The sequence below is a fragment of the Chitinophaga varians genome, assembly GCF_014529945.1.
Classification (GTDB): domain Bacteria; phylum Bacteroidota; class Bacteroidia; order Chitinophagales; family Chitinophagaceae; genus Chitinophaga; species Chitinophaga varians.
This window is the reverse complement of record NZ_JACVFB010000003.1, coordinates 1,153,082-1,210,752: the sequence shown is the minus strand read 5'-3', so window position 1 is coordinate 1,210,752 and position 57,671 is coordinate 1,153,082. Positions and strand designations below refer to the sequence as shown.

General features: G+C 49.6%; 52 protein-coding genes (2 of these 52 running past the window's edge). 36 read left to right on the top strand and 16 right to left on the bottom strand.

Annotated features, from left to right (window positions below):
• Positions 1–1,384 carry the 5' portion of a hypothetical protein gene (locus ICL55_RS19440; protein ID WP_188100246.1) on the bottom strand. The gene continues 521 nt to the left of window position 1, outside the view, so only the first 1,384 of its 1,905 coding nucleotides appear in the window; the start codon lies at positions 1,382–1,384; the stop codon falls past the left edge of the window.
• A 162-nt stretch (positions 1,385–1,546) separates the two neighbouring features.
• Between ICL55_RS19440 and ICL55_RS19435 the strand changes: the two genes are divergently transcribed.
• From ICL55_RS19435 to ICL55_RS19370, 14 genes are all read left to right on the top strand, one after another.
• Positions 1,547–2,050 carry an RNA polymerase sigma factor gene (locus tag ICL55_RS19435; RefSeq protein ID WP_188100244.1) on the top strand — a complete coding sequence of 168 codons (504 nt, stop codon included), beginning with the start codon at positions 1,547–1,549 and terminating at the stop codon, positions 2,048–2,050.
• On the top strand, positions 2,040–2,657 hold the full coding sequence (locus ICL55_RS19430) for a hypothetical protein (RefSeq protein ID WP_188100242.1): 618 nt from the start codon (positions 2,040–2,042) through the stop codon (positions 2,655–2,657). The genes ICL55_RS19435 and ICL55_RS19430 overlap by 11 nt, the downstream gene beginning before the upstream one ends.
• A gap of 263 nt (positions 2,658–2,920) precedes the next feature.
• Positions 2,921–3,523, top strand: a complete 603-nt coding sequence (locus ICL55_RS19425) for a hypothetical protein (protein WP_188100239.1) — start codon at positions 2,921–2,923, stop codon at positions 3,521–3,523.
• Between the two features lie 297 nt (positions 3,524–3,820).
• Positions 3,821–6,550 carry a hypothetical protein gene (locus ICL55_RS19420; RefSeq protein WP_223151507.1) on the top strand — a complete coding sequence of 910 codons (2,730 nt, stop codon included), beginning with the start codon at positions 3,821–3,823 and terminating at the stop codon, positions 6,548–6,550.
• 229 nt (positions 6,551–6,779) lie between these two features.
• Positions 6,780–7,517, top strand: coding sequence for a Crp/Fnr family transcriptional regulator (locus ICL55_RS19415; RefSeq protein ID WP_188100235.1), 738 nt, complete (start codon positions 6,780–6,782; stop codon positions 7,515–7,517).
• 29 nt (positions 7,518–7,546) lie between these two features.
• Positions 7,547–8,464 (top strand): hypothetical protein, encoded by a 918-nt coding sequence (locus ICL55_RS19410; protein WP_188100233.1) that lies wholly within the window; start codon positions 7,547–7,549, stop codon positions 8,462–8,464.
• A gap of 126 nt (positions 8,465–8,590) precedes the next feature.
• Positions 8,591–9,451 (top strand): TraB/GumN family protein, encoded by an 861-nt coding sequence (locus ICL55_RS19405; protein ID WP_188100231.1) that lies wholly within the window; start codon positions 8,591–8,593, stop codon positions 9,449–9,451.
• A gap of 25 nt (positions 9,452–9,476) precedes the next feature.
• Positions 9,477–10,034 carry a hypothetical protein gene (locus ICL55_RS19400; RefSeq protein ID WP_188100229.1) on the top strand — a complete coding sequence of 186 codons (558 nt, stop codon included), beginning with the start codon at positions 9,477–9,479 and terminating at the stop codon, positions 10,032–10,034.
• 96 nt (positions 10,035–10,130) lie between these two features.
• Positions 10,131–12,311: an outer membrane beta-barrel family protein gene (locus tag ICL55_RS19395; RefSeq protein WP_188100227.1), complete on the top strand. Its 2,181-nt coding sequence runs from the start codon at positions 10,131–10,133 to the stop codon at positions 12,309–12,311.
• 39 nt (positions 12,312–12,350) lie between these two features.
• A complete protein-coding gene (locus ICL55_RS19390) occupies positions 12,351–13,085 on the top strand; it encodes a hypothetical protein (RefSeq protein WP_188100225.1) in 735 nt (244 codons plus the stop codon).
• Positions 13,082–13,921 carry an SUMF1/EgtB/PvdO family nonheme iron enzyme gene (locus ICL55_RS19385; protein WP_188100223.1) on the top strand — a complete coding sequence of 280 codons (840 nt, stop codon included), beginning with the start codon at positions 13,082–13,084 and terminating at the stop codon, positions 13,919–13,921. The genes ICL55_RS19390 and ICL55_RS19385 overlap by 4 nt, the downstream gene beginning before the upstream one ends.
• A gap of 50 nt (positions 13,922–13,971) precedes the next feature.
• Positions 13,972–14,445, top strand: coding sequence for an N-acetyltransferase (locus ICL55_RS19380; protein ID WP_188100215.1), 474 nt, complete (start codon positions 13,972–13,974; stop codon positions 14,443–14,445).
• Positions 14,436–14,960: a helix-turn-helix domain-containing protein gene (locus ICL55_RS19375; RefSeq protein WP_188100212.1), complete on the top strand. Its 525-nt coding sequence runs from the start codon at positions 14,436–14,438 to the stop codon at positions 14,958–14,960. Before ICL55_RS19380 ends, ICL55_RS19375 begins: the two co-directional genes overlap by 10 nt.
• Positions 14,961–15,031: 71 nt before the next feature.
• Complete coding sequence (locus ICL55_RS19370; RefSeq protein WP_188100210.1) at positions 15,032–15,493, top strand: nuclear transport factor 2 family protein; 462 nt, start codon at positions 15,032–15,034, stop codon at positions 15,491–15,493.
• Between the two features lie 3 nt (positions 15,494–15,496).
• Here ICL55_RS19370 and ICL55_RS19365 read toward each other — a convergent pair whose 3' ends face one another.
• Positions 15,497–15,847 carry a winged helix-turn-helix transcriptional regulator gene (locus ICL55_RS19365; RefSeq protein ID WP_188100208.1) on the bottom strand — a complete coding sequence of 117 codons (351 nt, stop codon included), beginning with the start codon at positions 15,845–15,847 and terminating at the stop codon, positions 15,497–15,499.
• Positions 15,848–15,932: 85 nt separating this feature from the next.
• Positions 15,933–16,376, bottom strand: a complete 444-nt coding sequence (locus tag ICL55_RS19360) for a hypothetical protein (RefSeq protein WP_188100206.1) — start codon at positions 16,374–16,376, stop codon at positions 15,933–15,935.
• A gap of 145 nt (positions 16,377–16,521) precedes the next feature.
• Between ICL55_RS19360 and ICL55_RS19355 the strand changes: the two genes are divergently transcribed.
• Positions 16,522–17,775, top strand: a complete 1,254-nt coding sequence (locus ICL55_RS19355) for a hypothetical protein (protein ID WP_188100204.1) — start codon at positions 16,522–16,524, stop codon at positions 17,773–17,775.
• 58 nt (positions 17,776–17,833) lie between these two features.
• Here the strand turns inward: ICL55_RS19355 and ICL55_RS19350 are convergent, their stop codons facing one another.
• The 3 genes from ICL55_RS19350 to ICL55_RS19340 are packed head-to-tail and all read right to left on the bottom strand — an operon-like array spanning position 17,834 to position 21,811.
• Positions 17,834–18,871 carry an HlyD family secretion protein gene (locus ICL55_RS19350; RefSeq protein ID WP_188100202.1) on the bottom strand — a complete coding sequence of 346 codons (1,038 nt, stop codon included), beginning with the start codon at positions 18,869–18,871 and terminating at the stop codon, positions 17,834–17,836.
• 12 nt (positions 18,872–18,883) lie between these two features.
• Positions 18,884–20,212: a TolC family protein gene (locus ICL55_RS19345; protein ID WP_188100200.1), complete on the bottom strand. Its 1,329-nt coding sequence runs from the start codon at positions 20,210–20,212 to the stop codon at positions 18,884–18,886.
• Between the two features lie 27 nt (positions 20,213–20,239).
• The gene (locus ICL55_RS19340; RefSeq protein WP_188100198.1) at positions 20,240–21,811 is read right to left on the bottom strand and encodes a DHA2 family efflux MFS transporter permease subunit; all 1,572 of its coding nucleotides are present in this window, start codon (positions 21,809–21,811) and stop codon (positions 20,240–20,242) included.
• A gap of 98 nt (positions 21,812–21,909) precedes the next feature.
• Here ICL55_RS19340 and ICL55_RS19335 point away from each other — a divergent pair, with 98 nt between their 5' ends.
• From ICL55_RS19335 to ICL55_RS19320, 4 genes are all read left to right on the top strand, one after another.
• A complete protein-coding gene (locus ICL55_RS19335; protein WP_188100196.1) occupies positions 21,910–22,884 on the top strand; it encodes a helix-turn-helix domain-containing protein in 975 nt (324 codons plus the stop codon).
• Positions 22,885–22,943: 59 nt separating this feature from the next.
• Positions 22,944–23,141, top strand: a complete 198-nt coding sequence (locus ICL55_RS19330; RefSeq protein ID WP_188100194.1) for a chryseobasin-related MNIO class RiPP peptide — start codon at positions 22,944–22,946, stop codon at positions 23,139–23,141.
• Between the two features lie 119 nt (positions 23,142–23,260).
• Positions 23,261–23,431, top strand: a complete 171-nt coding sequence (locus ICL55_RS19325; RefSeq protein WP_188100192.1) for a chryseobasin-related MNIO class RiPP peptide — start codon at positions 23,261–23,263, stop codon at positions 23,429–23,431.
• Between the two features lie 15 nt (positions 23,432–23,446).
• Entirely contained in the window at positions 23,447–24,580 is a 1,134-nt protein-coding gene (locus ICL55_RS19320; RefSeq protein WP_343067824.1) for a multinuclear nonheme iron-dependent oxidase, read from the top strand.
• A 61-nt stretch (positions 24,581–24,641) separates the two neighbouring features.
• Here ICL55_RS19320 and ICL55_RS19315 read toward each other — a convergent pair whose 3' ends face one another.
• On the bottom strand, positions 24,642–24,965 hold the full coding sequence (locus ICL55_RS19315; protein ID WP_188100190.1) for a DUF2845 domain-containing protein: 324 nt from the start codon (positions 24,963–24,965) through the stop codon (positions 24,642–24,644).
• Between the two features lie 77 nt (positions 24,966–25,042).
• On the opposite strand from ICL55_RS19315, the gene ICL55_RS19310 reads away from it, so the two are divergent.
• Complete coding sequence (locus ICL55_RS19310) at positions 25,043–25,684, top strand: HAD family hydrolase (RefSeq protein WP_188100188.1); 642 nt, start codon at positions 25,043–25,045, stop codon at positions 25,682–25,684.
• A gap of 75 nt (positions 25,685–25,759) precedes the next feature.
• Here ICL55_RS19310 and ICL55_RS19305 read toward each other — a convergent pair whose 3' ends face one another.
• Both ICL55_RS19305 and ICL55_RS19300 read right to left on the bottom strand, forming a co-directional pair.
• A complete protein-coding gene (locus ICL55_RS19305) occupies positions 25,760–27,205 on the bottom strand; it encodes a RagB/SusD family nutrient uptake outer membrane protein (RefSeq protein WP_188100186.1) in 1,446 nt (481 codons plus the stop codon).
• A 10-nt stretch (positions 27,206–27,215) separates the two neighbouring features.
• A complete protein-coding gene (locus ICL55_RS19300; RefSeq protein ID WP_188100184.1) occupies positions 27,216–30,296 on the bottom strand; it encodes a SusC/RagA family TonB-linked outer membrane protein in 3,081 nt (1,026 codons plus the stop codon).
• Between the two features lie 560 nt (positions 30,297–30,856).
• Here ICL55_RS19300 and ICL55_RS19295 point away from each other — a divergent pair.
• Positions 30,857–33,505 (top strand): hypothetical protein, encoded by a 2,649-nt coding sequence (locus ICL55_RS19295; RefSeq protein ID WP_188100182.1) that lies wholly within the window; start codon positions 30,857–30,859, stop codon positions 33,503–33,505.
• Between the two features lie 3 nt (positions 33,506–33,508).
• Here the strand turns inward: ICL55_RS19295 and ICL55_RS19290 are convergent, their stop codons facing one another.
• A complete protein-coding gene (locus ICL55_RS19290; protein ID WP_188100180.1) occupies positions 33,509–34,231 on the bottom strand; it encodes a Crp/Fnr family transcriptional regulator in 723 nt (240 codons plus the stop codon).
• A 48-nt stretch (positions 34,232–34,279) separates the two neighbouring features.
• Here ICL55_RS19290 and ICL55_RS19285 point away from each other — a divergent pair, with 48 nt between their 5' ends.
• The gene (locus ICL55_RS19285) at positions 34,280–34,963 is read left to right on the top strand and encodes a Crp/Fnr family transcriptional regulator (RefSeq protein WP_188100659.1); all 684 of its coding nucleotides are present in this window, start codon (positions 34,280–34,282) and stop codon (positions 34,961–34,963) included.
• A gap of 1 nt (position 34,964) precedes the next feature.
• Here ICL55_RS19285 and ICL55_RS19280 read toward each other — a convergent pair whose 3' ends face one another.
• From ICL55_RS19280 to ICL55_RS19270, 3 genes are read right to left on the bottom strand one after another with little or no spacing between them, the layout of a single operon-like run.
• Positions 34,965–35,699 carry a YoaK family protein gene (locus tag ICL55_RS19280; RefSeq protein ID WP_188100178.1) on the bottom strand — a complete coding sequence of 245 codons (735 nt, stop codon included), beginning with the start codon at positions 35,697–35,699 and terminating at the stop codon, positions 34,965–34,967.
• A 15-nt stretch (positions 35,700–35,714) separates the two neighbouring features.
• Positions 35,715–35,933, bottom strand: a complete 219-nt coding sequence (locus ICL55_RS19275) for a hypothetical protein (RefSeq protein ID WP_188100176.1) — start codon at positions 35,931–35,933, stop codon at positions 35,715–35,717.
• Positions 35,934–35,944: 11 nt separating this feature from the next.
• Entirely contained in the window at positions 35,945–36,544 is a 600-nt protein-coding gene (locus ICL55_RS19270) for a methyltransferase domain-containing protein (protein ID WP_188100173.1), read from the bottom strand.
• Positions 36,545–36,792: 248 nt separating this feature from the next.
• Here ICL55_RS19270 and ICL55_RS19265 point away from each other — a divergent pair, with 248 nt between their 5' ends.
• The 7 genes from ICL55_RS19265 (at position 36,793) to ICL55_RS19235 (ending at position 47,677) form a co-directional block, all read left to right on the top strand.
• On the top strand, positions 36,793–37,404 hold the full coding sequence (locus ICL55_RS19265) for an RNA polymerase sigma factor (RefSeq protein WP_188100171.1): 612 nt from the start codon (positions 36,793–36,795) through the stop codon (positions 37,402–37,404).
• Positions 37,405–37,478: 74 nt separating this feature from the next.
• Positions 37,479–38,651 carry a FecR domain-containing protein gene (locus ICL55_RS19260; RefSeq protein ID WP_188100169.1) on the top strand — a complete coding sequence of 391 codons (1,173 nt, stop codon included), beginning with the start codon at positions 37,479–37,481 and terminating at the stop codon, positions 38,649–38,651.
• Positions 38,652–38,801: 150 nt separating this feature from the next.
• Positions 38,802–42,242 carry a TonB-dependent receptor gene (locus ICL55_RS19255; RefSeq protein ID WP_188100167.1) on the top strand — a complete coding sequence of 1,147 codons (3,441 nt, stop codon included), beginning with the start codon at positions 38,802–38,804 and terminating at the stop codon, positions 42,240–42,242.
• A gap of 30 nt (positions 42,243–42,272) precedes the next feature.
• A complete protein-coding gene (locus ICL55_RS19250; RefSeq protein ID WP_188100165.1) occupies positions 42,273–43,949 on the top strand; it encodes a RagB/SusD family nutrient uptake outer membrane protein in 1,677 nt (558 codons plus the stop codon).
• A 41-nt stretch (positions 43,950–43,990) separates the two neighbouring features.
• The gene (locus tag ICL55_RS19245) at positions 43,991–45,016 is read left to right on the top strand and encodes a hypothetical protein (RefSeq protein ID WP_223151506.1); all 1,026 of its coding nucleotides are present in this window, start codon (positions 43,991–43,993) and stop codon (positions 45,014–45,016) included.
• 25 nt (positions 45,017–45,041) lie between these two features.
• The gene (locus ICL55_RS19240; RefSeq protein ID WP_188100161.1) at positions 45,042–46,247 is read left to right on the top strand and encodes a glycoside hydrolase family 27 protein; all 1,206 of its coding nucleotides are present in this window, start codon (positions 45,042–45,044) and stop codon (positions 46,245–46,247) included.
• Positions 46,248–46,249: 2 nt separating this feature from the next.
• Positions 46,250–47,677 (top strand): glucosidase family protein, encoded by a 1,428-nt coding sequence (locus ICL55_RS19235; protein ID WP_188100159.1) that lies wholly within the window; start codon positions 46,250–46,252, stop codon positions 47,675–47,677.
• Positions 47,678–47,787: 110 nt separating this feature from the next.
• Here the strand turns inward: ICL55_RS19235 and ICL55_RS19230 are convergent, their stop codons facing one another.
• Positions 47,788–50,124 (bottom strand): TonB-dependent receptor, encoded by a 2,337-nt coding sequence (locus ICL55_RS19230; protein ID WP_188100157.1) that lies wholly within the window; start codon positions 50,122–50,124, stop codon positions 47,788–47,790.
• A 123-nt stretch (positions 50,125–50,247) separates the two neighbouring features.
• Between ICL55_RS19230 and ICL55_RS19225 the strand changes: the two genes are divergently transcribed.
• Both ICL55_RS19225 and ICL55_RS19220 read left to right on the top strand, forming a co-directional pair.
• Entirely contained in the window at positions 50,248–51,066 is an 819-nt protein-coding gene (locus ICL55_RS19225) for an AraC family transcriptional regulator (RefSeq protein ID WP_188100155.1), read from the top strand.
• Between the two features lie 359 nt (positions 51,067–51,425).
• The gene (locus tag ICL55_RS19220; protein WP_188100153.1) at positions 51,426–52,037 is read left to right on the top strand and encodes a class I SAM-dependent methyltransferase; all 612 of its coding nucleotides are present in this window, start codon (positions 51,426–51,428) and stop codon (positions 52,035–52,037) included.
• A gap of 40 nt (positions 52,038–52,077) precedes the next feature.
• Here ICL55_RS19220 and groL read toward each other — a convergent pair whose 3' ends face one another.
• Positions 52,078–53,706, bottom strand: a complete 1,629-nt coding sequence (groL, locus tag ICL55_RS19215) for a chaperonin GroEL (RefSeq protein ID WP_188100151.1) — start codon at positions 53,704–53,706, stop codon at positions 52,078–52,080.
• Positions 53,707–53,751: 45 nt separating this feature from the next.
• The gene (locus ICL55_RS19210) at positions 53,752–54,033 is read right to left on the bottom strand and encodes a co-chaperone GroES (RefSeq protein ID WP_188100149.1); all 282 of its coding nucleotides are present in this window, start codon (positions 54,031–54,033) and stop codon (positions 53,752–53,754) included.
• Positions 54,034–54,309: 276 nt separating this feature from the next.
• Here ICL55_RS19210 and ICL55_RS19205 point away from each other — a divergent pair, with 276 nt between their 5' ends.
• The 5 genes from ICL55_RS19205 to ICL55_RS19185 all read left to right on the top strand — a co-directional run.
• The gene (locus ICL55_RS19205; protein ID WP_188100147.1) at positions 54,310–54,999 is read left to right on the top strand and encodes a class I SAM-dependent methyltransferase; all 690 of its coding nucleotides are present in this window, start codon (positions 54,310–54,312) and stop codon (positions 54,997–54,999) included.
• 95 nt (positions 55,000–55,094) lie between these two features.
• Positions 55,095–55,985 (top strand): oxidoreductase, encoded by an 891-nt coding sequence (locus tag ICL55_RS19200; protein WP_188100144.1) that lies wholly within the window; start codon positions 55,095–55,097, stop codon positions 55,983–55,985.
• Between the two features lie 55 nt (positions 55,986–56,040).
• Entirely contained in the window at positions 56,041–56,850 is an 810-nt protein-coding gene (locus tag ICL55_RS19195) for an AraC family transcriptional regulator (protein WP_188100142.1), read from the top strand.
• Positions 56,851–56,895: 45 nt separating this feature from the next.
• Positions 56,896–57,360, top strand: a complete 465-nt coding sequence (locus ICL55_RS19190) for a helix-turn-helix domain-containing protein (RefSeq protein ID WP_223151531.1) — start codon at positions 56,896–56,898, stop codon at positions 57,358–57,360.
• A gap of 65 nt (positions 57,361–57,425) precedes the next feature.
• On the top strand, positions 57,426–57,671 hold the 5' portion of the coding sequence (locus ICL55_RS19185; RefSeq protein WP_188100140.1) for a VOC family protein. 189 nt of this gene lie beyond the right edge of the window; only the first 246 of its 435 coding nucleotides appear in the window; it begins with the start codon at positions 57,426–57,428; its stop codon lies beyond the right edge, outside the window.

The window sequence follows — 57,671 nt, the reverse complement described above, 5'->3', positions numbered from 1 at the left end:
TGCGGTCGAAGAGGTAGGGCGACTGTAGCAGCTTCGCCTGGGCTTCGGTGAGCAGCGCCAGAAAGACGGTGTCGGGCTGTAATGGCTCGTAGCGGGTAAAACGGTGGGGTGATATGAAAAAGAAACGCCGCTGGTCGTGCTGGTCCTCCAGATAGTGATTGAGGAATTGCAGGTTCTCCGGGCGTATCCAGGATTCAAACTCTTTTTCGTCGATTGTTTCTTTATACAGCTGGCCGTTGAGCTGCAGGGTGGCCGACAGTATTTTAGCTGACCGGCCAAGGGACAGTTCCTCCTGATAAGGATACAGGCCGTTGGCGTTGGGCGCGGCCTTTTGTACTCGTATATCCGTTACCGTTAAGGGGAACAGCTGTTGCGATATTTTGTTGGTTACCCGCTCAAAGAACGTCCGGATAGCCGCTACCGGTATCTCTCCATAACTATTCAGCGGCACCAGGTCGTACGGCTGTATGTCGGTAGCGGTATAGAGCGGTACTGCCGATTTACAGGCAGATAGGATATCATCTGAAGATAAGAGCGTATAAGGCCGGTAACGGGCGATGATCCGTTGTTTTCCGGCTTCGTCTATAAGGCCTGTTTGTTGCAGGCTGTCGAGGCGCTGGCGTTGCTGCTGTTGCAGAAACGGATACTTATCGAGGTAGGTGAGGTATTGTTCCAGTTCCCGCACGGCATTGCTATGACTAATGGACCCATAGATATTTTTCCCGTTGCGATAATAAAGGTTGATCACCGAATCTGTTTCAGGGAGGAAACCTGCCTGGCGGAAGAGGTTGACCCAATGCAGGTAAGGAGCATAGGTGGCCACTCTTTCCTGTTGGGCTGCCGGGGTGTCTGTTTGGTCGTTGACCGCTAATTCGAGGGTGCTGTCTGTCATGTAGGGCGTCATTGCGGGACCGAACCAGCCATAGATACGGACGGTGAGGACGTCGCTGCTATCGTAGTTAGACCGGCAGTAATCGGCCGTATGGAGCAGAAAGCCGAAAAGATCATGACGGGAGGGGAACTGGCCTGCGAGGAAACGGGCTTCGGCAAACTGGTGCTCGTGTCCCGACCAGGGGTAGTTGGGAATAGCCGCAAGGGAATCCAGCGTGGCCATGGTGAGCCGTGTTTGCCCGGGGAGGATGTCCAGGAAGTCGGCTTCCGCCACAAAGATGGCCTGCGTGGGCACCTGCGTTTTATCGATCCCCTGATATAGTTGTAGCGGCTGGCCACTGGCAAATCGTATCAGCTCTTCCTGGCCGGTGGGCGTGAGCAGCTGTAGCTGCCCGAGGCGGCGGGCCATTTCAGTGACGGTGGAAAGTGGTAACTGCTGGGCGTTGGCAGTAAGGTGGCTAACGAATAACAATACTAAAAGGAGGTATCTCATGCTGACAATGGTAAAATTTCCGCCGAAGATAATGTTTAATCCGGGGGATATCACACATGGATAATTCTTTGAAAATGAGTTTCTTTAAATTTTTTTTGAAAAAGTTGTAACGAAAAGACCGGTCCCGATACTAATCAGGAAACTGTACTAAAGCTATCCATCTTGAAAAATAAGGAACAGGAATTTCTGGCACATATAGAAACTAACAAGGGGATCATCCACAAGATCTGTAAAATGTATATGGATACAGCTGATGATCAACAGGACCTGTTCCAGGAAATTGTGTACCAATTGTGGAAGTCTTATGATTCTTTTCAGGAGCAGAGCCGTTTTTCCACCTGGATGTACCGGGTGTCGCTGAATACGGCGATTGTTTTTTTTAAGAAGGAGCGGCGGCAGTTGCACACATCCGATGCCATGCCGGAGCATCTGGCAGAAGAGGAACATCGTACATCGGAGAAGGAGTTGCAGTTGTATCATTTTTACAAGGCGGTACAGCAGCTGGAGCGGCTGGAAAAAGCATTGGTATTTTATCACCTGGAAAATTATTCTCACCGGGAGATAGCAGACAACCTGGGTATTTCAGAAGGCAATGCCCGAGTGAAGCTCAACCGGGCCAAAATAAAATTAAAAGAACTGATTAAACTACAAGGATATGAATTTTGATGATATACAATCACTGTGGAATGCAGATGACGGAGGGAAGGATATGGTAGTCCCTGACAAGGTGGAAAAGATCAAGGCAGCGCATCATCCGGTAGACAAGATCCGGCGTACGATGAAGCAGGAGGGCTGGGTACAGTTGCTCTCCATTATTATCCTGGCTTTTCCGCCGATGTATTTTAAGGCTCAGGTGCTGGTGGTGGCCTATTATTGTTTATATGGCGTAATGCTGGCCCTGAGCGGATATTACTTCTACCGTTTTTATCGGTTTTACCGGCGGCTGGGTTCTACTGTATTGTCTGCTAAAGAACATCTGTACGAAGTGTATTATGATATACAGTTACATATCGAAATGTACAGGTCATTTACCTATGGGCTGCTGATGTTGGCACTGGGATTTGTGACGATGTACATCCTGATTGTTCCGGGGAGCATACGTGCGGCTATAGGCAATGATTTCAGTAGTGCCACCGTGATAAAGACCGTGGTGATTTTTGCGGGTTTTATTGCAGGGATTGTGGTATCTACAGAGATATGGGTAGGGAGATGTTATGGAAAGTATCTGAAGGAGATAAAAAAGATAAAGGATGAATTGAAAGAAGAGATATGAAACAATCGGTTGCGAGTGTGTTTCCCCGTTAATCGTTGGTTAACGGGGAATTTTTTTATATGGGTGTATTGCTTTGTGGTGGCTGGTTTTAGTTGGATGTGATCGGGTATGCTATCGAGTTGTTAAAGAAATTTTAAAATGATGATGGTGGTCATCACTATGAAAATTAAATAGCTCTAATATTGTGTCATAAACCTTGATAAAAGAATGCGCATTTCATCATTCAGGTTGCTGTTTTCTCAAAACTTTTAAACCCAAAAAAAATGAAAAAGCTATTATTGTCTGCAGCTTTTGCAATTGCTGCCTTGGCAGGTTACGCGCAATCAGGATCTGCTCCTGTTTCTCCCAACTCTTCTTCTCAAACCCCAGCCCCTCAATGCTGCGGCGTAGCAACTGATCACTCTGTAGTGCTCGTTAGCCTTGAATTATGCAATGTAATTGAAATTTGCCCTCCATTGGACATTATGTGCGCAAAATTCGACAGCAAAGAAGATTATAACTGCGGTGAAGAGCTTGAAGACTTCTTTGGTCACAAATCTGCTAATTTTACAGTTAGCTCCAACAGAAACTTTAATGTAACTATCAAATCTTCTTCCCCTAACTTCCTGTATGTAGGTAGCGGTACTGGTAATACTGTTATGCCTTGCTCCATACTGAAATACAACCTGAGCAGCAATGGTACCGGTGGTACTAACGCTACTCCTATGGCCTGGAATCCGCTGACAGTTGCTGCTGCTCCATTGATCAACAATGGTGTACACGGTGTCGACAAACCTTTCTCTGTGAAATTCAAAGCAGATCCAGGATGGGATTTCGCCGCAGGTACTTATGGCCTCGGTGTTATTTTGACTGCAACACAGTTATAATATCAAGGATTGGACGCTCAAGTAAGCCTTTTCAGCTGAAAAGGCTTACTTGCCCAAAGCTCGAAGTAGGATATGTGGATGGATGTTTTTTGTTGGATGTGGATTGGATGTTAGTTGGTTGTTCGCGAGATATTAGTTAGATGTTAGTTAGATGTTAGATGTTCGTTGGATGTTTTACGTTGGATGTTACCTCAAACAGTTGGATGTTACCTCTTTAACCTGGATGTTACCTCAATAAGTTGGATGTTTCCCGAGAGAGATTAAGTTGGATGTACCCCTTTTTACCCTGTCAGCCAGATGAAACTATCGTTACCCCCCATGTTGTGCATTTTGTGGCATCTCTGTTGCACTGTCTACGTCCCGGATGTTTCCGGGCAGGGAGTTGCCGGTTTTGTTGTAACGTTAAAGGATTCGCTGGCTACGAATAAAGATAGCCGCTTTCTGTATAATAATGTTCGAATCACCAATAAGTATCATCAGGCACAGTCCTTTCAGTTATCGGTGACGGTCCCGGAAGGCTGGCGGTTGATGGCACCGGCGAAGCCACTGTCAAAGGTGTTGGAGCCAGACCAGTCGGAAGTGGTGCCTGTGGTATTGATGCGGCAGCAAAATGCGCCGGCAGTCTGGAAGTCCGTACAGGTGCAGGTTGATGCAAAAGCGTATCGATTTTATATAAAAGCGGAACCCATCTGTGAATTTTTAGTTACCCCTCTTACAAGTGTTATCCAATTAAAAGGCCAGGAGAAAGACTTTAAAGTGATGCTCCGGGTAAGGAATACCGGCACAGTGCCCGGAGTTTACCTGGCCAATATCAGAAATCGCAATCTGGATATTAACAGTACCGAGAAATTTAGGTTAAAGCCAGGTACAGATACTGTGTACTCATTTTCCTATCATTTGAAGGACAAAGCGATGAGCATGCTGAAAACAGAGAAGTTGCAGGTCAACGTGGAAGACACCGCCGGCGTGAGTTACATGAACTTCGCCACCCTTGAGCGGGTGCAGCATGAACGGAAGGAAAAAGAGTCACCCTATATTACCTTTCCGCTCTGGTTAGAAACAGGCGTTATGATATGGGGAAAGCAGGTTAGTTACTATGGTGGTATGCACGGTGAGATCCCCATTGGTGACAACAAGCTTTCCTTTTTTTACCGCACCAAACAATATGGCCTCGGTAACAATCTCGAACAAAATGTTTTTGGATTCAATTACCAGACAAAACGCTGGGATTTCTACGCCGGACATATGAGCGACATCAAATACTTTTTCACGTATGGCAACGGCGGTAAATTCACCTGGCGCCCCAGGCCCAATACAGAATTTACGATCAGCGCCACCAAACATAGTAATGCACTCACCTGGTTTACCAATGATAACATTACGATGACCGCGAAATATCCAGTAGGGAAAGTCACCGTGCTGCAGGGAATCGCAGGAGATGTAGACCATATACAGCGACGCCAGTCTTATCTTTTCAACAATGAATTACAGTTGGTGAATACCCCCAAAGTACTTGTCGCCGTTAACGCGGGGGTGGGCATGGATTTCTTCGCTGCTAAAATACCAGGCGTCCCGGACAAACCAGGCATGGCATTGGGCTATAACTTTGCCTATCATGCAAAACGGGTCGATTTCTCCAGCCTGGTACAATACTACAGCGATTATTTCCCCGGCCTGAACAAAGGACTGATGTATCACTTCCATGACATTAGCTGGAAGTTCGGTAACAACGCCATCGGAGCTTTTTACCAGTACAATCGCTCCGGTGTGAACACGCTCCGGGATACGATCTACAACTCAGATGCCTTTAAGTTCAATGTCGCCAAATACGGCCTCAAATACAGTCATGGATTTATGAGCGGTTCCTTCTCCCTCAGTGGTGGCTTATTGAAACAAAGCCTGGTGATAGGCAGCACCATGCCGGAATACATCTTCGGTGAGGTGTATCTGAAACAACAGGCCGGTAAAAAATTCAGTTTCTTCATGAATTCTATTAACGGGTATAATGGTTCATACGGCGTCGATAAAAAAGCTGTTTTTCTCACGAATACGAACATGTCGATAGCCTATAAGTTCTTTGGCCTGAAAGGGACCTTTATGCAACAACCCGTGTTTGACCAGACTACAGAAAAGAACTTTCTGCGATACATTCAAACAATGCTGGCAGGCCCGTTTATGACGTTTACTTTGTTTAAGCGGATGAAGACGAATGTTTATTATAATTTCTCCAAATCGTTGTACGATAATTTGATATATCATCAGGTGGGAGGCAATATTGGATATAGCAATGCAAAGAATGGACTGGAGGTGAATGCCTCTGCGATGATACCGCTGGAGAGTGGTAGCCTTACACCGAACGGCCTGGGTGAAAAATACGTTAGCTTATCAATTACTAAAAAGTTTAATGTACCAATAATTTTCAGGAAAAAATACTTCACATTGAACCTTTTACCATTTTTTGATGTTAATGGTAACGGAACCAGAGATGCCGGAGAGCAGCTTATCCCTAATCTGCAGATCAATATCAACAGTATTCCCTTTATCTCAGATGAAAGAGGCTCTATCTCCTATCGAAATGTCACACCAGGTAAATACCAATTGGATTTTGGCGGCGCTAACAACGTCAAAGGCGTAATACCTGCTTCCGGCGTAACACAAACGGTTCCGGTGAACAAAGATCTGACTATTCTGATTCCTTTTAAAAGGAGCCGGGTAATTACCGGGAAGATCATGATCAGTTCCGACTCCCTGGCCAGGAGCAATTTCCCTCGCAGCAATATCAAAGTAATCGCAACAGATAGTACAGGCATGCTGTATAGCACCCTGACAGACGACATGGGTAGTTATTTTCTGAACGTACCAGCCGGCAAATATGCTGTTTCTCTCAATCCGGAGGCGTTCAGTGATAAAATAAGACCCAGGGTGATGTCCTATTCCGTGGACGTGGCTACCCGCCTGGAAGCGACCGCAGATTTTGAGATAGTTGATAAAAGCAGGGTGGTAAGATTCTTTAAGTCGAAAAAATAACGCGATAACCTCAAATGCTTAAAAAAACCATGATTATGAAAAATATGAGATCTATTTGTTGTTCAAGTATGCACCCTAAATCGTGATAGCTTTATCCTGATGATAACCCCGAAAGAAAAACACCGCTCTTTCAAGAAAATTTAACCATATCCCGTTTTAATTGCTGAACCGTTCCCCCAAAAGAAGTTAGTATGTATGTCATTGTCATGTCCTAATTAATTGCTGAAAGATGAAAAAGGTAATGTTTATTGAAGAGGAAGCGGATTGTAAACACTCATTAACCCCGGCTATGCATTCTTTTAACCCTGTTACTACTGTAGACGAGCTGCTGAAAGCGCAGATCGACGACGGCAACGTAATCAGTATTAAAAAGAAACGAATTATTTATGCAGAAGGGAAAACCGCGGCATCCATTTTTTACATCCTCAAAGGAAAAGTAAAAACCAGTAAATGGAATGAAGATGGAAAAGAGCTCATCACCGGTCTGTATCACGAAGGCGACTTTATCGGATTCAATGCGCTGCTGGACAGCGGCAGGTACCGTGAAACAGCCGAAGTAATTGAAGATGCTGAACTCATTATTATTTCCCGTACCGATCTGGAACTTCATTTCGAATACAACAGCAGCTTTCTGCGCAAATTCCTGGACATACTTGCCGCTAACATCGCGGAAAAACAGGAACAAATGCTTCGGATGGCCTACAGCCCCCTCCGTAAAAAAGTAGCGGAAGCACTGCTGATCACGTGTAAAAAATACAACCCTTCCAATCAGGGCGAGTTCAGTATGAATATCAGCCGTTGCAACCTGGCCGCTCTGGCAGGCGTAGCGAAAGAGTCCCTGATCAGAACACTCGGTGATCTGCGCGATGAAAACATCATTCAGATTAAAGACGGAAAAATCATTATAACAGATATCAGGAAACTGGAACACCTGATTTATTGCTCAGACGGAAAACCTAATATCTAACCCCTGATATCATCAAATTCTACCGTGCTATGAAACAGATGATGCTATTATTATTCCTGTTGTTCAGCGTTCTATTGATAAAGGCCCAGGATACTACCGGAAAAAAAAGTATGACCAGCGGGCTCGCTATTGACACCAGTAAAACAAAAATGGCTCCGGGATCGCCTTTTGCGATGAGGAACCCGAAGAAACCGGCAGCCGATACTACTAAAAGAGGATTGACCATAAAACCGTCTACGATAGACTTTAAGCTGAATGGCGGACAAGCGGGAACAGCCCACGTGTTTATCGTCAATCACCTGAACAAGAAGAAACAGTTCTCGCTGTATCTCATGGACTGGATCCGGGATTCACTGGGCGTGCATGTGTATACGGCGCCCGGCACCTCCGAACGCTCCTGCGCCCGCTGGGTAAAGCTGGATAGAACATTTGTGGAAATAGATACGGGACAAATCGTAGATATCCCGATCAAGATGCAGGTGCCCGATTCCGCCGCTGCTGCCGGTGAAATGAAATGGACCATGCTCTTCCTCGAAACGACGGAAGAACAGATCGTGGAGTCGCCCACCGGCCTCAAAACAAACGTGACCAATAAAGTCAGGGTAGGGGTACACCTTTATCAAACACCCCCTTCCCTTACCTATAAAGATGTGAAGATACTCTCCTTCGACCACGCCGATACCAGTGCCCGGATATGTCACATCACGTGCCAGAATACCGGGACGGTGCAACTGGAATGCACCAGCTATCTGGAACTATCCAATATCGCCACCGGCGATAAAACGAAGATCGATGTACCCATGTTCCCGCTGTTCCCGGAACAGAGACGTGTGGTGGAATTTGTGATACCAGACAAAGTACCCAAAGGAAAATACTCACTCATAGGAGTGATCGACGCAGGAACAGACGTACCTATGGAAGCTGCACAGGAAATGATAGATATCTGAACTGTATCCACTTAGAATCTGATCCGGCACTATTCTTAGTGCCGGAAAATTTTTTTTAATTTTTTTTGAGAAAACTGTAACGAAAGTTTATCTGCTGCAACTAATACGGTAAATAAACTTTAAACAATGAAACAGTTGCTCAAAAAATTCTCCATCGCCATTGCCACTATAGGTGCCCTTACTTCCGTTGCTACCGCTGCCAACCCGCCACAGCCCACTGAAAAGGCTGTCCTGTGGAAGATATCCGGTAATGGACTGGATAAACCTTCGTACCTGTTTGGTACCTTTCATATGCTCTGCAAAGATGATTTCATCATCAGCGAAAATGCAATGAAAGCATTAGCCGCCACCGGCCAACTGGTAATAGAAGCAAACATCTTTGATCCGGCAGAATTGCAGGTAGCGCAGCAAGCAGTCATGTCAGATATTCCGCAAAATCAACGGCTGTCGAAAGAAAAATACGCGTTGGTAGATTCTATACTGCGTGCCAAAATAGGCGTGCCTTTCCAACGGTTTGACAGCATCCGCCTGAGCGCACTGGTAGGTGTATTGGCGCAACTCGGCTTTACCTGCCCGCAGCCCGTTAGCCAGGAAGCAACGCTTTATCAGTATGCCCGGCAAAAACAAATGAAGTTCACCACCCTGGAAACCATGAAAGAACAGGTGGATTATATGAACAAAGGATTCTCTGATGCCTACTTTTTTAAATTCCTGCAAACGGTCGATTCCCTGAAAATATCCACCATGCGGATGGTCAACGCTTACAAAGCGCAGGATATCGATGCCATTCAACAGGAAATGAATGATGCGGATATGAACTACTGGCTCCTGACACGCCGCAACACCAACTGGGCCGGCAGAATGCCCGCTATGATGAAAGCCGGCAGTTGCTTCTTTGCTGTAGGCTCAGGCCACCTCGCCGGTGAAAAGGGCATCATTCAACTCCTGAAAGCAAAAGGCTATACTGTTACACCCGTTTTGAATTGATTTGGTCACACTAAAAATTACATATATGCGTCTCCCGTTATCTGCTCCCGCTACGCTTCAACCTATCAACAAGATCCGGAAAAATATGAAAGAGGAAGGTGTCCTCCAGATCATTGGCCTGATCTTCCTGGCAGCGCTGCCGCGTTACTTTGTACTCAGCCCGCGGGCAATGGTCGGTTACTATAGCCTCTACGCCATACTGGTATCAGTGGCAGGATATTATCTCTATCAGTTCTATCAGTTTTACCGGCGTTTGGCTACAACCAACCTGTCTGCAAAAGAACACTTGTATGGCACCTATTACGAAATCAGGATACACCTGGAGATGTACCGCTCCTTTACCTATATTATCCTGGTGCTGATGCTGGGATTCGCCACGCTGTATGGTTTGATAGACACACCGCATATATTGAAAAGCATTCAGGACAAGTTGCACGTAAATGGAATCATGGTACTGGCGGTTGCTTTGGTGGGGATGGTAACGCTGATCGGCATCGGCACCGAATATACGCTGGAATCCTACTACGGCAAGTATTTGAAACAAATCCGACAACAGATCGCTGAGCTGACTGTTACTGAATAATGACTGAAAAATGCCGGGAAAATGTTCCCGGCATTTTTATAAGCGGTTATTAAAATCCACGTCCCTTGTTTATTTTGTGCGCTTTGACCGTACTGTATGCATAAATTTATCTTGTTGATGCTGGCCAGTTTACCCGCCTACGTAACTGCCCAAAAGAAAGATTCGACCATTAAAGAACTGAAGGAAATCTCCATTGTATCTAAAAAGAAACCGGTGGAATTTAAAGATGGCAAAGTAGTATATAATGTCAGTAACAGTGTAAATGCTATGGGCAGTAATGCGCTGGAACTGTTGAAACGCTCTCCCGGCGTGATGGTAGACCCTACCAACAATATTTCGCTAAACGGGAAATCCGGTGTCACGGTTTACATCGATGGTAAGCCCAGCTATATGCAGGGCGATGCCCTGGCAGCACTCCTGAAGTCATTGCAGTCTGCCAATATCCATAGTATAGAGCTGCTGCCCAATCCATCGAGTAAATACGATGCGGCCGGCAGCGGTGGCATTATCAATATCCGACTGAAAAAGAATACCGCCTCCGGGCTCAACGGGGACATCGCCGCAGGTATGCATTTCGGACAAACACCCAAAACAGAAGGAGCATTGAACCTGAACTACCGCACCGGTAAATTCAATCTGTATGGTAACTACAACCACTACTTCGGATATCATAACATGGAATATGATTTCTACCGCATTCAGGAGGGAGAAATTATCGATAACCGTACCCGCGATGTGGATATGCGTAATCCTGTTAACTTCAAACTGGGAGCCGATTATAATATCAACAGCCGGCATACCGTTGGCTTGATGATGAATGCCAACCTGTACTTTGGGCCAGGCATGACCAATACCACCACTTATCTCTCGGACGCCGCTACCGGTCAGTTGACTTCCATGCTGAAAGCTACGAATGACTACTATTCGCAGCAACAAAACTGGAAGAACTACAACGTCAACTATCAATACAAGGATACGGCCGGCCGGTTGTTTACCACAGACCTGGACTATGGTTACTATCGCGCACGTATCAAAAATATCCTGTACAATCACTTTCTGAAAGCAGACAGCGTTACCGAAACGGACCAGTATACGCTGCGTACTTTCAATAGCAGCGATATCAATATCTATGGTCTCAAAGCGGATTATGAACAGCCGATACCACGCGGCAAAATGTACGCCGGTATCAAAGGCAATGCCGTGATGAGTGACAACTGGGTGCAGATCTTCGATGTGAAAGACAAAGTGGATTACCAGAACGAACAGAAAAGCAATACTTTCCGGTACGACGAAAAAGTGTATGCGGCATATACCATGGCCGACCAGCAATGGGGAAAGTGGAAATTGCAGGCTGGCCTCCGCCTGGAACAAACAGTAGCAGATGGTGTATTGCACGCCAAAAGCCAAGCCACCGCTAAAGATACCACGCAGCAGGTGAACAACCGGTATCTGGACTTTTTTCCGTCTATGCAGCTATCGTTCCGTCCGTCGGAGCTACATCACTTTTCATTGTTGTACAACCGGAAGATAGACCGGCCTACCTATACAGACCTGAACCCGTTTTCCTATCAGCTGGATGAGCTGTCTTCCTGGCAGGGAAATGCATTTCTGCGGCCACAGTATTCCAATAGCGTGACCGTAGGATATAATGCTACGGGTATCTTGTCAGCCTCGTTAACGTATACCCATCGCCGTGATATGTTTGTGCCGGTGTCGGATAGCATCAGCGGCAACAAAATGGTGATGACACCGAAGAACGTGGGATCGCAGCATTTGCTGGCACTGAATCTGTCATCGAACGTTTCGCCGCTGCCATGGTGGAATATCTCCGCCAATGTGAACGCGTTTTATAAGCAGAACCTCATCACCTTCGATGAACGCAGGGAGGCCAGGTTAAGCATCAATACCGTGCAGCTCAATGTGCAACAGGTATTTGACCTTGATAAGAAAACACAGGCAGAGATAAGCGGCAATTATCAATCGCCCGATATCTATGGCGGTTTCCAGCGAAGCAAACATAACTGGCAGCTCAATATCGGCTTACAGCGCAAGGTGCTGAAAGACCAGGGCACTGTGCGCATCGGTATCAACGACCTCTTTCAAACAGCGCGCTGGTATGGTGTCCGGGATTTCGACGGCCTGTATTACCGGAACAAAGGTTATGAAGATTCCCGCCAGTTGAGGCTGGGCTTCAGCTATCGGTTTGGTAATGTAAAACTGGCCAAAGTAAGGGAGCGGAGCTCAGGGCTGGAAAATGAATCCAGAAGGGTTAAATAATGCGGAGATGTCTTAATTTAGCGGTCTAAATAAAAAATCATGAAATACCTGATGTTTGTTGCCACCATTTTAGGATGTTTGCGCCTCTCCGCGCAGGACGGCGGGCCGGAGTGGAGAGGCCCGAGTAAATCCAGTTTGGCCTATGCTGAATACAGGGGCAAATTAACCGTACCTCCCTATGGACTGGCGAAAGTAAAAGCATTGATCGAAAAAATTCCTTATAAAGAGGATGACAGCTCTCCGATGAGCAACAAAGATTATATGGGCCTGTCTTTACGGGAGAAGTTCACTTACCATATGATCCATGCGGAGATCAATGCGCAGAACTGTGATGTACGTCCACCCATCCAGGACGAAGACAAAAAGATATTCGGCCAGATGGCTGACGGTTTCAATGAAAGCGTATGGAGCGAAAGGCAGAGCAAATTCATGATCAGCAACCGTGATTCGGTGATGGCGCTGATCAAAGAATCCACAGACCGCAGCAAAAGAATGGGGGCCAATTACAAAATGGCCATCGTGGAAATCAATGGTCGCGAGATGATTCCCTATATCATTGAAGTGTATAACAGAGATAAAAAAGACCGTGATCTGCTTACACTACTGATGCTGTTGATGAAGAACAATGAATACAAAGAATTCATGGCGTCTCAGTCCTACCGTAAGCTGTACGGAGAAAATGCCGACTATCAGTCGTATATCGACTACAATAAAGGCAACGAAGACCTGGTCATCAAAAGAGCCACCGATTACTACAAGACCATCGGCAAATGAACGGCTTTCTAACATATTGTCTGCAACGATTTACCCCGGTCCTGCTACTGCTGGCCGGGGTAAATATTGTTAACGGGCAGTCGCAGCACCTGGTGCACGTACCAGCGGGTGACTATACCCTCGGCAGAAAAGGCTACATCAACAATCCGTTACGCACCGTACATACCAACGGTTTCGACATCGCGGCCACGGAACTGACCAATGCCGATTTTGAAAAGTTTGTACAGGCCACCGGTTACGTCACCGATGCAGAGCGAAACAAAAATGCGCTGGTATTCAGTCCGGGGCTGCGTGAATTCCGCTGGCTCGAAGACTCCACCGCCTGCTGGCGCTATCCCAACGGTATCACCCGTGGCGGCATTGAAAACAAAATGAACCATCCGGTAACAACCATCAGTTATCGTGATGCCGTCGCTTATTGTGACTGGGCCGGCGTTAGGCTGCCCACCCTCGATGAATGGGAGATCGCTTCCCGCGCCGGCGCCACTACCACCTATTTCTGGGGTGATGATATGATGCCGCTATCCACCTATGCCAACGTATGGCAGGGCCGCGATCACCTGCAGGCCGACAGTACCGACGGATATATGTACACCGCGCCCGTAGGTAGTTTTAAACCCAACGCATGGGGCTTGTATGATATGTATGGCAACGTCTTCGAATATTGCGAAGGCCGTCTGCCGACCGATAAGCCTGAAAGCCGCTCCGTGCACGCCCGTGGCGGTTCCTGGTGGTGCAGCAAAAATTCCTGCGCCTTTTTTAACTCCGTGGACATAGGACGGGTAAAAAGAGGCGCGTCGTTTAGTAATCTTGGGTTTCGAGTGGTGAAGAAATAGTGTCAGGTAAATACTTTACGTTTTTTGTAAAGTATTTTGTATCTTCAATAATGGAAATTATTGAACTTGCTTCAGGAGAAAGAAAAAGTGTGATAATAACCGAAACGCTTAAGAGTGACCTCAAAAATCTGACGGAAGAAAGATTTTTTTTCAACTGGCGGACGCTGGAGGATAGTCCGATAGTGTATAAGCTTCAGCTAAAGGAGAAAGAGGGGATTTTGGGAGTAATGGGACTCATTCACTTTCCGGATGAAGCCAGAGTGGAGATAAAGTTGATTACTTCTTCCAGAGAAAATATAGGAAAAAAGAAAAAATATGAGGGAATTGTCGGCTGTTTGATAGGGTATGCTTGTCAGCTAAGCTTGATGAAATACGGTGAAATGGCGTGTGTTTCTTTAGTACCTAAAACTGAGATAAGGCGGCATTATATGGAAAAATATGGAATGGAAGATGCTGGTTGGCAATTATTTCTGGATGGATGGAGATTGTTGAATATTGTTAAAAAATATGTTTTATGTATGTGAAGAAAGGTTTTTCAAAGAAAAAACTGGAAGCGTTGGCAGAGGATGTGGTATTAACTGAAAAACTTTCACCTGCACAGGAAGCTGAGGCCAGGAAACAGCTGGCGGCAGCACGGAAGAAAACGCAGGCTGGGATGACGGAGCAGGAACGGTTGATTGCTAATTTATTACAATTGAAATTCCGCCTGGAAGCGTATATTGATAACAAAGAGTATGATAATCAGTTGACATTTGGCTATTTCCTGAAAGAATATCTTCAGCTGATCCATAAAAAAAGAAATGAATTTGCTGCTGAAATAGATATTCATGAAACACTATTAAGCCAGTTGATTAATAATCACAGGGCCCCCAGTGAAAGTGTTATCATTCGCCTTGAGCTCCATTCTAATAACGCTATACCTGCAACCTACTGGTATCGGCTTGTTGAAAAGCAGAAAGAACACTTTATTGGCACAAACAAGGAATTAAGAAAAGCTGAGAAGAAGTTTGTGAAGAACCCCCTGCGGGTTTCAATTTGATCCCTTTTACACCAGCGGTAACAATCCTCTCCCTTTTCGTTGATACCTTCCTGTTATCAACAAACACTCTGATGAAAAATACTGTAGCCTTCCTTGTGGCCTTGCTGTGTAGCAGCCTGGCACTCACCAGCCATGCGCAAACGAAAGCCGATTCTCTCGCTATCCGTCAGGCTGCGCTGGATTACATCGAATCCCAGCACCGGCATGATACCGCCCGGATGGCCCGGTGCCTTCACCCGCGACTGGTAAAGCGTACGTTCTGGAAATATTCGAAACAGCCTTCACGGGAATATCTGCGGGAATCCCATGCGGATGAGATGATATTACTGGCGGGTAATTACAATACGAAAGGAGATAAGTTCCCGGCTAATCCCAGAAAAGAAGTGGTGTTACTGGATGTGAGCACCCAAACCGCTGCTGTGAAGCTTTATGCCGATGAATGGATTGATTATATGCATCTGGTGAAGCTCAATGATGAGTGGAAGATCATAAATGTTTTATGGCAGTTCAACAATCCGGAGAAGCACCGGTAGCGATCACGATTCCTGTGGTGTGTTGTTACAGTGATGATGCAGATAGGCATTGCCCCATTCGTTCATGGCTACAATAACGGGCCACAGGGATTCCCCCCAGCTGGTGAGGTAGTATTCCACCCGGAGGGGTACTTCTGCATATACTTTTTTGTAGACGATATGGCAGGCTTCCAGTTCTTTTAGCTGTTGGCTCAGTACCCGCAGGGAGGCGCCGGGGATGTTCCGGCAAAGCTCACTGGGGCGGCGTATGCCCAGGTGAAGACAGTCCAGTATACAGGCTTTCCATTTGCCGCCAAGGGCTTTGATGGTGGTAGCTACACCATAGTCCAGTTCGGGTAACTTTTTAACATACATATGGCACGGTTACATTTGCTGCGTCAAATATATCCATTTAAGGCCGTGCGGCCTATGATGATAAATTTATCCCTATGAAGCTATACTAGTAGGAGATGCCTTCCCTTTTGCGGCGCTTTAGTTCTCTGTCGCTGGCGCTGGCGAGCAGATAAAAAAGCAGCATGAAGCCGGTAAATCCAATCGGGAGGAATACAGGATAAGGTTCCGCCATCAGAAAATATCCTATCCATATCCCCAGCACAAATGGAATCATCAGGATGGCTATTACATAACCGGCTATCTTCGCGAATTTATGTTCCCGGTCACGGGCATACCGCCAACCTCGTGGACGGTCAGGACCGTAATTGATGTAATTGGTGGTGTTGTATGTGTGCCGTACTTCCTGTACTGGTGGCTGGTAGTATGGGTTGTTGACCGAAAACCGGGAGTTACAATATGTGCAGCTCACTACCACTTCCCGCTGGCTGGAACCACCATAAGGTATGGTAAGTGTAGAAGCGCCACAGTTTGGGCATTTACCAGAAGACATATACGTACGGATTGTTAATGAATTACTGCGAAGGTAAATCATTGCGCTGACAGTACTAAATGACACTGGATAATTTGATTGCTTGGTAATTCGCTCGTTCTACAACTATCTTTACGTTAAATCATCACCCATACCTGTCATACCTATGAAGAAACTATTCCTGGCTGTTTGTGCCTTGCTGGCAACAGCTTTTGTCTATGCCCAGAAAGTTGTGTTGCTTACCTCCACTTCCCGCGTCCCGGAGGGAAAAAAATGGGTGGTCCCGTTAAAGAAAAGTCTGCTGATAGAGGTGGTGCCTGAAGCGCTGCGTTACGGTAATTTATGCAGTGCGGAACTACTGTCAGACAATCCAACTGTTTCAGGGCTGGGTGTTGGACCTAATCCTTATGTGCCGCTGGATATCTACAGTATACACTTTACCGGCGCCAAACAAACATCTTTAGGAGTACGTACGCTCATGACCGTTATCCCGACTTACTTTGGTCATAATCAGCGAGGATATGGCATTACCTCACAGGAAGAAAACCTCGTAATGGAAGAAGGGCAATACGTTGCGCCGATGGGCTGCCTGGCCGGTATACAGCTATTGGAGTATACGCTGTCACCGGCTGAAATTAAAGCCAGAAAAGCCGCGGCTGTTGCAGCTGCGAAAGCGCAGGAAAAAAAGAAGCAGGACGAAGAGGTTGCATGGAAACGGAAAAGAGAAGAGGAAACCAAAGCGAGGCTGGATGCCGGTGAACCTTTTGAAGTGTATGATGTCAGTAAACTGGTGCGTATGATCATGAAAGATACAATTGACGAGGGGGCCGTTAGCCGGGAACTTGCGCGGTTGTTGCCCGCGGGAAAAGAAGGAAACTATATCTGCCGTCTGGATGTAGACGCTGCCGGTAATATTACCAGCGTAAAAAGCAATCAACTGGATACTGCAGCGCTCCGGTTGCTGATGGTGAAGTATTTTAAATCAGACCGTATTGGTGAGGTAACATACAAGGATAAATTGTATAGGGTTCCCGTGTACCGGGACATCAATATTGTAGTGGTTAATGAGGTGAAGAAGATAGATACCTATGTGATGACCGGTAAAAAGGGTACTTTTTTTATTCCGCTGCGTGCCGAAAAGCCAGATACCACGTCACCCTATATCCCTTATCTGGAGGCTTATGTGAAAGAATTACCGGAGAAAGAAAGGAAGTCGTTGAACAGATGCCTGGTCCATACAGATTATGTAAGGCAACGTATATCGATCTACAATGGCAATCATAGTGAAGCGGAGGACCAGTTCTTCCGGAAAACAGTGGAAAGTATCGGTGCTGTTACAGTAGATCCTAACGTACGATTCCGGAAAGACATCGCAGATAAAATTGGTGTAGGTGCGCTGATACTCGGTTCTGTACTGTAAGGGAAGTAATGTTATAAAGCCGGGCTGTCTTACTTTAATGAGGCAGCCCGGTCTTTTTTTAACGGGTATTCACCGTTACTTCTACGTTCATGCCCGGCCGGAGTAAGTGCAGGGTAGTATCTGCTGCTTGCAGTTTTATTTTCACCGGAATACGCTGCACCACTTTTACGAAGTTGCCGGTGGCATTGTCTGGTGGCAGCAGCGCCACTTTAGCGCCCGTAGTAGCTGCGAAATTGTGAACGGTGCCTTTCAGTTCAATATCGGGGTAAGCATCTACCCGTATCGTTACTGGCTGCCCCGGGTGCATGTGGGTCAACTGGGTCTCTTTAAAATTAGCAGTGACATACAGGCTGTTTTCGTCTACTACGGAAAAGAGTGTTTGTCCGGGTTGCACCAATTGTCCGGGCTGTACTTTTCGTTTGGTCACAAGGCCGGTGACCGGCGCTGATATATGCGTGTACGATAGCAGCAACTGTGCATAGTCGATGTCTACGGCTTCGCGGCTGACGGCAGTATGCGTTACCTGTAGCTGTGAGCGGTGGTTGCTGATCTGTTCAATGGCAGTGTTGTATTGCCCGCTGGCGGCGGCATAGGTGGCGGCGGCTGCATCGCGGGTCGTTTTCGCCTGATCATATTGTTGCCGGGGCACAGCGCCTTTGGCAACCAGGGCGGTGTAACGGGCAAAGTCCTGTTCTGCCTGCCATAATTTTGCTTTGGCGGCTTCCACTTCTGCTTTATAACCTGACGACGCGGCCTCGGAGGTGGCTACCTGTGTAGCGGCAACATCAATGCGGGAGTTGGCCAGTTTGTGCGCAGCCAGTGCCTGCTCCAGTTTCAGGTGATATTCCCTGTCTTCCAGTTTGATGAGCAACTGGTCTTTTATCACCCGTTGGTTGTCTTCAAAATAAATAGAATCAATATAGCCACCGGCGCGGGACACGACTACGCTCAGGTCGCCATCTATCTGTGCGTCATCTGTTTCTTCGTGTGTGCGGTAGTATTGGTATTTGTTGATACCGATGATGATACCGGCGGCCGCTACTGCCAGTAATACTACCGGTAACAGCATTTTTCTCTTTTTCCTGTTTTCTTCCATGTGATATACTATTTAGTAGGATGTTGTAATACTGCCGGTTGCCTTCAGCAGCCGGAACCAGGCGAGACTGGCATCGGAGCGTGCGATGGCGATATTGGCCATGGCCTGGTACAGCCGGCTGTTGGCGTCTATCATATCGGTGACAGACGTGGTGTTGTACTGGTACCGGTCTGTTTGTATGCGGTTGTTTTCTGCGGCCTGGTCAATAGCGCTTTGCAACAGCTGTATCGTCTGGAGTGCCTGCTGGTAATGTTGGTAGCAGGTATTCACTTCCTGTTGTATGTTCTCTTTGAGCCTGTCGCGTTGAATAAGCGTCTGTTCCTGTTTTACTTTGGCTTGTGAGATGTGATGACGTGCCGACCAGAGCGTGGAGAAATTCCAGGCCACGGTGACACCCGCTGAAATAGGCGTCAGGTAGGTTCCTGCCGGCGGAATAAATTCAGCGCCTGCATGGATATAATCCGCTGTGATGCTGCCGGAGAGGGTCGGTAGCTGGCCTGCTTTGATGCTACGGATATTGAACTGGTCCAATGATGACTGTACGCCGTACTGCTTCAGCTCCTGCCGCTGCCGGAAAGCTGCTGCCAGCAGGCTGTCCAGCGTGCTGTTGTCTTGCATCGGCGGCAGCACCGGCGCGGGTACGACTGTCGTGTCTTCAGGAAGGCCAAGCAGTAGGTTCAGACTGTATTGCACGGTGCGGCGCTCCGCTTCCAGCTGGGTGCTGTTGATCTGCGTTTCTGAACGCTGCAACTTAAAACGCAGTACATCGTTTTGGGTAACGATACCCTGCTCATACAGATCACTGGCCTGTTTGATCAGGCTGTCGATGGCCTGTGTTTGTTGTTGTGTTACCTGTATGTTCCGATGTATCTTATACAGATCGTGGTATAGTTCAGCGATCGTGTAGGCCACTTCGGTGGCGTGCTGCTCCAGTTCCAGATCTGACAGCTGCATCAGCAGCTGCGCTGATTTACGGGCGTAGCGGAGTTTGTTGCCTTCAAAGATGGTCTGTCTAATACCGGCATGGGCCATGTAGTTTTCGCCGCGTTTACCTAATGTCAGGTCCTGGTTACCGAGCTGCAGGTGGTCTGCCGGTACTTCCATATGGCTGAAAGTGGCGCTGATGCTGCCGGTAGGCAGACTGGCATCTTTTACCTGCTGGTAGTGTTGCCAGGCGGCGGTTATGGCGGCTTTGTCCAGCCGAAGGGTGTGGCTGTGGGCCAATCCCATGTTAATGGCGGCGCTGAGGCTGAGCGAAGGTGTTTGCCCGTTGTGCTGAAGTGGCCACCAGAGGGCAAGTGACAGGAATAACAATACCCGTCCTGTGTTAATTGCATGCATGATGATAATGTTGGCGAATAAGAGAGATTAATGTGCATCGGCTACGGCGGCGGCTTTCCCGCTTTTCAGGAAAAGGATGAAAGGCACACAGCTGAGGAAAAGAAAACCAATGACGATGTAAACATCCATATAGGATAGTAAGGTGGATTGTTTGATGACTACCATCTCCAGCAACTTGTGCGCATGACCGGTAGCCACATCTTCCTGAAAACCTTGCGCCCGGAAGGCTTGTATGGTCTGCTGCAACCGTGTCAGCATCCCGGAATCGTCGGTATTCAGGTGCGAGAGCAGGCGGTCGCGGTGCAGCATGTTTCTCCGTACAATAAAAGTGGTGATGATGGCGATGCCAAAAGAACCGCCCAATTGCCGCGTCATACCGGTGAAGGCGGCGCCGTCGGAGATCTCCCTTGTCTGCAATGTTGAAAAAGCAATGGAGCTGATGGACAGCAGGATCATGTTCAGCCCGAAATACCGGAATATCAACACCCAGAAAAATGTCTGGAAGCCTGTTTCCGGTGTGAGTATACGGGAACTCATATAACAGTTCACAAAGAAGATGAACATGCCGGCGCTCATCATGTATGGTGGCTTCACGCCCGATTTAAGCAGTTTGTTGGTCAGCGGGAAAATCAACAGGCTGGAGAGGGAGGTAAGGCATACCAGCAGCCCTGCATCGGTGGCGGGCCAGTTGAGCTGCGACTGTGTAAACAGCGGAACGATGAAGGTTGAGCCATAGGAGCCAAAGCCGTAGATGAAGGAAAAGATGGTGCCGGCCGCCAGGTTCCTGTTCCGCAGCACTTTCAGGGACACGATGGGGTGGGCGCACGACAGCTCCCGCCAGATGAACAATACGGCGCCTACGGCGGCGGTGACAGACAGGGTGGTGATAATGCGGTTGCTGAACCAGTCTTCTTCCTGTCCTTTTTCCAGCACATACTGCAGGGAGCCTACCATGACGGCCAGCAGTACTATGCCGGCCCAGTCCACATCCGCGGCGGGTAATTTATTGTCATGGCGGGGCGACCGGATGTATTGTAATGTCAGCAGGATGGCGATGATACCGATGGGCACATTGATGTAAAAGATCAGCGGCCAGCTGTAATGGTCGATGATATATCCACCGATGAGTGGTCCCATGGCGGGGCCTACGATGACGCTCATCATAAAGATCAGGTTGGCCGTGCCTCTTTTTTCTACCGGATAGGATTCCGTGATGATCGTCTGGGAGGTGGCCAGTAGCGCACCGCCGCCGATGCCCTGAAGAAAACGGAAAAATGCCAGCTCCGGGATGCTGCCGGCCATGCCGCATAGCAGGGAGCAGAGCGTAAACAAAAAGATGGAGGCCGCGAAGTAATTGCGCCGGCCAAATTGCCGGGAAAGCCAGCTGGTCATCGGGATCAGGATCACGTTGCCGATGCCGTATGCCGTCACCACCCAGCTTACCTCCGACAGGGTGGCGCCCAGATTGCCCTGCAGGTCGTTCAGCGCCACGTTTACAATAGTGGTGTCCAGCAGCTCCAGAATGGCACACAGCATGGCGGTGAGGGTGATAATGACCCGCCGCGTCCCATATTCTACTGTGGTATCTACCTGTTTCATCGCTTTTTTTGACAGCAAATTTCGCCTGGGCACCGGTGGGGATAGTTTGGTAAAGGGATTAAAAAGTATGCTAAAGGGATAATGCTTAATTTTACGGTATGTACCTGGACGCTTTATTACCACATGCTACTTTAGTCAAAGAGAGCGAAGCCAGAGGTTACCGGCAGGCCGCTTATACGCTGGCTCCCGAATCCGGCCTTCAGGGCTCCTTTGAACATACAGTGCTTGACGGCTTTGAAATCAACTACAGTCACCTGGAGGTTTCAAAACGTACCACCGTGCAGTTAAATGCCGGTAAATCCTGTGTGGAGATGCATTTCTCCCTCAGCGGCCAGTTTGTGGCCCGCAACGAGGTATTCCGGAAACCGGTGGAGGTGGCAGCGCTGCAACACAGCCTATTCTCCGTGCCGGAGAAGTTATCTACCCATTTTGAGTACCAGACGGGCGAACATCCCCTGGTGAAGGTGGATATCCTGCTGGACAGGAATTTCTTTGAATCGATCTCCCATGAAGATTCTGCTATACATAGCTCACTGCGCCAACAGCTGGTCCGTAACGAAATGACGCTGGATAACACGGGCCTGCTGCATGTGACGCCGCAAATGCTCTCCGTGCTCACGGATATGATCACCTCGCGGCGCACCGGTTATTATGGTAAAATGTTGATGGAAGCCCGGGTACTGGAGTTGTTTATGCTGCAAACAGAGGCGCTGCAGGAAAAATTCCCGGAAAAAGCCTGCGGCTATTTGTTGGAAAGTGCCGGAGATATAGAGAAGCTCTATTTTATTAAAGAATTGATAGATAAAGAACCGGAGCTGGACCACTCGCTCAAAAAACTGAGCCGTCAGGCAGGGTTAAACATCTTCAAACTAAAAAACGGTTTTAAGAGCGTGTTTGGTGACACGGTATTCGGTTATATTCACCACCTCCGGATGGAGAAAGCCCGGAAGCTGCTGCTGGAAGGAGAGCAGGTCAGTACGGTAGCCTATCTGCTGGGGTATACCACTCCCAATAATTTCAGTACTGCTTTCCGGAAAAGGTTTGGGATATCTCCCGGTAAGTTCAAAAGGTAACATTTTTACCCGCTGTTCCGTTGTATGATTAAATATTTCATTCATTTAAAACCCTTATGATGAATCTGTCAAAATCACTGCTGGGAGCTGTTCTGGCTGGCATCACGATACAGACGTCGCCTGCTTGTAATGGACCTAAAGCGCCGGCCGTTAAAGAAACCAAAAAAGAACTGAAAAAAGATTCGGTGATAGAGAAGAAAGATACGTCAAAACCACTGTCTGCGGGAGATGGATGTCCGGCTTGTGGCATGGGCTGACAGGATACCCCAGATTATCTAGTAGAAAGTTCCCTGTAACTTTTATCGCATGGCCCCGTTTCATTGATAGACCAAAATTGCAGCTGCAAGCATTATTTAACCTTTACAAAAGTCTATTTATGAAACTGCCAAAGTTATTACTGGGAGCTGTCCTGGTAGGTATCACTCTGCAAACTGTTACGTCGTGTAAAAAAGACAAACTCACTACTGAACAGGCGGAAAAGAAAAAGAAAGAAGAAGAATTTAAGAAAAGATTCCCCGATGGCTGCCCTGCCTGTGGTATGGGCTGATTAAATACGTGAATGGTGTCACAAATACTTTCAACAGTTGCCTGTAATCTGGACAACAACCTTCTGGCCGCCTGCCTGCCCCTCATGGAGGCGGCCCAGATTGAAGCCATAGAATGGTCTTTTGATGCACTGTATGCAGTGGAGAAAGTACCTTCCTGGTTTGAAGAGCTATTGACTGTTTTCAGCGATGAAAACAGGCTCATTGGTCATGGTGTTTTTTTCTCCCTTTTTTCGGGGAGATGGTTACCGGAACAGCAACAATGGCTGGATCACCTGAAGGCCGTCAGCCGCCGTTACCGCTTCGATCATGTGACGGAGCATTTCGGCTTTATGACCGGCAGGGACTTCCATCATGGCGCTCCGTTAAACATCCCCTATACACCGGTGACACTGGAGATAGGCCGCGATCGGCTGAAGCGTATGCAGGATGCCTGCGGATGCCCGGTAGGATTGGAGAATCTGGCTTTTTCCTATTCCCTGGAAGAGGTGAAAAAACATGGTGATTTCCTCAATGAGTTGCTGGAGCCGGTGAACGGGTTTATTATCCTCGATCTGCACAACCTCTACTGCCAGACCCATAATTTTAACCTCACTTTCGAGGAGCTCAACAAGCTGTATCCATTACACCGCGTCCGGGAAATACATATCTCCGGCGGCAGCTGGGAAATCTCCGGCGCTACGCCGGGAAAAACCGTTCGCCGCGATACCCATGATGATGCTGTGCCGGAAGAGGTGTTTGCATACCTCGATAAAGCAATAGACTTATGTCCTTCACTCAAATATGTGGTGCTGGAGCAACTGGGTACAGGACTGGATACAGAAGATAGCCGGATTGCCTTCGGCAGCGATTTCCTCCGGATGGACGAACTCATTAAAAACAAAAACAAAACAGCCGCCCCGCTGAATAATTTCCTGTCGGAAGCCTTGCCTGTAGCGGCTCAGGCCCGGGAAGATGAATCCTTGTACCAGCAACAGCTGGAGCTGTCGCAGATACTGGAAACAGCTACCTCTTTTGAGGCGCTCATGAAAGCATTGCATGCATCGTCGCTGGCACATTCTGCCTGGCAGATTGAAAGCTGGGACCCTGCTATGATTGAGACGGCTGCGAAGATTGCGCAGAAGTGGAAACGGAAAGATGTTATTCTTTAAACACAATCATTGGTAGTAGTATCATAACAATAATTGTCTCCGCACTGCGGAGACAATTTAGCTACTTCTTCTCCAATACCACCGGCGGCTGATATAATCTCCGCTCATGTCCCGGTTCAAGGGAAACCAGCTTCCCATTCTCAAAGTGCAGAATGGTGTTGACCTCAAACCAATAATCCTTGTAAATAGTTTCCTTGTAATAAAAGTCTTCGTATAATATGTCGCCCACCTGTGAGAAACTTTTCTTGAAAGGTTTGCCACAACGGGCAATGATGGCTTGTTTGCTCATTCCGGGCTGTATATCGCTGGCAGAGAAGCGGCTGTTCTTTACAGTGGCGCAGCTACAGAAAATAATGGCTGTCATTAGCATAAGCATGATCTTCATAACACTGGTATTGGGTGATGAATGAATGTATGAAATAACCGTACCACAATTATCTTTATGCTCCCAACAACAGATATATGAATACAAACAAGATAAAATGCGTCATATTTGATTGTGACGGTGTGCTGGTGGACAGTGAAATTATTGGTATCCGCGTGTTGCTGCAACTGGCAGGGGAATATGGTGTTACCATGGAGGAACAGGAGGCGGTACGCGTGATGAGCGGCCGAAACCTCGTGGAGGCTGTGGCTACGCTGCAGGCGCTGACCGACCGCCCCTTCGCGGACGATTTCATCGAGCAATACCGCACCCGTTCTTATGCACTGTTTGAAAAAGAAGTGAAGCCGATAGAAGGTATCCGGGAGGTGCTGGAACAACTTACGCTGCCTTTCTGTGTGGCATCCAGCGGACCGGTGAAGAAGATAGAGCTGAACCTTCGGTTGACGGGCCTGCTGTCTTTCTTTGAAGGGAAAATATTCAGCGCCTATACGATCAATAGCTGGAAACCTGATCCGGGTATTTTCCTGCATGCTGCCGCCACCATGGGATTTGATCCTGCTGAGTGTGCCGTAGTGGAAGACAGTCTCGCAGGTATACAAGCCGCCAAAGCCGGCGGATTCCGAGCGTTGGGGTATGCCAGTGAACATAGTGCTGCTTACCTGCAAGCTGCCGGTGCCGAAATATTTTATTCGATGAAGGAGCTACCTCGTTTGCTGTAAATGATTTCTTCTAACGACAAAGGCCTCCTGCTTCTGTTTATCAGAAGCAGGAGGCCTTTGTCATTCACTCCTCTCTTAATAACCCGGGTTCTGTTTGATATTGGGATTAGCGCCGGTTTCGGCTTCAGGAATAGGTTGTAGTCTTCTGAAGTCGGTGGTTTTTACAGTCGGATAATTGGTATAACCTTTTACGCCCATGTTCTGGCGGCTGATGTCTACATTGGTCCGGGTGAGGTCAAAGAAACGGAGTCCTTCGAAGGCCAGCTCCTTGCGTCTTTCGCGGATGATGGCGTCTATCAGTGCTGTGCCGCTATAGGTATAGGCTGCCAGTGCGGCGTCGCGGTTTTGTGCCACTTTGTTCAGATAAAGCAGGGCATTCCCTTCGTCGCCCAGTCTGGCGTAGGCTTCTGCCAATGTGAGTAGTACTTCCGCATAACGCAACAGCTTCACCTCGTCTTTATCTGTTTTGTTGGCGTTCTGGTATTTGTTGACGATATATGCCTGATAGCCGCCGCGGAGGCTGTCGATGATCAGTGACCGGCGTTTATCCGTTGCCGTATACAGCGCATAGGTGTCATCGGTGACGAGCAGATCGCCGAGGCCGTTGCGGGAATACATATAGTCCATTCCTTCAGGGCCGTTATTGGCGGCGGCGGAGTTGTTCAGTTCAAAAATAGTCTCCAGCTTATCGGTGCGGGCAGCAGATGATGACCAATAGGCGTTGAAGCTGTTGGCGTCGGCTGCCAGCGTGTAGCCGCCGTTTTTCACCACCAGCAACGCTGCCTCGCGAGCGTTGGCATAGTCGCCCTTGTACAGGTAAGCACGTGCCTGCAGCGCTTTTACGGCCTGTTTGGCGATGAAATTGGAGCTGGCGGTATGGATGGGAGGCGTGGCATCGGGCATGATCTTATAGGCGCTATCCAGATCGCTGATAATCTGATCATATACTTCGGCAACGGTATTGCGGGCGGGTTTAATGAAAGCGCCGCCTATATCGGTGGAGAGGGTCACCAGCGGTACGCCGTCTGCGCTGGGTTTTACAGTGTACGGTGTGGCAAACCAATTGACCAGGTTCAGGTAGCACAAAGCCCGGATGGTATAGGCTTCACCTCTCAACTGGTTAACGTTGTTGTTGACATTAATGCGGGCCCCGATGATACGGTTGGCCTGCAGGATACTGTAGTAACTCTGGGACCATAGCAGCTTTGCGTCAGGACTGGATACGATAAACGTATAGCTGTATTGCGTCAGCAGACGGCTGGAATTAGTACTGCTGAGGTATACGTTGTCTGCCAGCAGATCGCCGAATACTACGGCATTACGGCCGAAAAGGAAGTAGTTGTCCAGATTCCTGTACAGGCCGGCCAGTGATTCCATCATATCGGCGTCTGTCAGGATGCCTTTCTCTACAGAAACGGAGGTGGGTGGCTGCTCATCGAGGAACTGCTTGCCACAGGAGCTTATCAGTGTGGTGGCGGCCATCAGGAGCGGCAACCATATATGTTTGTTGTTTTTCTTCATGATCAATAGTTTAAAATCCTACGTTAATCCCGAAAGTGAAAGTTTTATATTTCAACATGTTCTGATAGTCGAAGCCGGAATAGCTGACTTCGGGATCAAAAGGCAGGCGGTCGTCGAAGGTTTGGGTCCACAGGTTGGTGCCCCGGCCATACACATACAGCTTGTTAACACCTAATCGTTTGGCCAGTGGCATACGGCTGAAATCATAGCCAATGCTGATGTTCTGCAGACGGATATGGTCACCACGGTACAGACGGTAGGTGCTCACGGAATTGTCGGTGGTGGTGCTGAATTTAGGCACGTCGGTTTGTTGGCCGGGCGTGGTCCAGCGTCTGTCGTAGATAAACTGGTATTTGTTGTAGGTGTAATAAGCGCCGGAGGTAAAGTAGATGTCAGATGCGCCGTACACCCAGTAACCCAGGTTGTAGTTGAAGTCCACGCCCAGACTGATGCCTTTATAGGTAAACACGTTACTGAAGCCCCCCATGTATTTCGGAACGGATTGTTTGTTGAGCACTACGTACGTTGCTTTGGAGATATCGGTGGTGGTGGCGGAATGCCCGCCGTCTGTATAGTACAGGGGACTGCCTGTTTGTGGATCTACGCCGGCGAATTCTTTCAGATAGTAGTTGTTGAAACTGTATCCTTCTTTCAGGTAGAACATGTCGTTGCGTTCCAGTGTGCCCTGTGGCAGGCGGGTGATCTGGTTTTTGTTGAGCGCAAGATTGAAATTGCTGTACCAGTTGAAGTCTTTGTGTTTGAGTATATCTCCCTTAATGGTGAATTCCCAGCCTTTGTTGACCATAGCGCCTACGTTCTGGCTCACGGCGCCAAAGCCGGTGGTCATGGAGGTGTTCACTGCGCGGATGAGGCCATCGATGTTATTGTAGTAGTAGTCTACAGTCAGTATAAAACGATCATTGTTAAAACCGATGTCGGCGCCGGCATCGAACTTTTTGGAAGTTTCCCACCGCAGATCGGTATTGCCGATGATGGAGTATTGGCTGCCGTTATAACCTGCATAGCTATACGAACTGCTGTAGTTGGCTTGTGGCATCCAGTCGTAGTTGCCAAGGTTGGCGTTGCCGGTGGTGCCATAGGAGGAGCGGATCTTCAGCGATGACAGTATATTTTGTTGCTGGAAGAAATCTTCTTCGTGCATGTTCCAGGTGCCGCCGATGGAGTAGAAGCCGGCGTTGCGGTTGTTGGGCGGGAACCGGGAAGAGCCGTCCCTTCTGTAGGAGCCGTTGAGCGCGTATTTGTTGCGGTAGTTGATACCGGCGCTGGAGTACAGGGAGGTGAAGGCGTAGTTGCTGAACTGGCCATAGGCGCCTACGGGAGTGGCGGCGTTGCTGAGTGCAGTCAGGTCTTCATGTGCGGAAGGAAATCCGCTGCCTACGGCGGCCAGCAGGTATTTTTTAGATTTCTGTGCTTCGTAACCCACAGAGGCGGTCACATAGAAATTATTGTATCCGGGAATATCATAGCGATAATCCAGCTGGTTGCGGGTGAGCCAGTTGGTATAACGGGAATAATAGTTTTTGCTGGTGCCGCCGGCAGATACACCGTCACCCATCACGGGATTGAGGAAGATGGTTTCTTCCAGCGTGTTGTAATCGATGCTGAAGTAGCTGGTGTAGACGAGCTTGTCCCAGATATTCCATTTAAGTTTGGCGTTGCCGAGCATTCTGGTTTCAGACAGCCGTTTGCTATCGTTTTTGGCGATCCAGAGCGGATTGTAGATGCCGGGGAAATTGGTATTGCCGGCGGTGCTGGTATTGATAGAGCCGTCGGGGTTATAGGCCAGCTGATAAGGGCGCAGTGCCCGCGCGGCCCAGGTAGGGTTGCCGGAATACTGGGTGCTGTAAGGGGTGTTCTGATCTACATTGGATATATTGACACCGGCAGACAGCAGGAAACGTTTGCTGATCTGATGGTCAAAGTTGATCAGGCCGGACACACGTTTGAAGTCGGCGCCGATGGTGGTGGCCTGTTGATCGAAATAGCCGGCGGAGGCGAACAGTTTGGTTTTTTCCGTGCCGCTGTTGAGGTTTACGTTATATTGTTGTTGACGTCCGTTGCGGGTAACGAGGTCGGTCCAGTCATTGCTTTTGCCACTGTTGAGGCCATATTTATCGGCCAGGTCATTGGTTTGTGCTTCGGTGTAGCCGGAGTTGCGCAGGCCCTCGCGGAACAGTTCCGCATATTGTGCGGCGTTCAGCGGCCTGCCGGCGTGCGGGAGCGGGATCTGGCTGGCGACGCCTCCTTCGGCGTCAGCGCTGAGTTGTGTTTTCCCCATCTTGCCTCTTTTGGTGGTGATGACGATCACGCCGGTGCTGCCGCGGGAGCCGTATAGGGCTGTGGCGGCGGCATCTTTTAACACGTCGATGCTTTCGATGTCGTTCTGGTTGATGCCGGCGAGTGCGTTGGAAGTGGTAACGGCGCCGGAGAGCTGGCCGGAGTTGACGATCATGCCGTCTACCACTATCAGCGGATCGGAGGAGAGGGAGAGTGAGCCTACGCCTCTGATGCGGATGTTGACATTGGCGCCGGGCTGGCCGCTGGTCAGCGGTGCCGACAGGCCGGCTATTTTACCCTGCATGCTCTGCATGACGGTGGAGAATGGTTTGTTTTCCAGTGCTGCACCGCTAATGGTGCCGATGGCGCTGGTGTTGGCGGCGCGAGTGGTGACGCGGTAGCCGTCGGTGACCACCACTTCGTCGAGCTGCCGAACGCCGGGCCGCAGGCGGACGTACAGCGGCTGACTGCCGGCTTTTATTTCCTGTGGCAGATAGCCCATCATGCTAAAGAGGAGGGTGGCGCCTGCCGGTACCAGCTTTAGTACGAAGTGACCGGTGGCGTCGGTGGTGGTAGCTTGTGAGGAGCCGTTTACTTTTACCAGTACGCCTGGCATGGGAGCGCCGCTGCTGTCGGTAACGGTACCGGTTACACGTAGCGTATCGGCGGCAGCCAGTGTGCGTGAATGGCATAGGAGTAATAGGAACAGGGAGAGCGCTGCCGTGAGTGACAATCTCAGGATACCAGGCCTGATCGTATCAGCATTGTTCCTGGTATGGATGTTGAAAACCATATTTTTAAATTACAGGTTAAAAAATCCCGCAGGCCGGTAATGGCTGGCGTTGATGTTGGTTGCTTAGGTCAGTTGTTATCAGTATACCGCCGCTGGCCGGTTGATCACATACAAATCCTGTATCAGCCTTCGGCTGATGAATGCGTAAAATGGTATGACTGATAGATGGATGTAATTCAATCGGCAGCCGGGAGGATGCCGGTTTGATTGGTTGATATTTGTTGGTAGTCCGGATGACCATCGGTCAACCAGATAGTATTAATTTATTTGTATACGAATATACATTTATTTTGTAAACAAAAAATTATTTTCTGAAAATACGGTAGCGCCATGGGATATAGTCGCCAATGTGTGATTATGGCGCTGTAAGGTACAGAATACACTTATTTTTGGGCTTGATAAGACAGTTTTGTTTACTGGATTTATCTTGTTTTGTATACAAAATGTCTCTATCATTGTAACGGCTTCATTATCTGTGAATGTAATTATCGACCAGCATGTGTATTGTTAATAATAGTAAGTGCCTTGTCCTGATTTGGGTGGGGGTATTGTTATGCAGCATGGGTACTGCACAGCAACTGCAATGGAATGTGGATAAAGCAATGCTCAACCATCGCACAACTGAACTGTTGAAAGGGCCTGGTAAGATCAGATGGGCCGCCCTGAAGAAAAACAGTACCGCCACCGTCGACAGCAGCCAAACGCCCGCCGATCTGATATTTTCCGTTAGCCTCCCACGGCCAGGCACCTACGAAATGATCACCTGCGCTGTCACGGAACAAAATCTCGACTCCCTCGTGCAAATAGGAAAAGTGGAAACAGCCCGCATCAAAATACAATTCCCCGGACAACGTCCTACCCAACGCATTGTATTCGATAGCTGGAACCATGCTATTCAGGTAGCAGGCAAATTTGACCTGTCTGCCCCGCAGCAACAGGTGAAGATATGGCTGCCTAAAGGCATCCGCCTGCAATACATCGCCTTCCGGCCTTATACGCCGCCAGCCGTGCCGGCCGCCGCGCAACAATATAAACCCACGATGGTGCCGCGTAAGGAAAGACCACGGTTATGGCTAAACGAAGAAACACTACCTGTTATTAAATCCCGTCTTCTTACCGGAGAAAATAAAGCGGCCTGGGAGAAAGTGAAAACAACAGCGCTGCGCCCATTCACCTTCCCCTTTGATCCGGAAAGGGAAGTGTTCTACAACGCCGCACTGGAGCAGGCCGCCGAAAGCAAAGCGTTCTATTATCTCATGACCGGTGACACTATTATTGGTCGCCAGGCTGTGCAACTGATCACGCACTACCTCACGATGCTGGAATTCGGTAACGTGAAATATGGTGATATCACCCGTGAAGTAGGCCGCGCCATCTACACCGGCGCACTGGTGTATGACTGGTGCTACGCCCTGCTGGACCAACCCACCAAACAAACATTGCGTTATCACCTGATGCGGCAGGCCCGCGAAATGGAAATAGGCTGGCCGCCGTTCGACAACAGCGCGATCAACGGTCATGGTAACGAAGCGCAGGTCAACCGCGACCTGCTGGCCATGAGCATCGCCATCTATGATGAAGACCCGCTGCCTTATCAATATACTGCCTACATCATCCTCGAACAACTGGTGCCGATGCGGAAGTTTGAATATGCTTCGCCCCGGCACAACCAGGGCGTAGACTACGGCGCCTATCGCTTCGGCTGGGAAATGCACGCCGCATGGTTGTTGCAGCGCATGACCGGCCACCCCGTTTTTGATGACAACATCAAAAATCTGCCTTATTGGTGGCTCTATATGCGCCTGCCAGATGGCACCATGCTACACGATGGCGACATGTTCAGTGTACGCGCCAACCGGCAGACCAGCTACTGGAAACAGCCGCAGACCATGCTGCTCTGCTACGCATACGCCAACGACCCGATACTGAAAGCCGAATTTGAAAGAGAAGGTGGCCTGCCGGACAATCCGGTGCTGTTCCTGCTGGTCAATGACCCCGCGTTGAAACCGGATACGAGCCTCGCGTCACTGCCGCTCACCAAAGACTTCGGTCCTGTTATCGGTAGCATGATAGCCCGTACCGGCTGGAACAATCAGCCCGGCAGCAACGAGGTGGTCGCGCAGATCAAAGGCGGCGGTTATCATTTCGGCAATCACCAACATGCCGATGCCGGCGCACTGGAAATATACTACCACGGCATGCAACTGGGCCATATAGGACTGTACCTTTCTTATGGTACGCCGTATGATTTTAATTTTAACAAACGGTCTGTTTCCCATAGCATGATGTTGGCCATTGATCCGGCTGAACCGTTGCTATTCCGCACCAAAGCCAATGATGGCGGTTCCCGCTTCAGTCAGCGCTTTCCGGTAACGCCGCAGGAAACAACGACGGATCCGTGGTTTAACTACGGCACAGTAGTTTCCGCCAGTTATCACCCCGTTACTCCGGAACAACCCGGCTACAGCTATTTTAATGCAGATCTCACGGCTGCCTACTCCGCCAAAATGCAACGATACACCCGCGGTTTTTGTTTCCTCGACCTCGGCCGCGATGATATCCCTGCGGTCATCATCCTCACGGATGATATGACCACCGCGCAGTCATCTTTCAAAAAATACTGGCAGATCACCACGCTGCAACAGCCCATGCCCACCAGCACCGGCTTCGTGTTGCACAACGCGGTGAAGGGCATCACGGGTAAAACACATATGCAAATGTTACTGCCGGCCCCGGAAAACAGGCAGACGGAAATATTGAGCGGCGATAGTGCCACCAGTACTTTCGGAAACCCTTACCATGTGAGCTCTCCGGCGGTATACCGCGTGATGGTATCGCCTAAAACAGCACAGCAGCAGGACCGCTTCCTGACAGTTTTCCAGATGGCCCGTGAAAATGCCACACCGCTACCGGTAAGCTACTACGAAGCTGCGCAGCGGTATGTGATCACGATAGGCAACCGCATGGTGGTGATGGCTTCCGGCTCCGGCTTCATTGATATTGCGTTCGATCTCGTGATTCCCGGCGACCAGCCTTACGAGGTGGTAATGACCGGTCTCGCTCCCGGCTTTTGGAATATAGAGGATGATCATGGTAAAATAGTAGCCACAACCAATATCGCCGCAGGGAAAAACAGCTGGTCTTTCCCCGCAAAAGCAGGGACCTACAAGATCTCACCGGGGCGGCCTTACCGGGATATCAGAAAATAAGCTTCAGGGCTGTAAAGGTTCACCGCAGCCGGAAATTTCCACCAGCTTTTTTACGTCGGTGATGCAGATCTTTTTACCGGCGATAGTAAGCACACCGGCTTGTTTGAAAGCGGATAAAAAGCGGGTCACGTTCTCAACGCCCGTACCTACCATGTTGGCTAGGTCGGTGCGGGGCATCTGTATCAGGATGTCTTCGCCCGCCGGCGTTTCGTCTTTAAACTTCTCCCGTAAAACAATCAGCGTAATGGCTAACCGCTCCTGTACCGACCGGTGAGTGAAAGCAGAAATGCTGTTGGTCAGCACCGTAAATTCATGGCTCAGTGTTTTGAGCAGTCGCCGGGCGAGGCTGCCGGAGCGGTTCAGCAGTTGCAGGAAGTCATCTTTCGGGATAAAAGCAATCATGCTTTCTTCCAGCGTGGCGGCAGAGTCCGGATAGCGGCCTCCCGCGAGAATGGCGTGGTAACCTACGAGTTCACCAGTATTGGCCACATAAATGATCTGTTCTTTTCCGTCTTTATCAACCCGGTATTTTTTGACCTTGCCTTTTTGGATATAATAGATGCCAAAGGCGGGCGCGGCTTCCCGGAATATCACTTCTCCCTTGTTATAACGCTGGGTGGTCATCAGTGCGGTAAGGGCAGCATGTTCTTCTTCCGGCAGGTTGCTCAACACAGACCGGGACCGGAAATTCCATTTGTCGATAGGAAACAAGCCAGATAAACTCATAGCAGGCCAAAGGTAAATTTTAATTTTAAAATGCTAGTTTTGGCCGCAATGAGCAAAGGCATCTTCCCGATAGATCAGTGGGATTTCAGAAGCGAGTCCGTGTTGATGGACCTCCCGCAGGAGGTATACGACCGGCTGATGCTCCATAAGTCCGAACGGACCTATGAGCAGCATGAAATCCTTTTCCGTGAAGGGGCTTTCCCTTCCGGGATATTTTATATTGTCAAAGGGAAAGTAAAAAAATACAAAGCCGACAGAGAAGGGAAGGAGCAGATCGTTACCCTGGCGCATACCGGGCAACTGCTGGGCTATCATGCGGTGCTCTCTGAAGAGCGTTACCCCGATACCGCTGCTGCGCTGGAGAAAAGCACGATTGCTTTTATACCGAAAGAAGATTTCCTCGATGCGCTGGACCATTCATCTTTGCTCACCACCCGGCTGTTGACCACGCTGAGCCATGAGTTTGCAGTGCTGGTGAACAACCTGACCATGTTCGCCCAAAAGACGGTCAGGGAGCGACTGGCGCTACAGCTGCTGATTATGCGGGAAAAGTTCCGGGATGATGCCATCAATCTGAACAGGGAAGATCTGGCCAACCTGGTAGGAACAGCCCGTGAAAACGTGATCCGGGCGCTGACTGCTTTCAGGGAAGAAGGCATCGTGGAAACACGGGGCCGCAAAATCATCATTCGCGATGTGGATAAACTGATGGTGATTGCCAGTTATTCCTGAATTATGCCGCAGCCGGCGCATTCATGCGCCGTACCATCTTCCTTAGCCGTACCCGGAACAGGTCATAAAACAGGGCAATGACCAATACGCCTGCCGGCAAATAAAATGTGTAATAAGACAGCCGCAGAAAAGCATACCCGCCTACGATACCACCGCCCAGAAAAAAGAAAATGATCACCAGCCGGAGAATGATTTTTTTCCGGACATCCGTATTGTGTGGTGATGGATTGAATAACAGCGTGTGAAGATCTATACCAAGATCGGTAAACATGCCCGTCAGGTGCGTAGTACGTACCACATACCCCGAAATAGTGGATACCAGCGCATTCTGCATACCCATCGCAAAAAGGAGGCTGCCTGCAAAGTATTCTGTTTGCAGGATACTTTGCTGATAGGTATGCCCGAATGTGCCCACCAGTATGAGGATAATCATCTCGCAGAGGATGGGGACCATATAGCCCCATCGCCTGAAAGGACCTGTTTTAGCAGAAAAGAGGCTAGAGAAAAAAGCGCCTGCCAGAAAAAGCAACAACCATAACGCCACCATCCGGGCCGCCCTGAAATCGCCGGTGGCGAGCTTGTGGGCCAACAGCGCGGCGTGCCCGGTCACATTGGTGGTAAGCACGGCGAAGGCGAAAAGCCCCGCCGCATTTACCATTCCTGCAGTAAAACACAGTAGTACCGCCAGTCGTAGGTTATGTTTGTAACTTCTTTTTCTTCCGGTGTGGCGCAGCATGGGGGAAGAGCTGTTTTATTGCAGTTCCGGGCATCCCCGGAGACAGATCAGTGCATAACGGAAGCTGCTCCATTGGGTACTGTCCCATTCCAGCGGGGACTGCTGTTCCAGCCATGTTTGCAGTTGAGCAGCCATATCATCGTTGGTGATGCCGGAAATAATTTGCATCACCTGTTGTTTGTCTGTGGCCTGTTTTAATGCTTCAATAATTGATATATGCTTCTCTGTTATCATGATGATTTTTTTTAAGATCGTTTTACCCACATTTTTAAAAGGAAATCCACACTAGCGTCTACCAGCTGATAGGTGGGCGGTATTTCATCTTCGAGGCTGTGGAAAGTGACTACGCGGGTGCCGCCTGGTTTATGGGCCAGTCCCTGAAACATTTGCCGGCAATAGTAATGATACAGGCTGGCGGAGTATTCTGTGTCCTGATCGATATGACCATCTTCGGCCAGGTTCTCAAAAAATGCGTTGTAAAAGTAGAAGTGGTCGAAGTCGTCGAAGTCTATCTGGGTAACATTTCCATGAATAAACTGTGCGTTTTCAACGCCTGTCAGCCGTTGTGCGGAACGGGCGAAGTTGTGCAGCTCTTTGCGTTGTTCGACGCCATAGAAAGTACTTTCCGGGTAATGGTGAGCGCCTATCAGGCAGAACTTCCCTACGCCGCTGCCTACATCGAGGATACGGTTGCCCAGGCCGGTAGCCAGAAAGCGGGCTGCTTTGCGGGCTACCTCCACCGGTGTCCAGTGTCGTCTTGATAATTGTTGAATTCGTTGCGGATACAGCCAGTCAAAAGCTGCGTCATTGACATACCACGTTGGGCTTGCGGTTATTTCGTTCATACCGGATGCAAAGTTAGCCTACTACGGCGTCATCGGCGCTGATACTTTTCAGCAAAAAAGCTGCAAAAAATCACTTTTTTAAGTCTCCCGGGAGGATAATATTTGAGAAGAAGCGGGTAATTTCTGAGAACAAGGTGCTTTGAAATCCTCTTAAATTTAATACCTTGGAAGAAATTTACAACCAAAATAATTGATCGCATACCGGATGGGTTTTGGATAATGACCGGCCGGTTTTATCTGTTTTAAAATTGCCAACCGTCCTACTATATGATGATACGGCCCTTTTTAAAAAAGTGGCCCAGGGTGATGAAACGGCTTTCCGGACACTCTTCGACCGATATTGGGATACCGTTCACGGGGTTGCTTTGGCATTAACCAAATCAGCTACCACGGCAGAAGAGATGGCGCAGGACGTTTTCGTGAAGCTGTGGCTGAAACGGGATAAACTGGCAGCAGTGACCAATTTCGAAGGCTATCTGTTTATGGTGGCACGCAACCATATCTTCAATACTTTCCGCAAAAAAATACAGCTCACTTCTTTTACCGATCATCTGCTGGACTATGCAGCCAACCATCTGACCGCTGCAGACACGCCGGACAAACGCCTGTTATGCAACGAACTGGAAACACTGGTGGCGCAGGCGGTAGACCAGATGCCACCGCAACAACGTTCCGTATACTGCATGAGCCGTCAGCAAGGCCTTAGCCAGGAAGAGATTGCAGATGCCCTGCATATTTCCCGGCATACCGTAAAAAGTCATATGAACAAAGCATTGCACCTTATCCGCACGTACCTGCGGGAACATGCTACCATCGAAATGCTGCTTCTCTTTTATTTTATGGCGATGACTGCCCGTTGAAAAAAAAATTTTCTTCCAACTCATACCATCACCTTTTATCTGTGTCTTTATAGACACAGCAACCACCATTGCCCATGGAACAGGCACGTTTGAAAGCACTGCTGCAGCGCTATCTCGATAATTCCCTTCCGCCGGAGGAACTGAAAGAACTGATCGCTGCGCTGCAACAGGATACACATCAGGATACATTTTTGCAGGAGCTGCAACAGGCGCTGGCTGGCGGCGCCTATGCCACGCCCACGGATGCAGAGAAGAAGGACGTTATTTTCCGTAGTATCCTCCGGAAAGCGGAGGCGCAGGAAACATCCGTGATGCCGCCACCGGCGAGGCGTCGCGTCTCCCTGTGGAAAGCTGCCGTGGCGGCCATGGTGATCGTGCTGGCCGGCGTAGCGGCGTATTTCGCGACCGGACACCGGTTCACCGGTCATCGTTCGGCTCTGGCCCGTCAGGATGTGCCGCCGGGGGGCAACAAAGCCACGCTGCTGCTGGCTGACGGCAGCTACGTGACGCTCGATAGCACACACAAAGGCATGCTGGCGCGGCAGGGCAACGCTACCGTATCCCAGACCGGCCACGGGCAACTCGCCTACGATGGCACGAACGCCAATGAGAAAGACATTGTATACAATACCGTTTTTACGCCCCGTGGCGGCCAGTTCAGCATTGTATTGCCGGATGGTTCCAAAGTATGGCTCAATGCTGCATCATCCCTGCGTTTTCCCACTACTTTCCCGGCTCACGAGCGCCGCGTGGAAGTAACCGGGGAGGCCTACTTTGAAGTGGCCCCGCAACAGTCACGCCCTTTTAAGGTATCAGCACCACAGGCTGAAGTAACGGTACTGGGCACAAATTTTAACGTCAATTCCTATATGGACGACGGGGCAGTGAAAACAACCCTGCTCGAAGGCCGCGTGCTCGTCACACATCAGGGTCATACCGTGACACTTAAGCCCGGTCAGCAGGCGCAAACAAAAGCGGGCATCCGCATACTGGAACAGATAGATACCGAAGCATTGATGGCCTGGAAAAACGGCCGCTTCTCCTGTAATGACATTCCACTGGAAAACATCATGCAACAAATCAGCAGATGGTATGATGTACAGGTGATTTTTAAAGATAATATTACCGATACCTATAGTATAGAAGTATCCAGGGATGTGCCCCTGTCTAAACTACTACGCTTCCTGGAATTGAGTGGGGGCGTGCATTTTGAAGTCAATGGAAAAACAATCACCGTAAAAAAATAAAGACAAGACAGACAACCATTCAGGCAGTTATCAGATGCAATAAAAAACCGGGCAGTGTTCGCGGCACCACCCGGCAGCTTGTTGGATCAGGACACTTATACAATCATTTTCGGGACTGCTAATTGTTTACATCCAAACTCTAACAAAAGTATGCAAAATGTTCTTTGTAATTCCACATTACTGAAAGACTGCCATGCCCCTGAACCAGGGCGGCAAACGGCATTCATGGCCAAAATCGGGTTGATCATGCGGTTGACATCTATTCTTATGCTGGCGCTTATGCTGCAGGTACATGCAGCTACCAACGCCCAAACAATCACGCTCTCGCTGAAAAATGTTCCGCTCAGGACCGTGTTCAAAGCGATCAGCCGGCAAGGCGGCTACAATTTTGTTTACAACAATAACCTCCTGCAACTAGCCGGCAAGGTGGATATTGAAGTGAACAACGCACAGGTGGAAGAGGTGCTGAAACAATGTTTTCTACATCAGCCTGTCACTTATGAGATCATCGATAAAACGATCATTATCCGGAAACCGGCTGCTGTGGCTGCACCGGTCGTTAATGAACGTTCCGCTGCGCCGGCTGCCCTCATCCGCGGCCGCGTGACAGACGAAAAAGGCGAGCCGCTGATCGGCGTCACCATTCAGCTGAAAGGCGCCACCGCCGGCGCCGTGACGGGCAACAATGGCGAGTTCCAGGTCAACATGCCGGACAATTCCTCCGGTATCCTCGTCTTCACCTTCCTCGGGATGGAAAAACAGGAAGTCCTGGTCGGTAAACGTGTACACATCGACGTAGTACTGAAAAGGGCCGTGGCACAGCAACAGGAAGTGGTGGTAGTAGGATATGGCACCCAGAAAAAAGCGACCCTCACAGGTTCTGTGGCCACCATCAAGGGAGAAGAAATTGCCCGGGTGCCAACCGCCAACGTGTCCAACGGACTGGCAGGCCACATCCCCGGCGTGATCGCCAATAACCGCTCCGGCCGTCCGGGCGACGACTACTCTTCTGTGTATGTGAGAGGGTTCAACTCTTTCAGCGGCGGCACCGCACCGCTTATTATCATCGATGGTATCCCCGACAGAAACATGGACCGTATCAATCCTAACGATATTGAAAGTGTGACGGTCCTCAAAGATGCGTCCGCGGCCATCTACGGGGTGCGCTCTGCCAACGGCGTGATCCTCATCACCACGAAAAGAGGTAAAGTGGGCAAACCCACCATCACCTATGAAGGCTCCTATGACATTCAGCAGCTGACCCGTATGGACCACCGCGTGAATGCATGGCAGTACATGACCTATTACAATGAGCTGAGCAAATATCAGAACACCACGATCCCTTATACACAGGCCGATATTGAAAAATACAAAGCCGGCAACGACCCCAACTATACCAGCACCGACTGGCAGCGGGCGGTGTACCGGAAAAACGCTCCGCAAACCAACCACAGCATTTCCGTAAGAGGCGGCAGCGAAGCGGTGAAATTTTTCCTCTCCGGTCAATATCTCTCTCAGCAAAGCAACTGGGCCAATAGTGATGAGAACTTTAAAAACTATAACCTGCGCTCCAATATTGACGCGTCTATTTCCAAAAACCTGAAACTGACGCTGGACATCGCCGCCAGAAAGGAAGACCGTAAATACCCCGCGCTTTCCGCAGGAAGCATCCTGCACGAAGCGGTGAGCATGTATCCTTTCATCCCTGTACACTGGACAAACGGATTGCCTTCCGCTGGTATCGCCAATGGCCGCAACCCCTACACCATGATGTCGTCTGAGCCGGGATATGATAACGTGACCGACCTCTTTGTACAGCCTAAGATCGGGTTCGACTGGCAACTGCCGGCTATCCTGAAAGGCTTGTCCCTCAGCGGTTACGCCGCTTTCGACTACCACCAGCGCAGCGAGAAAAATTTTACCCGCCCCTGGGATGCCTATACCTATAGCCTTTCTACCAATACCTACAATAACCAGAAAGCCAGTACCGCTATCCTGAGCCTTTCTCAGGATGAACGCTCCTATAACGAAAACACCTATTTCTACAAAATTGCTTTCGACAGAACATTCGGAAAACATAGTATCAACGCCTTTGCAGGATATGAACAAACTACCTCTACCTACCGGCAGACGGTCGCCTTCCGCAAAAATCTGCTGAGCGATCAGCTGGACCAGCTCTTCTCCGGCGGTACCGTAGACCAGAACGCCAATGGCAGCGCCAGCCAGGACGGCCGTGAAAGTTACCTCGGCCGCGTGTCTTACGCCTATGCGGATAAATACCTCGCTGAAGTGGTAGGACGCTACAACGGTTCTTTTAACTTCCCGAAAGACAGACGCTGGGGCATGTTCCCTTCTGTATCACTCGGATGGCGTATCTCTGAAGAGAATTTCTTCAAAGACAATGTGAAGTTTGTGGATAACCTCAAACTGCGTGCTACATGGGGTATCATGGGGAGCGATGCTGTGGCCAAATACCTCTATCTCGCCCGCTATTCACTGGTGAGCAATATGAGCGCAAGCTATTTCTCCTATCCAAAAGAATACAATACTTATTTTGGCCCCGGCTTCAACGAGGCCACCGCACTCTATCTGGCTTCTGTGCCTAACGCCAATATTACCTGGGAGCAGCAGGATACGCGTAACTTCGGTCTGGACGCGGTATTGCTGAATAATCGTTTAAGCGTGACCGTGGATTATTTCCGCAACCTGCGTAAAGACATCCTGGCACCGAGAAACGCATCCGTGCCGCTGTATACCGGCCTTACCCTGCCGGATGAAAACATCGGCAGAACGCTGAACAGAGGCTTCGATTTCATTGTCAACTACAACGGTCAGGCGCGTGCCGTGAAATATAATGTGGGCGTCAACTTCACCTACGCCAAAAGTAAAGTGCTGTTCCGTGATGAAGCCCCCAATATCCCCGATTACCAAAAATCTACCGGCCTGCCGATCGATTCATGGGTAGTGTTTGAAACCAAAGGGATCTATCATACCCAGGACGAAGTGGACAAATCACCACATATGGCCGGCGCTAAAGCGGGCGACCTGTGGCTGGTAGATAAAAACGGCGACGGCGCCATCACCTATGATGACCAGGTGCGCATACCCGAATCCGCCACCCCGAAAATTGTGTTCGGTATCACCATGGGCGCCGAATACAAAGGACTCTCCGTAGATCTGGTATGGGCCGGACAAACAGAAGCCAAACAGATGGTCCTCCCGCAGATGCAGGGCTCCGTGGTAGCACCGCCGCAATGGCTGTACGACGGCCGCTGGACACCGGACAATCCTAATGCAGCCTATCCCCGGGCCTTCAATTCAAAAGACCCCAGGAATTCCGTATATGCCGATTTCTGGTTGGTAGACGCTTCTTTCCTTCGACTGAAATCTGCACAGATCTCCTACAACATCCCGAAAAACCTGTACCGCAGCATCGGAATAGAAAACATCCGGGTGTTTGTGAGCGGCTTCAATCTCTTCTCCATTGACAAGATGAAGAAATTCTACCGCGATCCGGAAACCAACAACATCACCGGTACCGGTTATCCACAAACAAGGGTTTATCGTGCTGGTATCAGCATTGGCCTGTAATCACTTTTATGACATTTAAATCTATTTACTGTGAAAAGAATATACCGGAGAATAGGCGCTGCATTATTTACAGCCATGTTTTTAATGGCCTGTCAGAAAGATGTGCTGGATAAAGTACCATTGGATTCCTTCTCAGATGAATCTGTCTGGAAAGACCTGCGCCTCGCTGAAGCTTTTGCCGATTTTCAATATACGATTCTGCCCAATGCCGGTCACTACTGGGATAACCTGAGTAACCGGTCATGGTCCCTCTCCTCCGCCTGCGATGAGGCCTACAACAGATTCGATGATTACAATGCCTCCATCATGAATTCAGGTTCCCTCACGCCGGACAACCTGAACAACTTTGATATATGGGCAGAGACCTACAAACGCATTCAGGATTGTAATCTCTTCCTTTCAAAGATAGATGGTGTACCGGGCGACGACGTGCTGCGTAACCGGTTAAAGGCTGAAATTACCTATCTGCGTGCCTATGCCTATTTTAAACTCATCATCGACTACGGTGGCGTGCCACTGGTGACAAAACCGTTCGATCTTAACAGTAAGTTCGACATGTCCCGTAGTTCTTTTGATGAGTGTGTGTCCTTTGTTGTGAAAGAATGTGATGCCGCCGCCACCGTGCTGCCCGGTAGCTACGGTAACGGCGCGGCTGAGCTGGGAAGGGCCACCAAAGGCGCTGCCCTCGCCCTGAAATCACGGATACTGCTATACGCTGCCAGCCCGCAATGGAACACCGGCAATGACAACGCCAGATGGCAACTGGCTTCCAATGCCGCTAAAGCGGTGATCGATATGCCAAACTATCAATTGTTTACCGGTGCTTATCCTAACCTGTTCACTACCTACAATACGGAGCTGATCATGACCCGCGCCACCAATAAACAATACCAGTGGAATGCGTTTCAGGGTGTGGAAATGTTCCTGTCGCCCAACGGCTTCCACGGCTGGTCTTCTTTTGCACCCAGCCAGGGACTGGTAGACGCTTTCGGTATGGCCGACGGTACGGATATCACCGATCCGGCTTCCGGATACAATCCACAGAACCCATATGCCAACCGCGATCCCCGTTTTTACCAGGATATCATCTGCGACGGCCGTCCTTACGGCAGACCGGATTTTTTCAAAGACCGCTATAACGCCGGTCATAGCAATGTAGTGGAAACCTACGAAGGCGGCCTCGATTCCGAAACAGGATGGGATACCTGGAACGCCAGCTTCACCCGCTACAGCTTCCGCAAATACCAGGACACCACCTATAACTTCAACGTAGAAACGCAGACCAACAAAATATGGGTGGTGGCACGGCTTTCCGAGATATACCTGAACTATGCAGAAGCAGAATTTCATCTCGGACATGAAGATGTGGCGCGTCAATACCTGGACTTGCTGCGTCATCGCGCCGGTATCACCACCAACCTCGCTGTTGCCGGTCCGGCCCTGCTGAAGAAAATCCAGAATGAAAGACAGGTGGAACTGTGCCTCGAAGGTCACCGCTACTATGATGTACGTCGCTGGAAGATCGCTGATGACACGGAAAACAAGCCAATGAATGGCATGAAGATCGTGAAGAACACCGACGGCTCTAAAACCTATACCGTCATCAAAGTACAGGACCGCGTGTTTAAGCCGGAGCATTATCTCCTGCCTATTCCCCGCGATGAGATCAGAAGAACAAACCTGCCTCAGAATCCAGGATATAAATGATAACCGTTAAAGTGGTCAAGCGCATGAAACACCGATGCATCATGACACTACTGCTGGTAATACTGGGGGCGTGCAGGAAAAGCACTGCCCCCGACGGCGGTGGTAGTCAGCACGACAAAATACAGGTAGCCGTTACCGCTCCGGAAGCCGGCTACATCTACCTCGACGGTGCCTACACCGGCGCACAGACGCCCGGCAGCATCACTGTCAACAGCGGCAAACACGTGATCGGCGTAGCCTTACGTAACGCGTGGCAGTACCTGCGGAAAGAAAGTAACGTCACGGCCGCTACTACCGTGGACCTTACCACGGCCGACAAACCCGCGCCCAAAGTATGGAAAGCACTATGGATAGGACTATACGAAACAAAAGGAATTTCTTCTTCCGGCGATTGCAGCACACACTTCTCCCAGACAGAACTGGACATGGGCTACGACTTTTTCCGGTGGAGCATCCAGCAACACTTTGAGAAATACGCCTATAACACCATTCACTGGGATATCAGCCGAAAAGATATCACCCTACCAGTATCGCTTACACGTGGAGCGAATGGGAACTTCACTGTAGAACCTTCCACCATCGCGGCGTTGATGCCGGAGATACAGCCCGGCGCATACGATTGTGTATTCGTTTTCTGGCGCGAAAGTGAAGGCAGCTGCAGTTTTAAAAGCAGCTACTTTGGCCTTGCATGGACCAACCCTCTCAAGGAAAACATCAAAACAGGCTACGTTACCGTGAAGTTCGACGCCGGTACCAGCCTGGCAGACAGGATCAACTACTACAAAACCAATGATCCGGGTGTATGGCTGCACGAATGGCTGCATACCGTAGGGGAAAACTTCTACCAGGACAAAGGCCTGCAACTGCCTGCCAAAGCGGGCGACGGGCTGGTGGTGCACGCCGCGGAAATGTACAACTACATTTTCCCGTGGATGGACTGGTACCGCGACTTTATGTCGGGCAGTGTGGTCAACGCCAATGGTACGCCGCGTTACCTCGGCATCGGGCCGGAAGCATTCCTGGGCTGTTCTGTCCGCGAAAAAGCTACCAACAGTTGTAAGGATTAATCGTTCATCATCTCACAGAAAAAAAATGAAAAAACTGTTATGCGGTATATTGGCATTGGCACTGATGCATACCGCCACCGCGCAGAAATTTGAAGGGCTGGCACCTACGCCTCCCATGGGCTGGAATACCTGGAATACTTTCCAGACGGCCATGAGCGAAAAACTGATCATGGAAACGGCTGACATCATGGTGTCGTCCGGTATGAGAGATGCCGGTTACGTCTACCTCGTCCTGGACGATGGCTGGATGACCATGGAACGCGATAGCCTGGGTAATCTCGTGCCCGACCCGCAGAAATTCCCGCACGGGCTTAAAGCTGTGGTGGACTATGTACACAGCAAAGGCCTGAAATTTGGCATGTACAACTGCGCCGGTACGCTCACCTGCGCCAAATACCCCGGCACCCGCGGGTATGAATACCAGGATGCCCGCAACTACGCAGCGTGGAACATCGATTACCTGAAATACGACTGGTGCAATACCAAAGGTATCAACGCCCGTGAAGCCTATACTACCATGAGCAATGCGCTGCGCAAAGCCGGTCGCCCGATGATATTCAGTCTGTGCGAATGGGGCGTCAACAAACCATGGGAGTGGGGGGCGCCGGTAGGGCAGTTGTGGCGTACCACAGAAGATATCTGGCAGGTGTTTGACTCCGTTCACAGCCATGGTACCTGGGATGCCCTCAGCGTGATGCGCATCGCGGATTTACAGGACACGCTGCGCCGCTACGCCGGCCCCGATCGCTGGAATGATCCCGATATGCTGGAAGTAGGTAACGGGATGACCTATACGGAAGACAGGACCCATTTCTCTCTCTGGGCCATGATGGCGGCTCCGCTGATGGCGGGCAACGATATCCGTAAAATGACGCCTGCCACCAAGGCAATACTCACTAACAAAGACGTGATCGCCATCGACCAGGACCCTTTAGGCATACAGGGTTTCAGGTTTTCGAATACAGACAGTCTGCAGATATGGTTCAAGCCATTGCAAAAGGGCGACTGGGCCGTTTGTTTCCTGAACCGCAGCAGCCACGATGCAGGCGTGAATTTCAACTGGAAACAGACCGACGTGGTGGACGATATTTTCCATCATACCCTGAAACAGGAGATCAACTACACCCTGTACAACGTATGGACAGGCAAAAACGAAGGCACTACCAAAAAGCCGTTCACCGCTACTATCAAACCACATGACGTGGTGATGTTCCGATTGAAGCAACCGTAACCATGAAACGATTTCTACTGGCGTGCTGCCTCATCAGCAGCAGCCTCACAGCCCTTTCTCAGGGAGCTGTTTTTACCACCACCGATACGGCAGTCCAGCAGGCTTACCGCTGGGCTGCCGGCATGGTACAACATTACCGCGGCAATCCGAATGATCCCGTTGGCCCTTGGTACGAAGCAGCCCTGCCTTCCCGCAACGCCTTCTGCATGCGCGATGTGTCACATCAGACTATCGGTGCGGCTATCTGCGGGCTCGACAAAGAAAACAGCAATATGCTGCGGGCATTTGCCGCACATATAGCGGAGAAAAGAGACTGGTGCTCTTATTGGGAGATCAACAAATTTGGGCTTCCCGCTCCGGAAGATTACCGCAACGACCGCGAATTCTGGTATAACCTGAATGCCAACTTCGATGTGATGTTCGCCTGCTGGAAGTTATACCGCTGGACCGGCGACAAGTCCTACATACAGCATCCGGTGTTCACCCATTTTTTTGATAAAACGGTGGAGGAGTACATCGACCGATGGGTGTTGCAACCGGATTCCCTTTTTACCAGGCCACTGCATCCCAACGCCCCCGTGCCTTTCAATAAACAGGATTATTTCCATCGTTGCCGTGGCCTGGCCTCCTATGTGGAAAACGTGCCAGACCTGAAAATGGGCGTGGACCTTATTGCTGCCATCTACCGCGGATTGTCTTCCTTCGCTGCCATACAAAAGCTGAATGGCGACACGATTAAAGCAGCGCTATATCAGAAAAAAGCAGACCAATACCGCGAAAAAATAGATGCCCGCTGGTGGAATACCCGCGATAGCCGTTACTACACCTGGTACAACGGCGCCGGTCAATTCGGAACAGGAGAAGGGGAGATGTTCCTGCTCTGGTTCGACGCACTGAAAGATACAGCCAGAAGTAACCAGACCATGGCACATCTGCTGGCCGGTCAATGGAATGTGGAAACGACTTCTTATATGCCGGTGATCTGCTACCAGCAAGGATACTGGCAGCAGGCCCGCGATTATATCCTGTGGCTGTCCGATCCGGCGACGCCGAGGCGGGAATACCCCGAAGTATCTTTCGGGGTAGTAGAAGGTGTTATCCATGGCCTGATGGGGATAGAGCCGGATGCTGCCTCACAGCGCATTACCACGCTCTATAGAGGCAACACCGCGGATACCGCTACCGTACGTGGACTAAAGGTGATGGAGGCAGCTATAACGGTGACGCATACGGGAAAACAGACCATCTTTCAGCATACAGGCAGACAACCACTGCTTTGGCGCGCGGCCTTCGCGGGTAAGCATGACCGTATTGTCGTGCAGAACGTAGCCAGGGCCGCCAGTTTCCGGACAGACAACAGCGGTCAAATCATTTCATTCATCGAACTGAAAGTGCCTGGCGGAAAAAGTGTAGCGGCCGGAGTAAAATAAGGAACAGAACTTGAAAACCTGATAAAAGAGGGCGTAGTAATGCGGCCCGTAATTGTCTAAAAGGCCCTGAAGCGTATGCTCCAGGGCCTTTTTTATTGTTGGCTGACGACTTAATAGTTAACGGTAATGCCTACATTAAAGGCTGTTCCTCTTCCTTTAGCGTAGAATCCCGGAATCATGAACCATTGCGATCTGGCAGGGAAATAATCTGCGTTGAACAGGTTTTCGATACCTAATGTGAGCAGGGTGTTGCGGGCTACGCGGTAGCTGGCATTGAAGTTAAACAGATGGTAGGCATTGACGACACCTTCGTTGCCTTTGTACAATCCGCTGGGCAGTTTGTCGAAGCGGTCACGTTTCAGGATGCCATTGTAGTGCACCTGTAACTCCAGTCCGCTCAGGGGGCGGTAGAAAATACTGCTACCAATTTTAGGGGCAGCAATACGGCGGTTGTTGAGGAACATATTATAGTCTCCGGTGCGGCCGGTATCTGCTTTGCCTTCTGCGTAGCTGAAAGACAGATTCAGGTCCAGTTTGGAAACAGGTTGATAATGCGCCGTGGCTTCAAAACCGTAGATACGCTCAGGCGTGCGGCTAACGTTGAACAAATCGGTAGCCGCATCATATATCATTTCTGCACCCAGTTTGGAGGTGCTGACAAAGCCGGTCAGTTCAAAACGGAACTGTTGCGCCTTGCTGACGAAGCCCAGTTCATAGTTGTTGACCAGCACCGCTTCTGTATTTATTTTGCTGATGTTGTCCACTTTGGCGTCACGCAGGGCGAGGCCTACATCAGCCACAGAGAAACCCTGGGAGAAACTGGCATATGGCTGGAAGGCCGGGAAGCGGTTGTAACGGACACCTACGTTGAACAGGGTGGAAGTGTATGTCAGATCGCCGCCTTTTACAGCGAAGCTGGGCGTGATCGTTTGGCCGTTGGCGTTGGTAATGCGCAGCGTCGTATAGTCTGCTACACTGATTTTTACCCTTTCCATACGGACACCTCCTTTCAGGATCAGGTCATCCAACAGTTTCCATTGGGCTTCTGCAAAAGGCGCCACGTTGAACATGTTCATCTCCGGTACCCAGATACGGCCGTCCACCAGCGGTTGGGAAGTGATGTCGTTCACAAAATCGGCGCCGTAAGACAGGCTGCCCTGGCTGGTAAGCGGGGAGTTGAACATAAAACGGAAACCTTTCTTCTTTGACAGCGTGTGTGATTGCCCATCGCCGCCTTCAAAGCGTCCCAGCGAAACGTAAAATACGTCGTCCCGTGATTCGTAATAGGCATCTGTTTGCAGGCTGGTACCGCCTATCAGGCTGTCGGCACGCCAGGATAATTGCAGGTTATGGTTACCGTTGATACCTGTTGGTTTACCAGTCTGTTTACCTAATACACCAGTAGCAGGTTGACCGGTGAGATAGTTACCGTTAACCAGCGTGTAGTTGGAATTTTGCTGGCTGCTGTAGTAGTTATACATTAGCTGGATACGCTGGCGACGGTTCGGGGCATAGCCCAGTTTCACGAAGCCGTTGTAACTGTCGGTTTCTCCGAGGCTGTAGTTGGTGCCGATCAGTTTCCCTTTGGCATCTTTCCATTCGCCGGTACGCTCGTATACGCCGCTCACAGCATAGTCGAATTTCCCGAGCTTCCCATGTAATAACTGTCCGATACGGCCGCCTACGCTGCCTTTCAGGCCGGCGAGAGAACCGGTGAGGTTGACGGAGGTTTTACCTGCAATAGGCGTATTGTCTTTCGGGGTGAGGGTGATATAGTTGATCAAGCCACCGGAGGCGCCGTTGCCGTAGATGGCGGTAGCACCTTTGATGACGTCGATACGTTCCAGCACGGCCGGATCGATGGAGCGGAGGTCCACCTCCCCGTTGCGCAGCGGCGTGGATTGAGGAATACCATCGATCATGATGAGCACGGAGCGGCCACGGAGCGACTGGCCCACATTGCTGTTGGTTTGTGCGGAGGGCGCCAGGCCGGGTACTTCGTTGGCCAGTATCTGCGTGATATCGGATGTTACAGCCAGGTTGTCTTCCAGTGTTTTGCGGGACAGTACCGTTACGGAAGAAGGTACATTGTCCAGTGATTCCGGCTTACGGCTGGCAGATACGATCACCTCGCCGAGTGCGCGGGAGGCTTGCTCCAGGGACCAGTCGGCCGTAGTTGCCTGACCGGCGGCAAAAGATTTTGTTTGTGAGGTATAGCCCATCAGGCTTACCGTCAGCGAAAACGTATCACGGTTGATAGATAACGAATATTTACCGTCTTTGTCTGTAAAAGCTGCGTCTTTAGTGCCGTTGACCCGAACAGTGGCATGTCTGAGTGGTCCTTCGGAAGATCGTACAGTACCGCTGATGGTTTGTTGCGCTACTGCTGCCAGCGTTATCAGGCAAAGAAAAAAGCCTGCAACAATGGCTTTGAATGAAGTCGTCATGTTTGGTTGTAAAATTTCCGCAAAATTATCTTGACGAACAGCTGGCAGGTAATCCAATCGGGAATTTGTTTTATGGGAAAGGGAAAAATCAAAAGCAGGAAATCGTTACCTTGACCTATCGATATGAAAAAAATTCCGGTTAGAAATATTCGGCGCGGCCATCGGCGGGACTTCGATATACAGGATATCGGGGAGAAGATGGCCGGTAAGGACATGGTGCAGGAACTGCACCGGCATGATTTCTTTTATGTGCTCGCATTGGAAAAAGGTGCGGGGGAGCATGAAATAGATTTTACGCCCTATCCGGTGGAAAATCATACGATCTTTTTTCTGCGGCCGGGGCAGGTGCATCAGCTCCGGGTCAAAGCCGGCAGCACCGGCTGGATGATGCAGTTTACATCCGGCTTTTATCGCAACGTGCAGCTGCTGCGTCGTATCGGGGCTATCAACACGTATCCCGACAGGGAAGGGAAAGCCCTGCGTGTCCTGGCTGGTATCTTCCGGGAATACCAACAGCAGGAAGAGCAATATCGGGAGGTCATCCAGTCCAGCCTGCATATCTTTCTGGTAACACTGCTCCGGTTACAGCATCAACCGGCAAAAGATAGCCCCAATATCTATACGGAGGAGCGACTGGAAGCCTTACTGGAATTATTGGAAACTCATATTCATACGCATAAAAGGGCATCGCAGTATGCTGCCATGCTACATCTTTCGCTGTACCAGCTGAATGCGGTCACCCGGGAAGCATTGGGTAAAACCGCCTCTGAGCTGATCCATGAACAGATCGTGCTGGAGGCAAAGCGGCAGTTGTTGGCCACCACGGCACAGATAAGCCAGATCGCTGCACAATTGGGCTATGAAGATGTCTCCTACTTTATCCGTTTCTTTAAAAAACAGACAGGATATACGCCGGAAGCATTCAGGAATAAAAAAGGTTAATGTACCCGGCTGCACCTCCAAAGTCTTATCGACAAGGAAATAAGACAGCCGATAAAAATGAGGCTCAGCCCTGTGAGCGTGACAATTATCCATAATTCTACCCCGGCAATTTCAGCAAACAGGTAGTTCGTAAGAGGTGCTGTCAGGAAAAAATATCCCACTGACAGCAGGAGCCAGGCGAGCAGGTGATAGCATATAATGCGACTTTTCTTTTTCATCTGTGGTGGGACAAATTCATATAGGTTATCAGCAATATAACGAATGTCCCACAATAACTTAACCGCCGTCCTGTTGAATTCGATTTTTGTCCTGCTACCTTCCTGGACCGTCATCGTACCTTTGAAGAAAACATACTGACTATGAAACAGAAATGGGATGAAAGATACGGGGAAGAAGGATTCGCCTATGGAAAGGAGCCTAATGAATTTTTCAGGGAATGGCTGCCCAAATTCACGCCTGGCGCTATACTGATGCCTGCCGACGGAGAGGGCCGCAATGGCGTGTTTGCCGCACAACAGGGGTGGCAGGTAACATCATTCGACCAGAGTGATGCCGGAAAAACAAAAGCACTGCAACTGGCAGCAGAACGACAGGTATCACTGAACTATATTGTTGGTAATCTTGAAGACCTTCAATTTGAAAAAGCTTCCTTTGATGCTATGGGCCTGATCTATGCCCATTTTTCGGGAGATAAAAAAACGCAATTCCACCAACAGCTGGATACCTATCTTAAACCGGGAGGTGTCATTATCTTTGAAGCTTTTAGTAAAAAACATCTCGGTTTTAAGGTTGCCAATCCCGCCGTGGGTGGGCCTCAGCAGTCAGATGACCTTTACTCGATAGAAGAGATTGCCACTGATTTCGGGAATTACGATATCCTGCTGCTACAGGAAGAAGAAATACTGCTGAATGAAGGAAGGTTTCATATTGGAAAAGGCGCGGTGGTCCGGTTTGTAGGACGGAAAAAATAGACGGTAACAGAGGGAAGAATCCCTCCGTTACCTTTAAGCATTAATAGTCCATACCTCCCATTCCGGCAGGGATGGCCGCAGGGGCTTCTTTTTTCGGTTTGTCGGCTACCACACATTCGGTCGTGAGCAGCATTCCGGCGATAGAAGCCGCGTTTTCAAGTGCGATGCGCGTCACTTTAGCAGGGTCTATAACACCTGCCTGAAGCAAGGGTTCATATTGTTCAGTGCGGGCGTTAAAGCCATAGTCTCCCTGGCCTTCTCTTATCTTTTGCACCACTACGCTGCCTTCAATGCCGCAGTTGGAAACGATTTGGCGCAATGGTTCTTCTACTGCCCTTTTTACGAGGGCGATACCGGTGTTTTCATCCATGTTTAAACCTTTCAAGTCCGGCAGGGCCGCCACCGCACGTACATAGGCCACCCCGCCGCCTGGTACGATACCTTCTTCTATGGCTGCACGGGTAGCGTGCAGGGCATCGTCTACACGGTCTTTTTTCTCTTTCATTTCCACTTCTGTGGCAGCACCTACATATAATACGGCTACGCCGCCGCTGAGTTTAGCCAGCCTTTCCTGAAGTTTCTCCTTATCGTAGTTGGATGTGGTGGTGTTGAGCTGCGCCCGTATCTGCGCAATGCGGCCATCGATGTCTTCCTTGTTGCCGTGGCCTCCAACGATGGTGGTGTTATCTTTGGTGATGATCACAGAGGAAGCGGTGCCCAGATGGCTGAGATCTGCGGCTTCCAGTTTGTAGCCCTGCTCTTCGCTGATCACCGTACCGTTCGTAAGAACAGCGATATCAGCCAGCATCTCTTTCCTTCTGTCACCAAAGCCGGGAGCTTTAACGGCTGCTATTTTCAGTGTTCCCCGGAGTTTATTGACTACCAGGGTAGCCAGCGCTTCTCCTTCCAGGTCTTCCGCTATAATGACCAACGGTCGTCCGCTTTGGGCTGTTTTTTCCAGGATATGAAGGATGTCCTTCATCGCGCTGATCTTTTTATCGCAGATGAGCAGGTACGGATTGTCCAGTTCCGTTTGCATCTTCTCTGTGTTGGTAACAAAGTAGGGTGACAAATAGCCGCGGTCGAACTGCATACCTTCCACTACTTCCACTGTAGTATCGGTGCCTTTGGCTTCTTCCACGGTAATAACGCCTTCTTTGCCTACTTTTTTAAAAGCTTCCGCGATCAGCTTACCGATGGCGTCGTCATTATTGGCGGAAAGGGCAGCCACCTGCCGGATCTGATCTTCGGCCTGACCCACTGGCTGCGCCTGTTCTTTCAGATGAGCGACAATGGCTGCTACTGCCTTGTCGATGCCGCGTTTCAGGTCCATCGGATTTGCGCCGGCAGCTACGTTTTTCAGGCCTTCTCCGATAATAGCCTGCGCCAGCACAGTAGCAGTGGTCGTACCATCGCCGGCAACGTCGGCAGTTTTGGATGCTACTTCTTTCATCATCTGGGCGCCCATGTTTTCAATCGGGTCTTCCAGCTCTATTTCTTTGGCGACACTGACACCGTCCTTGGTGATATGAGAGGCGCCAAATTTCTTTTCCAGTACTACGTTACGGCCTTTAGGACCCAGTGTAACCTTCACGGCGTTGGCCAGTGTGTCAACGCCTTTCTTCATTTTGTTTCTTGCTTCGATGTCAAAGAAAAGTTGCTTTGCCATAGGATTGTTCTTTTTTTTAAATGAAAGCGTTCAGAGAAAGACAGATTAAATAATTGCAAGGATATCAGACTCGCGCATGATCAGTAAATCCTCGTTGCCGATGCGAACTTCCGTACCGGCATACTTGCCGTAAAGAACAGTGTCGCCAGCCTTAACGGTTACCGGTTCATCTTTTTTTCCCGGACCGGTGGCTACAATTACGCCGCGTTGTGGTTTCTCTTTGGCTGTATCGGGGATAATGATACCGCCACTGGTTTTTTCTTCTGTTTGTGCAGGCCTGATGATGACCCTGTCATGAAGGGGGGTGGCCGTTAAATTGTTTGCCATAGTTCTTATGATTTTGAATTTAAGGTTAAACACAAAGTCACGTGATGAAGGTCTCGCAATCTTGACGGTGCTTGCTTTAAAAAAAGGCTTTTCAAGCTGCGTGCCACCAAAAAAAGAGATTACATTTTGTCATTTTTTTTGAAAAAATGACAACCGCCGGCTTGAAATTTTGTCACTCCCGTTCTCCGCTCACAGGCCGTCTACAGGCCGTTTTAATAAATTTTAATACAATGATTTTTAGAATTTTGTAGCGATATTTTTTATACATTACATCACATGAAATTACTGTCATCATCAGCCCTCCTCTGGTCGCCGGTAGTAGCCAACAACCGGATGAACCGGAAGCGACAGGCCAGCGGTATCAACAGCTATGAAAAAGAACTGCACTTAAAACCGGAAAACTGGTTGAATGGCCGTCTGCAGCAACATGGTCAGGCTACCTGGCTGGACCTCTGCTGTGGTGAAGGCAATGCCTTGCTGCAATACGCCCGGGAGGCGGCGGTCAACCATCAGCAGGAAAACATCCGGCTGAAAGGCATTGATCTGGTGGACCAGTTCCAGCTTATACCGCCTGATATTCATTGTCTGCAGTTTGAAACCCGTTCGCTGGATAACTGGACCAGCGATGAGCAATACGACCTCGTTACCTGTGTGCATGGGCTGCATTATGTGGGAGATAAACTCCATGTACTGGCCGCCATCCTGAAGGCCATCAAAAGTGATGGTATATTCCTCGCTAATCTCGACCTGAAAAGCATTCGTATTGCCGACGACCCTCAGCATCAGTACCTCAAAAAAGTATTCGCCGGGCATAATATCTCCTATGACGGCAGAAGAAGAATCATCCGCTGCGAAGGCCCCAGAGACGTTAGTTTCGAGGTCAAATATCAGGGAGCGGATGACCAGGCCGGCCCTAATTATACCGGACAGGAAGCGGTGGACGCTTATTATGTATTAAGTCGCTAAAGAGTGAGCTTTTCAACAAACCATCTTTGAGCCATACAACAAAGCTGCGGGCTTACTCCCGGTGTACCTTTGAGGTATCATAAAAAATCAGCAAAATGGAAAAAGTATGGTTTATCACCGGCAGTTCCCGCGGACTGGGCCGGAGCCTCACAGAAGCCGTGTTACAAAACGGCGATAAAGTCGCCGCTACGGCGCGTAATATTAGTCAATTGGATGAGCTGGTACAGCAGTACGGCGATCAGCTGTTACCGCTGGCGCTGGACGTCACCGACTATAAACAAGTACCACAGGTAGTGGCCACAGCGGTGCAGCATTTCGGCCGTATCGACGTGCTGGTGAACAATGCCGGCTTTGGTATCATCGGCGCCGCAGAAGCTTATACGGAAGAACAGGTGCGCAGCCAGCTGGAAACGAACCTGTATGCGCCGATTGAAATCACCCGGGCGGTGTTGCCTTATATGCGTAAACAGGGCGGTGGCCGGATATTACAGATCAGTTCTATTGGTGGCCGGGTAGGCAATGCAGGCCTTACCATGTACCAGGCGGCTAAGTTCGGCCTCAGTGGCTTCACGGAAGCATTGGCCAAAGAAGCAGGACCACTGGGCATTTATGTGACCAGCGTAGAGCCGGGCGGTTTCCGCACGGATTGGGCCGGCGCCTCTATGACCTACGCCCCCGAAATAGCGGCCTATGAAACGGTCAGCCAGCGCATCGCCTATTTCAAAGAAGGAAAATTTGTAGCGGTAGGTGACCCCGCGAAGGCGGCCAAAGCCATGGTAGCGCTGGCGCAACATCCTACGCCACCCGTGCACCTGGTACTGGGCAGCGAAGCGATCGCTCTGCTGAAGAATGCCGACAAAGCACGACAGGCCGAAATGGAAGCATGGCTGCCGGTAAGCCTGTCCACCGACCACGAAGAGGCCGCTGCATTCCTCGACACACCCGTAAGCAAGTGGGTCACCGAAGAAGTACAACGCAAAGCTTAATAACGAACGAAGCAGACGGTATCAACATGCCGTCTGCTTTTTGTAATTTTAGACGATGACTGAACTGAAGAACAATCCATCACGTATCGCCTATTCCTGTTATTACGCGCGTAACCGGGACGGGGAGCAGTTTGTACCAGACCATGTGTTGAGTTACCAGGTAGCCGGCAGACTAACGCTGAATAACGCCGATAAAACCTATGTTTTTAACGAAGGTGATCTGCGGCTGATCAAACGTAATCAACTGGTGAAATTTTTAAAAGAGCCGCTGGACGGGATTTTTAAGACCATCTCCATTTATCTGGACCAGGAAACACTGAAAAATTTTAGCCTGGAATATGGTTACCATGCGGCAGCAGCCGGAAACTCAGAAGGAGAGGCTGTTATAAGGCTACAGCATCAACCGCTATGTAAAAGTTTGATGGACTCGCTGCTTCCCTATGTACAGGGAGACCAGCTGATCAATGATAACCTGCAACAGCTCAAACAACGCGAGGCTATCATGGTCCTGTTACAGGCACAACCGGAGCTGAAGGATATCCTGTTCGATTTCAGGGAACCGGGTAAAATCGATCTGGAAGAATTTATGAACAGAAACTTTCACTTTAATGTGCAGCTGAAACGTTTCGCCTATCTTACCGGACGCAGCCTTGCTACTTTTAAACGTGATTTCGAGCATATCTTTCATACTTCCCCCAGTCGCTGGTTACTGCAAAGACGCTTGCAGGAAGCGCATTTCCTGATCAGGGAGAAAGGAAAAGCACCGTCTGATGTGTACCTGGAAACCGGGTTTGAAGACTTATCGCATTTTTCTTTTGCCTTTAAGAAGATGTACGGCGTGGCGCCGTCAAAGCTGATAAGTTAAGGCCATATCGCGGTATTGTTGTATATTCGGATAGCTGTGAACGTTATGAGTAATGCCGATAAAAATAGAGATGACAAGGAAATAATCACGCCGGAGTATCCGAGGGTGTACCTGTATATTCGTATTGTACAGGCCAAGTTGTTTATTGACAATAACTATGCAGATGAAATCGATCTGGAAAACATAGCGGATGAAGCCTATTTCTCCCGTTTTCACTTTATCCGGCTTTTTAAATCAGCCTATGGAAAAACTCCCCACCAATATCTCAAATCGGTAAGGATAGAGAAAGCACAGCAGTTATTGAGAGAAGATAAAACCGTTGCGGAAGCCTGTTTTTCGGTAGGTTTCCAGAGCCTGACCACCTTTAGCGGTCTTTTCAAGAAAATAGTCGGAGAATCCCCGTCTTCCTACGCCGCCCGCCATAAAGAAATGAAAAAGAAAATCAGCGAGAAGCCCCTGGCGTTTGTCCCTTCCTGTTATGCCTACCAACATGGCTGGCTGGAAAAATAGCAATTTTGAAGAGGTGAATATTTAAGTAGTTGTGGATCTTTGTTTCAGTAACAAAAACGAAGACTATGATTACTAAAATGACCGTCACCAACATTCATGTACTGGATCAGGACAGTGCCTACGATTTTTATGTTAACAAACTGGGATTTAAGCTGATCGATGACATCCCTATGGGACCGGATACCCGCTGGCTCACCGTATCGCCGCCGGAGCAACCCGATCTGCAACTGGTCCTTTTCCCGGTGAAAGTGAGTAAAATGTTCCCGCAGGAAACAGCGGATATGCTGATCACACTGATCAAACAAGGGGTA

Excerpts from the sequence above, each read along its gene's own strand:
- ICL55_RS19430 (WP_188100242.1), top strand. The coding sequence starts at position 2,040 with ATGAATTTTGATGATATACAATCACTGTGGAATGCAGATGACGGAGGG.
- ICL55_RS19425 (WP_188100239.1), top strand. The coding sequence starts at position 2,921 with ATGAAAAAGCTATTATTGTCTGCAGCTTTTGCAATTGCTGCCTTGGCA.
- ICL55_RS19420 (WP_223151507.1), top strand. The coding sequence starts at position 3,821 with ATGAAACTATCGTTACCCCCCATGTTGTGCATTTTGTGGCATCTCTGT.
- ICL55_RS19415 (WP_188100235.1), top strand. The coding sequence starts at position 6,780 with ATGAAAAAGGTAATGTTTATTGAAGAGGAAGCGGATTGTAAACACTCA.
- ICL55_RS19410 (WP_188100233.1), top strand. The coding sequence starts at position 7,547 with ATGAAACAGATGATGCTATTATTATTCCTGTTGTTCAGCGTTCTATTG.
- ICL55_RS19405 (WP_188100231.1), top strand. The coding sequence starts at position 8,591 with ATGAAACAGTTGCTCAAAAAATTCTCCATCGCCATTGCCACTATAGGT.
- ICL55_RS19400 (WP_188100229.1), top strand. The coding sequence starts at position 9,477 with ATGCGTCTCCCGTTATCTGCTCCCGCTACGCTTCAACCTATCAACAAG.
- ICL55_RS19395 (WP_188100227.1), top strand. The coding sequence starts at position 10,131 with ATGCATAAATTTATCTTGTTGATGCTGGCCAGTTTACCCGCCTACGTA.
- ICL55_RS19390 (WP_188100225.1), top strand. The coding sequence starts at position 12,351 with ATGAAATACCTGATGTTTGTTGCCACCATTTTAGGATGTTTGCGCCTC.
- ICL55_RS19385 (WP_188100223.1), top strand. The coding sequence starts at position 13,082 with ATGAACGGCTTTCTAACATATTGTCTGCAACGATTTACCCCGGTCCTG.
- ICL55_RS19380 (WP_188100215.1), top strand. The coding sequence starts at position 13,972 with ATGGAAATTATTGAACTTGCTTCAGGAGAAAGAAAAAGTGTGATAATA.
- ICL55_RS19375 (WP_188100212.1), top strand. The coding sequence starts at position 14,436 with ATGTATGTGAAGAAAGGTTTTTCAAAGAAAAAACTGGAAGCGTTGGCA.
- ICL55_RS19370 (WP_188100210.1), top strand. The coding sequence starts at position 15,032 with ATGAAAAATACTGTAGCCTTCCTTGTGGCCTTGCTGTGTAGCAGCCTG.
- ICL55_RS19365 (WP_188100208.1), bottom strand. The coding sequence starts at position 15,847 with ATGTATGTTAAAAAGTTACCCGAACTGGACTATGGTGTAGCTACCACC.
- ICL55_RS19360 (WP_188100206.1), bottom strand. The coding sequence starts at position 16,376 with ATGTCTTCTGGTAAATGCCCAAACTGTGGCGCTTCTACACTTACCATA.
- ICL55_RS19355 (WP_188100204.1), top strand. The coding sequence starts at position 16,522 with ATGAAGAAACTATTCCTGGCTGTTTGTGCCTTGCTGGCAACAGCTTTT.
- ICL55_RS19350 (WP_188100202.1), bottom strand. The coding sequence starts at position 18,871 with ATGGAAGAAAACAGGAAAAAGAGAAAAATGCTGTTACCGGTAGTATTA.
- ICL55_RS19345 (WP_188100200.1), bottom strand. The coding sequence starts at position 20,212 with ATGCATGCAATTAACACAGGACGGGTATTGTTATTCCTGTCACTTGCC.
- ICL55_RS19340 (WP_188100198.1), bottom strand. The coding sequence starts at position 21,811 with ATGAAACAGGTAGATACCACAGTAGAATATGGGACGCGGCGGGTCATT.
- ICL55_RS19335 (WP_188100196.1), top strand. The coding sequence starts at position 21,910 with ATGTACCTGGACGCTTTATTACCACATGCTACTTTAGTCAAAGAGAGC.
- ICL55_RS19330 (WP_188100194.1), top strand. The coding sequence starts at position 22,944 with ATGAATCTGTCAAAATCACTGCTGGGAGCTGTTCTGGCTGGCATCACG.
- ICL55_RS19325 (WP_188100192.1), top strand. The coding sequence starts at position 23,261 with ATGAAACTGCCAAAGTTATTACTGGGAGCTGTCCTGGTAGGTATCACT.
- ICL55_RS19315 (WP_188100190.1), bottom strand. The coding sequence starts at position 24,965 with ATGAAGATCATGCTTATGCTAATGACAGCCATTATTTTCTGTAGCTGC.
- ICL55_RS19310 (WP_188100188.1), top strand. The coding sequence starts at position 25,043 with ATGAATACAAACAAGATAAAATGCGTCATATTTGATTGTGACGGTGTG.
- ICL55_RS19305 (WP_188100186.1), bottom strand. The coding sequence starts at position 27,205 with ATGAAGAAAAACAACAAACATATATGGTTGCCGCTCCTGATGGCCGCC.
- ICL55_RS19300 (WP_188100184.1), bottom strand. The coding sequence starts at position 30,296 with ATGGTTTTCAACATCCATACCAGGAACAATGCTGATACGATCAGGCCT.
- ICL55_RS19295 (WP_188100182.1), top strand. The coding sequence starts at position 30,857 with ATGGGTACTGCACAGCAACTGCAATGGAATGTGGATAAAGCAATGCTC.
- ICL55_RS19290 (WP_188100180.1), bottom strand. The coding sequence starts at position 34,231 with ATGAGTTTATCTGGCTTGTTTCCTATCGACAAATGGAATTTCCGGTCC.
- ICL55_RS19285 (WP_188100659.1), top strand. The coding sequence starts at position 34,280 with ATGAGCAAAGGCATCTTCCCGATAGATCAGTGGGATTTCAGAAGCGAG.
- ICL55_RS19280 (WP_188100178.1), bottom strand. The coding sequence starts at position 35,699 with ATGCTGCGCCACACCGGAAGAAAAAGAAGTTACAAACATAACCTACGA.
- ICL55_RS19275 (WP_188100176.1), bottom strand. The coding sequence starts at position 35,933 with ATGATAACAGAGAAGCATATATCAATTATTGAAGCATTAAAACAGGCC.
- ICL55_RS19270 (WP_188100173.1), bottom strand. The coding sequence starts at position 36,544 with ATGAACGAAATAACCGCAAGCCCAACGTGGTATGTCAATGACGCAGCT.
- ICL55_RS19260 (WP_188100169.1), top strand. The coding sequence starts at position 37,479 with ATGGAACAGGCACGTTTGAAAGCACTGCTGCAGCGCTATCTCGATAAT.
- ICL55_RS19255 (WP_188100167.1), top strand. The coding sequence starts at position 38,802 with ATGCAAAATGTTCTTTGTAATTCCACATTACTGAAAGACTGCCATGCC.
- ICL55_RS19245 (WP_223151506.1), top strand. The coding sequence starts at position 43,991 with ATGACACTACTGCTGGTAATACTGGGGGCGTGCAGGAAAAGCACTGCC.
- ICL55_RS19240 (WP_188100161.1), top strand. The coding sequence starts at position 45,042 with ATGAAAAAACTGTTATGCGGTATATTGGCATTGGCACTGATGCATACC.
- ICL55_RS19235 (WP_188100159.1), top strand. The coding sequence starts at position 46,250 with ATGAAACGATTTCTACTGGCGTGCTGCCTCATCAGCAGCAGCCTCACA.
- ICL55_RS19230 (WP_188100157.1), bottom strand. The coding sequence starts at position 50,124 with ATGACGACTTCATTCAAAGCCATTGTTGCAGGCTTTTTTCTTTGCCTG.
- ICL55_RS19225 (WP_188100155.1), top strand. The coding sequence starts at position 50,248 with ATGAAAAAAATTCCGGTTAGAAATATTCGGCGCGGCCATCGGCGGGAC.
- ICL55_RS19220 (WP_188100153.1), top strand. The coding sequence starts at position 51,426 with ATGAAACAGAAATGGGATGAAAGATACGGGGAAGAAGGATTCGCCTAT.
- groL (WP_188100151.1), bottom strand. The coding sequence starts at position 53,706 with ATGGCAAAGCAACTTTTCTTTGACATCGAAGCAAGAAACAAAATGAAG.
- ICL55_RS19210 (WP_188100149.1), bottom strand. The coding sequence starts at position 54,033 with ATGGCAAACAATTTAACGGCCACCCCCCTTCATGACAGGGTCATCATC.
- ICL55_RS19205 (WP_188100147.1), top strand. The coding sequence starts at position 54,310 with ATGAAATTACTGTCATCATCAGCCCTCCTCTGGTCGCCGGTAGTAGCC.
- ICL55_RS19200 (WP_188100144.1), top strand. The coding sequence starts at position 55,095 with ATGGAAAAAGTATGGTTTATCACCGGCAGTTCCCGCGGACTGGGCCGG.
- ICL55_RS19195 (WP_188100142.1), top strand. The coding sequence starts at position 56,041 with ATGACTGAACTGAAGAACAATCCATCACGTATCGCCTATTCCTGTTAT.
- ICL55_RS19190 (WP_223151531.1), top strand. The coding sequence starts at position 56,896 with ATGAGTAATGCCGATAAAAATAGAGATGACAAGGAAATAATCACGCCG.